59 protein-coding genes and 2 pseudogenes (1 of these 61 running past the window's edge) are annotated in these 55,006 nt (G+C 66.8%); 33 read left to right on the top strand and 28 right to left on the bottom strand.

The genetic code is table 11. The annotated features are described in order from the left end of the window. A protein-coding gene (locus ACXDF8_RS17380; RefSeq protein ID WP_457224517.1) for a CsbD family protein crosses the window boundary here: on the top strand, window positions 1–139 show its 3' portion. 86 nt of this gene lie to the left of the window's left edge; only the last 139 of its 225 coding nucleotides appear in the window; its start codon lies beyond the left edge, outside the window; it ends in the stop codon at window positions 137–139. Here the strand turns inward: ACXDF8_RS17380 and ACXDF8_RS17375 are convergent. Next, window positions 34–291: pseudogene (locus ACXDF8_RS17375) on the bottom strand (YnfA family protein); the annotation flags it as partial. The gene ACXDF8_RS17380 and the pseudogene ACXDF8_RS17375 sit on opposite strands and share 106 nt — an antisense overlap. A gap of 101 nt (window positions 292–392) precedes the next feature. Between ACXDF8_RS17375 and ACXDF8_RS17370 the strand changes: the two are divergent. From ACXDF8_RS17370 to ACXDF8_RS17345, 6 genes are all read left to right on the top strand, one after another. Continuing rightward, window positions 393–2,021 (top strand): long-chain fatty acid--CoA ligase, encoded by a 1,629-nt coding sequence (locus ACXDF8_RS17370; RefSeq protein ID WP_457224516.1) that lies wholly within the window; start codon window positions 393–395, stop codon window positions 2,019–2,021. 158 nt (window positions 2,022–2,179) lie between these two features. Further along, window positions 2,180–3,118, top strand: coding sequence for a metal ABC transporter substrate-binding protein (locus ACXDF8_RS17365; RefSeq protein ID WP_457224515.1), 939 nt, complete (start codon window positions 2,180–2,182; stop codon window positions 3,116–3,118). 48 nt (window positions 3,119–3,166) lie between these two features. Continuing rightward, window positions 3,167–4,165, top strand: coding sequence for a CobW family GTP-binding protein (locus ACXDF8_RS17360; RefSeq protein WP_457224514.1), 999 nt, complete (start codon window positions 3,167–3,169; stop codon window positions 4,163–4,165). Beyond that, complete coding sequence (locus ACXDF8_RS17355) at window positions 4,162–5,169, top strand: WD40 repeat domain-containing protein (protein WP_457224513.1); 1,008 nt, start codon at window positions 4,162–4,164, stop codon at window positions 5,167–5,169. Before ACXDF8_RS17360 ends, ACXDF8_RS17355 begins: the two co-directional genes overlap by 4 nt. After that, window positions 5,170–5,907 carry a metal ABC transporter ATP-binding protein gene (locus ACXDF8_RS17350; RefSeq protein WP_457224512.1) on the top strand — a complete coding sequence of 246 codons (738 nt, stop codon included), beginning with the start codon at window positions 5,170–5,172 and terminating at the stop codon, window positions 5,905–5,907. Then, window positions 5,904–6,761 (top strand): metal ABC transporter permease, encoded by an 858-nt coding sequence (locus ACXDF8_RS17345; RefSeq protein ID WP_457224511.1) that lies wholly within the window; start codon window positions 5,904–5,906, stop codon window positions 6,759–6,761. The genes ACXDF8_RS17350 and ACXDF8_RS17345 overlap by 4 nt, the downstream gene beginning before the upstream one ends. Before the next feature lie 15 nt (window positions 6,762–6,776). Here ACXDF8_RS17345 and ACXDF8_RS17340 read toward each other — a convergent pair whose 3' ends face one another. From ACXDF8_RS17340 to mrf, 9 genes are all read right to left on the bottom strand, one after another. Further along, complete coding sequence (locus tag ACXDF8_RS17340; protein ID WP_457224510.1) at window positions 6,777–7,229, bottom strand: Fur family transcriptional regulator; 453 nt, start codon at window positions 7,227–7,229, stop codon at window positions 6,777–6,779. Continuing rightward, window positions 7,226–8,086: a metal ABC transporter permease gene (locus ACXDF8_RS17335; protein ID WP_457224550.1), complete on the bottom strand. Its 861-nt coding sequence runs from the start codon at window positions 8,084–8,086 to the stop codon at window positions 7,226–7,228. The genes ACXDF8_RS17340 and ACXDF8_RS17335 overlap by 4 nt, the downstream gene beginning before the upstream one ends. A gap of 62 nt (window positions 8,087–8,148) precedes the next feature. Then, entirely contained in the window at window positions 8,149–8,937 is a 789-nt protein-coding gene (locus ACXDF8_RS17330) for a metal ABC transporter ATP-binding protein (RefSeq protein ID WP_457224509.1), read from the bottom strand. Continuing rightward, window positions 8,924–9,901 (bottom strand): metal ABC transporter solute-binding protein, Zn/Mn family, encoded by a 978-nt coding sequence (locus ACXDF8_RS17325; RefSeq protein WP_457224508.1) that lies wholly within the window; start codon window positions 9,899–9,901, stop codon window positions 8,924–8,926. Before ACXDF8_RS17325 ends, ACXDF8_RS17330 begins: the two co-directional genes overlap by 14 nt. Window positions 9,902–9,934: 33 nt before the next feature. Further along, window positions 9,935–12,088 carry a heavy metal translocating P-type ATPase gene (locus ACXDF8_RS17320; RefSeq protein ID WP_457224507.1) on the bottom strand — a complete coding sequence of 718 codons (2,154 nt, stop codon included), beginning with the start codon at window positions 12,086–12,088 and terminating at the stop codon, window positions 9,935–9,937. Window positions 12,089–12,101: 13 nt separating this feature from the next. Continuing rightward, complete coding sequence (locus tag ACXDF8_RS17315; RefSeq protein ID WP_457224549.1) at window positions 12,102–12,386, bottom strand: DUF1490 family protein; 285 nt, start codon at window positions 12,384–12,386, stop codon at window positions 12,102–12,104. A gap of 49 nt (window positions 12,387–12,435) precedes the next feature. Beyond that, a complete protein-coding gene (locus ACXDF8_RS17310) occupies window positions 12,436–12,714 on the bottom strand; it encodes a WhiB family transcriptional regulator (protein ID WP_457224506.1) in 279 nt (92 codons plus the stop codon). Continuing rightward, window positions 12,711–12,968, bottom strand: coding sequence for a type B 50S ribosomal protein L31 (locus tag ACXDF8_RS17305; protein ID WP_457224505.1), 258 nt, complete (start codon window positions 12,966–12,968; stop codon window positions 12,711–12,713). The genes ACXDF8_RS17310 and ACXDF8_RS17305 overlap by 4 nt, the downstream gene beginning before the upstream one ends. Continuing rightward, window positions 12,968–14,161, bottom strand: a complete 1,194-nt coding sequence (gene mrf, locus ACXDF8_RS17300) for a ribosome hibernation factor-recruiting GTPase MRF (protein WP_457224504.1) — start codon at window positions 14,159–14,161, stop codon at window positions 12,968–12,970. Before mrf ends, ACXDF8_RS17305 begins: the two co-directional genes overlap by 1 nt. 105 nt (window positions 14,162–14,266) lie before the next feature. Here mrf and rpmB point away from each other — a divergent pair, with 105 nt between their 5' ends. From rpmB to ACXDF8_RS17275, 5 genes are read left to right on the top strand one after another with little or no spacing between them, the layout of a single operon-like run. Next, window positions 14,267–14,503, top strand: coding sequence for a 50S ribosomal protein L28 (gene rpmB / locus ACXDF8_RS17295; protein ID WP_457224503.1), 237 nt, complete (start codon window positions 14,267–14,269; stop codon window positions 14,501–14,503). Next, window positions 14,503–14,667 carry a 50S ribosomal protein L33 gene (gene rpmG, locus ACXDF8_RS17290; protein ID WP_457224502.1) on the top strand — a complete coding sequence of 55 codons (165 nt, stop codon included), beginning with the start codon at window positions 14,503–14,505 and terminating at the stop codon, window positions 14,665–14,667. Before rpmB ends, rpmG begins: the two co-directional genes overlap by 1 nt. Before the next feature lies 1 nt (window position 14,668). Then, window positions 14,669–14,974, top strand: coding sequence for a 30S ribosomal protein S14 (rpsN, locus tag ACXDF8_RS17285; protein ID WP_457224501.1), 306 nt, complete (start codon window positions 14,669–14,671; stop codon window positions 14,972–14,974). Beyond that, on the top strand, window positions 14,968–15,231 hold the full coding sequence (gene rpsR / locus ACXDF8_RS17280; RefSeq protein ID WP_457224548.1) for a 30S ribosomal protein S18: 264 nt from the start codon (window positions 14,968–14,970) through the stop codon (window positions 15,229–15,231). Before rpsN ends, rpsR begins: the two co-directional genes overlap by 7 nt. After that, the gene (locus ACXDF8_RS17275) at window positions 15,228–15,605 is read left to right on the top strand and encodes a hypothetical protein (protein WP_457224500.1); all 378 of its coding nucleotides are present in this window, start codon (window positions 15,228–15,230) and stop codon (window positions 15,603–15,605) included. Before rpsR ends, ACXDF8_RS17275 begins: the two co-directional genes overlap by 4 nt. A 12-nt stretch (window positions 15,606–15,617) precedes the next feature. Here ACXDF8_RS17275 and ACXDF8_RS17270 read toward each other — a convergent pair whose 3' ends face one another. Then, on the bottom strand, window positions 15,618–16,808 hold the full coding sequence (locus ACXDF8_RS17270; RefSeq protein WP_457224499.1) for a lipid-transfer protein: 1,191 nt from the start codon (window positions 16,806–16,808) through the stop codon (window positions 15,618–15,620). Between the two features lie 154 nt (window positions 16,809–16,962). Here ACXDF8_RS17270 and ACXDF8_RS17265 point away from each other — a divergent pair, with 154 nt between their 5' ends. Beyond that, window positions 16,963–18,021, top strand: a complete 1,059-nt coding sequence (locus ACXDF8_RS17265; RefSeq protein WP_457224498.1) for an NAD(P)H-dependent amine dehydrogenase family protein — start codon at window positions 16,963–16,965, stop codon at window positions 18,019–18,021. A gap of 140 nt (window positions 18,022–18,161) precedes the next feature. On the opposite strand, the gene ACXDF8_RS17260 is transcribed toward ACXDF8_RS17265, so the two are convergent. Further along, window positions 18,162–19,337: an acyl-CoA dehydrogenase family protein gene (locus tag ACXDF8_RS17260; protein WP_457224497.1), complete on the bottom strand. Its 1,176-nt coding sequence runs from the start codon at window positions 19,335–19,337 to the stop codon at window positions 18,162–18,164. A 65-nt stretch (window positions 19,338–19,402) separates the two neighbouring features. Here ACXDF8_RS17260 and ACXDF8_RS17255 point away from each other — a divergent pair, with 65 nt between their 5' ends. Both ACXDF8_RS17255 and ACXDF8_RS17250 read left to right on the top strand, forming a co-directional pair. Next, complete coding sequence (locus tag ACXDF8_RS17255; RefSeq protein ID WP_457224496.1) at window positions 19,403–20,599, top strand: NAD(P)/FAD-dependent oxidoreductase; 1,197 nt, start codon at window positions 19,403–19,405, stop codon at window positions 20,597–20,599. An 18-nt stretch (window positions 20,600–20,617) separates the two neighbouring features. Next, window positions 20,618–20,965: a cupin domain-containing protein gene (locus tag ACXDF8_RS17250; RefSeq protein ID WP_457224495.1), complete on the top strand. Its 348-nt coding sequence runs from the start codon at window positions 20,618–20,620 to the stop codon at window positions 20,963–20,965. 142 nt (window positions 20,966–21,107) lie between these two features. Here ACXDF8_RS17250 and ACXDF8_RS17245 read toward each other — a convergent pair whose 3' ends face one another. Beyond that, window positions 21,108–21,314: a hypothetical protein gene (locus ACXDF8_RS17245; RefSeq protein ID WP_457224494.1), complete on the bottom strand. Its 207-nt coding sequence runs from the start codon at window positions 21,312–21,314 to the stop codon at window positions 21,108–21,110. 68 nt (window positions 21,315–21,382) lie between these two features. On the opposite strand from ACXDF8_RS17245, the gene ACXDF8_RS17240 reads away from it, so the two are divergent. Next, a complete protein-coding gene (locus ACXDF8_RS17240) occupies window positions 21,383–21,619 on the top strand; it encodes a hypothetical protein (RefSeq protein ID WP_457224493.1) in 237 nt (78 codons plus the stop codon). Here the strand turns inward: ACXDF8_RS17240 and ACXDF8_RS17235 are convergent. Then, window positions 21,586–21,747 (bottom strand): annotated as a pseudogene (locus ACXDF8_RS17235) (xylose isomerase); the annotation flags it as partial. The gene ACXDF8_RS17240 and the pseudogene ACXDF8_RS17235 sit on opposite strands and share 34 nt — an antisense overlap. A gap of 392 nt (window positions 21,748–22,139) precedes the next feature. Here ACXDF8_RS17235 and ACXDF8_RS17230 point away from each other — a divergent pair. Further along, window positions 22,140–23,237: an ROK family transcriptional regulator gene (locus tag ACXDF8_RS17230; RefSeq protein ID WP_457224547.1), complete on the top strand. Its 1,098-nt coding sequence runs from the start codon at window positions 22,140–22,142 to the stop codon at window positions 23,235–23,237. A 2-nt stretch (window positions 23,238–23,239) separates the two neighbouring features. Here the strand turns inward: ACXDF8_RS17230 and ACXDF8_RS17225 are convergent, their stop codons facing one another. Further along, window positions 23,240–25,258 (bottom strand): acetate--CoA ligase family protein, encoded by a 2,019-nt coding sequence (locus ACXDF8_RS17225; protein WP_457224492.1) that lies wholly within the window; start codon window positions 25,256–25,258, stop codon window positions 23,240–23,242. A gap of 23 nt (window positions 25,259–25,281) precedes the next feature. Further along, window positions 25,282–26,952, bottom strand: coding sequence for a phytoene desaturase family protein (locus tag ACXDF8_RS17220; RefSeq protein ID WP_457224491.1), 1,671 nt, complete (start codon window positions 26,950–26,952; stop codon window positions 25,282–25,284). 91 nt (window positions 26,953–27,043) lie between these two features. Here ACXDF8_RS17220 and ACXDF8_RS17215 point away from each other — a divergent pair, with 91 nt between their 5' ends. Next, on the top strand, window positions 27,044–27,715 hold the full coding sequence (locus tag ACXDF8_RS17215) for a TetR/AcrR family transcriptional regulator (protein WP_457224490.1): 672 nt from the start codon (window positions 27,044–27,046) through the stop codon (window positions 27,713–27,715). On the opposite strand, the gene ACXDF8_RS17210 is transcribed toward ACXDF8_RS17215, so the two are convergent. After that, window positions 27,695–28,855, bottom strand: coding sequence for an ABC transporter ATP-binding protein (locus tag ACXDF8_RS17210; RefSeq protein WP_457224489.1), 1,161 nt, complete (start codon window positions 28,853–28,855; stop codon window positions 27,695–27,697). The two genes, ACXDF8_RS17215 and ACXDF8_RS17210, sit on opposite strands and share 21 nt — an antisense overlap. 25 nt (window positions 28,856–28,880) lie before the next feature. Then, entirely contained in the window at window positions 28,881–30,257 is a 1,377-nt protein-coding gene (locus ACXDF8_RS17205; protein WP_457224488.1) for an aspartate aminotransferase family protein, read from the bottom strand. 122 nt (window positions 30,258–30,379) lie between these two features. Here ACXDF8_RS17205 and ACXDF8_RS17200 point away from each other — a divergent pair, with 122 nt between their 5' ends. The 6 genes from ACXDF8_RS17200 (at window position 30,380) to ACXDF8_RS17175 (ending at window position 37,606) form a co-directional block, all read left to right on the top strand. Beyond that, window positions 30,380–31,651 carry a polyamine ABC transporter substrate-binding protein gene (locus ACXDF8_RS17200; RefSeq protein ID WP_457224487.1) on the top strand — a complete coding sequence of 424 codons (1,272 nt, stop codon included), beginning with the start codon at window positions 30,380–30,382 and terminating at the stop codon, window positions 31,649–31,651. A gap of 3 nt (window positions 31,652–31,654) precedes the next feature. Next, window positions 31,655–32,560: an ABC transporter permease gene (locus tag ACXDF8_RS17195; protein WP_457224486.1), complete on the top strand. Its 906-nt coding sequence runs from the start codon at window positions 31,655–31,657 to the stop codon at window positions 32,558–32,560. After that, the gene (locus ACXDF8_RS17190) at window positions 32,557–33,438 is read left to right on the top strand and encodes an ABC transporter permease (RefSeq protein ID WP_457224485.1); all 882 of its coding nucleotides are present in this window, start codon (window positions 32,557–32,559) and stop codon (window positions 33,436–33,438) included. Before ACXDF8_RS17195 ends, ACXDF8_RS17190 begins: the two co-directional genes overlap by 4 nt. Before the next feature lie 81 nt (window positions 33,439–33,519). Next, complete coding sequence (locus ACXDF8_RS17185) at window positions 33,520–34,671, top strand: aromatic ring-hydroxylating oxygenase subunit alpha (protein WP_457224484.1); 1,152 nt, start codon at window positions 33,520–33,522, stop codon at window positions 34,669–34,671. A 96-nt stretch (window positions 34,672–34,767) separates the two neighbouring features. Then, window positions 34,768–36,639, top strand: coding sequence for an AMP-binding protein (locus tag ACXDF8_RS17180; protein ID WP_457224483.1), 1,872 nt, complete (start codon window positions 34,768–34,770; stop codon window positions 36,637–36,639). Window positions 36,640–36,739: 100 nt separating this feature from the next. After that, the gene (locus tag ACXDF8_RS17175; RefSeq protein ID WP_457224482.1) at window positions 36,740–37,606 is read left to right on the top strand and encodes a patatin-like phospholipase family protein; all 867 of its coding nucleotides are present in this window, start codon (window positions 36,740–36,742) and stop codon (window positions 37,604–37,606) included. On the opposite strand, the gene ACXDF8_RS17170 is transcribed toward ACXDF8_RS17175, so the two are convergent. The 3 genes from ACXDF8_RS17170 to lpqV form a co-directional block, all read right to left on the bottom strand. Beyond that, window positions 37,572–38,639 (bottom strand): patatin-like phospholipase family protein, encoded by a 1,068-nt coding sequence (locus tag ACXDF8_RS17170; RefSeq protein ID WP_457224481.1) that lies wholly within the window; start codon window positions 38,637–38,639, stop codon window positions 37,572–37,574. The genes ACXDF8_RS17175 and ACXDF8_RS17170 overlap by 35 nt on opposite strands. 89 nt (window positions 38,640–38,728) lie before the next feature. Then, a complete protein-coding gene (locus tag ACXDF8_RS17165; RefSeq protein WP_457224480.1) occupies window positions 38,729–38,926 on the bottom strand; it encodes a hypothetical protein in 198 nt (65 codons plus the stop codon). A gap of 243 nt (window positions 38,927–39,169) precedes the next feature. Beyond that, complete coding sequence (lpqV, locus tag ACXDF8_RS17160; protein ID WP_457224479.1) at window positions 39,170–39,589, bottom strand: lipoprotein LpqV; 420 nt, start codon at window positions 39,587–39,589, stop codon at window positions 39,170–39,172. Window positions 39,590–39,702: 113 nt separating this feature from the next. Between lpqV and ACXDF8_RS17155 the strand changes: the two genes are divergently transcribed. Then, window positions 39,703–40,263, top strand: coding sequence for a cysteine dioxygenase (locus ACXDF8_RS17155; protein ID WP_457224478.1), 561 nt, complete (start codon window positions 39,703–39,705; stop codon window positions 40,261–40,263). 4 nt (window positions 40,264–40,267) lie between these two features. Further along, complete coding sequence (locus ACXDF8_RS17150; RefSeq protein ID WP_457224477.1) at window positions 40,268–40,666, top strand: rhodanese-like domain-containing protein; 399 nt, start codon at window positions 40,268–40,270, stop codon at window positions 40,664–40,666. Here ACXDF8_RS17150 and ACXDF8_RS17145 read toward each other — a convergent pair. Genes ACXDF8_RS17145 through ACXDF8_RS17135 form a run of 3 tightly spaced genes read right to left on the bottom strand, consistent with a single transcriptional unit; the run spans window position 40,650 to window position 44,192 of the window. After that, on the bottom strand, window positions 40,650–42,350 hold the full coding sequence (locus ACXDF8_RS17145; protein WP_457224476.1) for an alpha/beta hydrolase: 1,701 nt from the start codon (window positions 42,348–42,350) through the stop codon (window positions 40,650–40,652). The genes ACXDF8_RS17150 and ACXDF8_RS17145 overlap by 17 nt on opposite strands. 10 nt (window positions 42,351–42,360) lie before the next feature. Further along, window positions 42,361–43,146: an enoyl-CoA hydratase gene (locus ACXDF8_RS17140; RefSeq protein ID WP_457224475.1), complete on the bottom strand. Its 786-nt coding sequence runs from the start codon at window positions 43,144–43,146 to the stop codon at window positions 42,361–42,363. Then, on the bottom strand, window positions 43,143–44,192 hold the full coding sequence (locus tag ACXDF8_RS17135) for an enoyl-CoA hydratase/isomerase family protein (RefSeq protein WP_457224474.1): 1,050 nt from the start codon (window positions 44,190–44,192) through the stop codon (window positions 43,143–43,145). Before ACXDF8_RS17135 ends, ACXDF8_RS17140 begins: the two co-directional genes overlap by 4 nt. 214 nt (window positions 44,193–44,406) lie before the next feature. On the opposite strand from ACXDF8_RS17135, the gene ACXDF8_RS17130 reads away from it, so the two are divergent. Together ACXDF8_RS17130 and ACXDF8_RS17125 are read left to right on the top strand one after the other, a co-directional pair. Next, a complete protein-coding gene (locus ACXDF8_RS17130; protein ID WP_457224473.1) occupies window positions 44,407–45,255 on the top strand; it encodes a Bax inhibitor-1/YccA family protein in 849 nt (282 codons plus the stop codon). 179 nt (window positions 45,256–45,434) lie between these two features. Further along, window positions 45,435–46,289, top strand: coding sequence for a putative endonuclease domain-containing protein (locus tag ACXDF8_RS17125; RefSeq protein WP_457224472.1), 855 nt, complete (start codon window positions 45,435–45,437; stop codon window positions 46,287–46,289). A 40-nt stretch (window positions 46,290–46,329) separates the two neighbouring features. On the opposite strand, the gene ACXDF8_RS17120 is transcribed toward ACXDF8_RS17125, so the two are convergent. Both ACXDF8_RS17120 and ACXDF8_RS17115 read right to left on the bottom strand, forming a co-directional pair. Further along, the gene (locus ACXDF8_RS17120; protein ID WP_457224471.1) at window positions 46,330–47,547 is read right to left on the bottom strand and encodes an acetyl-CoA C-acetyltransferase; all 1,218 of its coding nucleotides are present in this window, start codon (window positions 47,545–47,547) and stop codon (window positions 46,330–46,332) included. A gap of 48 nt (window positions 47,548–47,595) precedes the next feature. Next, window positions 47,596–48,561 (bottom strand): SGNH/GDSL hydrolase family protein, encoded by a 966-nt coding sequence (locus tag ACXDF8_RS17115; protein ID WP_457224470.1) that lies wholly within the window; start codon window positions 48,559–48,561, stop codon window positions 47,596–47,598. A gap of 189 nt (window positions 48,562–48,750) precedes the next feature. On the opposite strand from ACXDF8_RS17115, the gene ACXDF8_RS17110 reads away from it, so the two are divergent. The 5 genes from ACXDF8_RS17110 to ACXDF8_RS17090 all read left to right on the top strand — a co-directional run bounded on the left by ACXDF8_RS17110 (window position 48,751) and on the right by ACXDF8_RS17090 (window position 53,743). After that, window positions 48,751–49,809, top strand: a complete 1,059-nt coding sequence (locus tag ACXDF8_RS17110) for an alpha/beta hydrolase (RefSeq protein ID WP_457224469.1) — start codon at window positions 48,751–48,753, stop codon at window positions 49,807–49,809. 33 nt (window positions 49,810–49,842) lie between these two features. Further along, the gene (locus tag ACXDF8_RS17105; RefSeq protein WP_457224468.1) at window positions 49,843–51,237 is read left to right on the top strand and encodes a cystathionine beta-synthase; all 1,395 of its coding nucleotides are present in this window, start codon (window positions 49,843–49,845) and stop codon (window positions 51,235–51,237) included. A 157-nt stretch (window positions 51,238–51,394) separates the two neighbouring features. Continuing rightward, complete coding sequence (locus ACXDF8_RS17100) at window positions 51,395–51,904, top strand: Rv1078 family RDD domain-containing protein (protein ID WP_457224467.1); 510 nt, start codon at window positions 51,395–51,397, stop codon at window positions 51,902–51,904. A gap of 27 nt (window positions 51,905–51,931) precedes the next feature. Beyond that, on the top strand, window positions 51,932–52,543 hold the full coding sequence (locus ACXDF8_RS17095) for an Rv1078 family RDD domain-containing protein (protein ID WP_457224466.1): 612 nt from the start codon (window positions 51,932–51,934) through the stop codon (window positions 52,541–52,543). Between the two features lie 27 nt (window positions 52,544–52,570). Beyond that, entirely contained in the window at window positions 52,571–53,743 is a 1,173-nt protein-coding gene (locus ACXDF8_RS17090; protein WP_457224465.1) for a cystathionine gamma-synthase, read from the top strand. Here the strand turns inward: ACXDF8_RS17090 and ACXDF8_RS17085 are convergent. After that, the gene (locus ACXDF8_RS17085; protein WP_457224464.1) at window positions 53,735–54,394 is read right to left on the bottom strand and encodes a GOLPH3/VPS74 family protein; all 660 of its coding nucleotides are present in this window, start codon (window positions 54,392–54,394) and stop codon (window positions 53,735–53,737) included. The genes ACXDF8_RS17090 and ACXDF8_RS17085 overlap by 9 nt on opposite strands. A gap of 7 nt (window positions 54,395–54,401) precedes the next feature. After that, window positions 54,402–54,896 carry a transcription elongation factor GreA gene (greA, locus tag ACXDF8_RS17080; protein WP_457224463.1) on the bottom strand — a complete coding sequence of 165 codons (495 nt, stop codon included), beginning with the start codon at window positions 54,894–54,896 and terminating at the stop codon, window positions 54,402–54,404. Window positions 54,897–55,006: the final 110 nt, after the last annotated feature.

The raw sequence follows: 55,006 nt of genomic DNA, 5'->3' as shown, positions 1-55,006 counted from the left end.
CACCGGCCGGGGAGACCTGACCGAGGAGGGCAAGGCCCAGCAGGATAGGGCCGAGCCCATCACATCCCAGCGGTCCGGACGGAAGCCGTCTGCGGCCATTCTCCACAGCAGCGATCCAGCCACGGACACCTCGCCGTAGGCCGCCAGGATCCGGCCGAAATGAGCGTCGGGTTGCAGTGTCGCAACGAAACCGTATGTGTTTAAAGCGATTACGCCGAAACCAGCCCACGGCCAGCCGCGGCTCTCCTGAACACCCTGCCGCACCAGCCAGGCATCGCCGATTTCGAAGATCGCCGCGGCGACGAATCACGCGATCGACTTGAGGACCGTCATCGGACCAGCATGGCGTATCTCGGAGATCTGCGGCCACGGCCGCGATAGCATTCGGCCCCATGCAGTCCACGATGCAGCAGTTCCCATTGACGATCGCGGCGATCCTGCGCTACGCGGTCGATGTCCACGGTGACCGGATGGTCACCACGGCTACCGGTGAGGGTGGTTTCCGGCACGCGACCTACCGCGAGGTCGGGCGCAGAGCGGCCCGACTGGCCAACGCGTTGCGGCGACTGGGTGTCGACGGCGACGAACGGGTCGCCACCTTCATGTGGAACAACCAGGAGCACCTCGAGGCCTATGTCGCGGTGCCCTCGATGGGGGCGGTGCTGCACACGCTGAACATCCGGCTCTTCCCTGAGCAGATCGAGTTCGTCGCCTACGAGGCCGAGGATCGGGTGGTGATCGCCGATCTGTCCCTGGCGCCCATTCTGGCCCCGGTGCTGCCGAAGATGGAGACCGTGCACACCGTCATCGCCGTCGGGGCGGGGGACTTGGCGCCATTCGAGCGCTCCGGCAAGCGCGTGCTGCGGTACGACGATGTTCTGGCAGCCGAATCCGACGAGTTCGCCTGGCCGGAGATCGACGAAAACTCAGCTGCTGCAATGTGTTACACCAGCGGTACCACCGGCCACCCAAAAGGGGTTGTCTACGGTCATCGGTCGAGCTATCTGCACTCGATGGCCGCGTGCAGCGGCAACGGACTGGGGCTGAGCTTCTCGGACAAGGCGCTGCCGATCGTGCCGATGTTCCACGCCAACGCCTGGGGCCTGCCGTATGCGGCGTTGATGGCGGGCGCCGACCTGGTCTTGCCCGATCGGTTCATGGACCCCACGTCGCTGGTGAACCTGATCGAGACCCAGCGCCCGACTGTCGCCGGCGCAGTGCCCACGATCTGGAACGACGTGATGAACCACCTCGATCACAACCCCGGCCACGACATCTCGTCGTTGCGCCTGGTGTCCTGCGGTGGGTCGGCGGTGCCAGTGTCGCTGATGAAGGCGTTCGAGGAGAAGTTCGACGTCCAGATCCGCCAGCTCTGGGGGATGACGGAGACCTCGCCGATCGCCACGATCGCCTGGCCGCCGCCCGGTCTGTCCGAGCAGCAGGAGTGGGAGATTCGCGCCACCCAGGGGCGGGCGATCTGCGGTGTCGAGACCCGCATCGTCGACGACGCGGGGGCGGTGTTGCCCAACGACGGCGAGGCCGTCGGCGAGTTGGAGGTCCGGGGCGCGTGGATCACCGGCTCGTACTACCGCAACAGCGACGAGTCGAAGTTCCAGTCCGGCTGGCTGCGCACCGGTGACGTGGGCCGGATCGATGCGGGGGGGTACATCACCCTGACCGACCGAGCCAAGGACGTCATCAAATCGGGTGGTGAGTGGATTTCGTCGGTGGAACTGGAGAACCACCTCATCGGTCACCCGGCGGTACGTGAGGCGGCGGTGGTCGGGGTGCCCGACGAGCGGTGGCAGGAACGCCCGCTGGCCGCGGTCGTTCTGCAGGAAGGCGTGGAGGTCTCTGCCGAGGACTTGCGAGAGTTCTTAGCCGACAGGGTGGTTCGGTGGTGGTTGCCGGAGCGCTGGACGTTCATCGACGAGATCCCGCGCACCAGTGTCGGCAAGTACGACAAGAAGACCATCCGCGCGCGCCATGCCGATGGTGTCTACGACGTCACGCATCTCTAAGCGCCCAAACCGACAATTGGGCGCGAAAGTGCGAGTAGATCGCACCGTTTCGTCGATCTCGGCGCCGGCTCCGTAAAGCCGCCTGGCTGCGTGCTGCTCCCACGGCGGGCGCCGTTGTGCTAATTTATTGAAAATCATTTTCAATAAGGAGGCTGATCGTGCGCTGGGCCGCGGCTCTGACGGCAGGGTTGATCTTGCTGGTTGCTGGTTGCTCATCACCGTCGACGAAGACAGGTGCGACGCGTTCGGGTGCCGATAAGCCGGTCATCGTCACCAATTTCTATCCGGTGCAATGGCTTACCTCCGAGCTGGTCGGTGACGGCGCGACGGTTCTCTCGCTGACCCCGGAGGGGACCGAACCGCACGATCTGGCCCTCAATGCAGAAGCCCAGAAGGACCTCGGCCGTGCCGATGCGGTGCTGTACCTGGGCGCGGACTTCCAACCCGACGTGCAACGTGCGGTCGCTGAACTGCCCTCGTCGGTCGCGACCGAGGACCTGCTCACCGCCCCCGGCGTCGAGCTGCTCACCGCGGGCAACATCGGCAAGGAATCGCTGGCCGGCGGCAAAGACCCGCACGTCTGGTTATCCCCGGTGGAAATGAAGGCCATGGCCGCGGCTGCAGCCTCGACCATCAGAACGGCGCTGCCGGGACTCGCGCCGCAGGTCGATGCCGCGCTCCCGCGGCTGCGGCAGAAGCTCGACCAGCTGGACGGCGACTACCGCGACAGGCTGACCGACTGCCGGTCCACCGCGTTGGTGACCAGCCACGCGGCGTTCGGCTACCTGGCTCATGAGTACGGCCTCGAACAGGTCCCCATCGCCGGCGTCACCCCGGAGGACGAACCCGATCCGAAGACCCTCCAGTCGATCGCCGAGGTGGCCAAACAACGCCACGTGACAACGGTGTTCTTCGAAGATGCGCTGCCTCCCGATCTGTCGAAGACGGTAGCGAAAGAGATTGGCGCCCAGGTGAGTCTGCTGTCTGCGTTGGAGTTCGATCCGCGTGGTTCGATCGGACCGGACCAGGACTACGTCTCCGTGATGACCGGCAACCTCGACCGGATCGGGAAGGGCCTGGGATGTCGGGGCTCGTGAACCGGGCAGGCAGAGCCGCGATCGTCGACCACCCAGGAGGAGATCCCCTTGACAACCACGGCTGATCCCCGCGTCCCGGTCACCGTCATCACCGGCTTCCTCGGTTCCGGCAAGACGACCCTGGTCAACCGGATCCTGCGGGAACAACACGGGAAGCGGATCGCGGTCATCGAGAACGAATTCGGTGAGGTAGGCATCGACGACGCCCTCGTGCTGGACGCTGAGGAAGAGATATTCGAGATGAACAACGGCTGCATCTGCTGCACCGTGCGCGGCGATCTCATCCGCATCCTGTCGGCTTTGATGCGTCGGCGCGATCGATTCGATCAAATCCTGATCGAGACAACCGGATTGGCCGACCCGGCGCCGGTAGCGCAGACATTCTTCGTCGACGACGAGATCCGCGACCAGTTGCGCCTGGATGCGATCGTGACGATGGTCGACGCCGCTCACGTGCTCGGCCACCTCGACGAGGTCAAGCCCCAGGGTGTGGAGAACGAGGCCGTGGAGCAGGTGGCCTTCGCCGATCGGATGATCCTCAACAAGGTCGACCTCGTTGAACCCGATCATCTCGCCGTCATCGAAGAACGGCTTCGTGCCATCAACCACGCGGCCGAGATCGTGCGGGCGCAGGACGCCGATGTCGACCTCGACCGGGTGCTCGATGTCGGCGCATTCGACCTCCAGCGAGTGCTGACCGACGATCCCGGGTTTCTGGAACAGACCGATCATCAACACGACCAGACGGTCACCTCGGTCGGTATCCAGATCGACGGCGACGTGGATGTGGAACGACTCAATGCCTGGTTGGGAGAACTGTTGGCCAGCAAGGGAGTCGATATCTTTCGCAGCAAGGGGATCCTCGCGCTTGCCGGGCAGGACCGCCAGTATGTGTTCCAGGGGGTGCACATGCTCTTCGACGGCAACACCGGGCGCTCCTGGGGCGGCGGGGAACAACGGGTCAACAAGCTGGTGTTCATCGGTCGCAACCTGGACCGCAGCGAACTGGAATCCGGATTCCGGTCGTGCCTGGCGGCGCTGACGTGACACCGTCGGTCCTGTCTGGGCACAGTTGGCGCATCGGGGTCGACGATGGCGTAGTCGCTCTGTCGCCTTCCACCGACGGCCGCATCGCGGTGGCGGGTGCCGAAGGCTCGCTGACGCTGGTGTCGGTGGACGGCCTGATCGAGGATCGCCGGTCTGTGTCCCCGGGCTGCCTTGCGATCGCCTGGTCACCCGCGGGCCATCGGCTCGCCGTTGGCTCGGTGAACGGGGTGGATGTGCTGGACCGCGCCGGAGCCGTGGTCGCCAGCCGACGAGGCGGATGGTGCTCCTCGGTGGCCTGGAGCGCGGACGGTTCGCGGTTGGCGGCGGCTGTCGGAAGAGCGGTGACCGTTCTGGATTCGGACGGCGGGGAGGTCTTCAGCTGCTCACGGGAGAGCACCGTGACCGCGGTCGCATGGGTGAATCACCGCGTCGCCTCGGCCGCATACGGGGGCGTGCACGTACAACATGCGACGCGCAGCGCGGCACCAGACGTGCTGCCCTTCGTCGGATCGCTGCTGGCGCTAGCGGTCAGTCCCGACCGGCGGTGGGCCGCAAGCGGCAATCAGGATGCGACGCTGCATGTCTGGCGCATGGGCCGCGATGATGAGCAGCTGTCGATGTCCGGCTATGCCCGAAAGGTCACCGCATTGAGCTTCTCGCCCGACTCCAAGATGCTCGCCTCGGGCGGTGGCGCCGACGCCACGGTGTGGGACTTCACCGGCCGGGGTCCGCGGGGCAGCACGCCGAGGATCCTGCGGGGCGGCGACGGTGTCGTGACGGCCATCGGTTGGGCGGCCGACGCTGCGCTGGTCGCGGCGTCGAGCTCAGCCGGAGACGTGGCAGTGTGGAATGCGCGAGCCGCTGTCCCCGGCCGTCCCGCCGCGCCGCTGGATGCGGTTGACAGGCCAGCACCGGCTACCGCCCTGTGCTGGGATCCCCTCGGCCGGCTGGTCGCCGGTTGGTCGGACGGCGTTGTGCTGGCGCACGTGGTGGGTGGCGGATAAGTGCACGATTCCGGCAAGCGGATCATCGAGGCGACCGGGCTGGCCGTCTCCTATGGTCAACGGCAGGCGTTGCGGCCCACTGATTTCTCCCTGGGGCCGGGCGAATCGGTAGCGGTCGTGGGCCGCAACGGAAGTGGCAAGTCTTCGCTGCTGCGGGCGCTGTGTGGAATCGAACCAGCGGCCCGCGGCGAGGTGCTTCTCCATGCCGAGAGCTGTCATCACCGACGGACGACAGTGCAGATCGCCTACGTGCCGCAGCGGTCGGCGGCGAGGTGGGATCTGCCTTTCTCAGTCGCCGATGTGATCGTGGCGGGATGCGCCCGGCGGAGCTGGTGGGGGCGCCCGAACCGCGATGATCGCGATGCGGTCGAATCCGCTATGGCCGATGTCGGTCTGGTCGGGCTGTCCGGCCGGCCGGTGTCCGAACTGTCCGGGGGGCAGGCTCAGCGCGTTCTGCTCGCCCGTGCTCTGGTACAGAAGCCAGATGTCTTGCTGATGGACGAACCCCTGGCCGGGTTGGACCTGGAGACGATAGAGACGGTCCTGGGCCTCGTGGAGCGAATGAGTGCAGAGGGGACCGCCGTGTGCTGTGTTCTGCATGAGATCGATGTCGCCCGAGCGGTATTCGGCAGAATAGTCGCGCTCGTCGATGGATCGGTGGTCGCTGACGGTCCGGCTGCAGAGGTGCTGAGTAGCGAGGGCGTCGAACGGATCTTCCTTCGCCGGGCCGCGGCATGAGCTGGTTGGACTGGGTGATGGAGCCCTTTCACTACGGGTTCATGCAGCGTGCCGTCCTCGCCACCCTCGCGGTGTGCGTCGCCGCACCGATGTGCGGCGTGTGGGCGTTGTCGCGCCGGCTGGTCTACCTCACCGACGCGATGAGTCACGGCATGCTCGCCGGCGTGGCCGGCGCCGCGATCGTCGGAGGCAGTCTCTTGGTAGGCGGTTTGGTCGCTGCGGTGACAATGGCCTTGTTCATATCGCTGCTCGTGGTACGGGCCCGGGTGCCCGAGGACGGCGCGATCGGTGTGGTCGGGCAGGGGCTCTTCGCGGTCGGTGTGATCGGAGTGTCACTGCAGAAGGAGCCGCGGGCGCTGGCACATGTGCTGTTCGGCAATCCGCTCACCGTGACCGCCGCCGACGTCGTCGTGGATCTGGTTTTGGCAGTGCTCGTCGTCGTGGTGATCGCGGCCATGCGCCCGGTATTGCTGGCCACCACATTCGATTCGGTTCACGCACGCACCGTCGGGATGCGTGTCGGTCTCATCGACTCGGCCCTGCTCGTCGTGCTGGCGCTCACCGTCGTCACCGGTTTGGTGACCGTCGGTGTGCTGGTCGCGGTGACCCTGCTGGTCGCTCCGGCGGTGACCGCGCGGCTGATCGGTCATTCGTTGAGTGCGATGTTCGGGATCGCAGTTGGATGCGGGGTCATCTCCGGGATGATCGGTCTGCTCGTCAGTTATCACATTGGCTTGCCAGCCGGTCCGGCAGTGGCGCTGGCCGCCGTCGCTCAGGTGGGTATGGCCGCGGTATGGGCGCGGAGCGTTCGCCGTTCGCGCCGAACGGTAGTCAGGGACTGCAGCCACGCGTGATCACCTAAACCGGCTTCATGGGGTTTCGCCGGCGGCCGCTGCTCGAAGACATTGGGGACAGGTCCCGTATACGTCGAGGTAGTGGGTGACGTCGGAGAAGCCGTGTTGCTGGCTCAACCCGGCAGTCTGCTCTTCGATGGCAATCGGTATGAATCCAACAGCGCGGCCGCACTTTCGGCATACGAGGTAATGTCGATGCCCCGGCTCGGTTCGAAGTCGATATAGCGTTTCACCGTCTTCGGCGCGTTGGGTTTCCGCGATCCGGTCGTCGGCGAGCGTGCGAAGAATCCGGTACACACTCGTCAGGCCGATCCGGACCGGTCGGTGATAGCGGAGTTGCACGAACAGTTCTTGTGCACTGCGGAAATTGTCGCTGGTGCCCAGGACGTCCAGGACGGCCCGTTGCTTCGCGGTGCTGCGGCGTCGCTTCGGGATGGCGGACGCCGACCCGACCGGGCCCTCGGTCATGTTGCCGGGGCGGCCTGTGTCTCCGACGTCGCCGAGCCGAGTGGCATTCGCTTCATCGCAGGGTGTTCGAGCTCACTGGCCATCCGATCCCGTCGATGGTGCGCGATCCACACCACCATCCAGATCGCGCACGCGATCGTCACGATCAGGAAGCTGGGCGGCATGTTGAACATGGCAGACAAGCCCAACCCCAACCAAACCGAGACCAGGCTGATAACGGCTGACAAGGCCATCGCGGTGGCCGGTCGGGGCGTGAGCATGATGGCGGTGGCCGAAGGTGTTATGAGCAACGCGAAGAGCAACAACGTGCCGACGGCTTGCACCGCCATGGTCACCGACAGCGCGAGCAAGACGACGAAGACGATAGACAGTGCCCGCACCGGCACACCTTTGGCTTCGGCCACGGGTGCGTTGATAGAGCTGTAGAGCAGAGGGCGGTACATCACCGCGATGCCCAGCGCGAGAACGGCCAACAGCCCTGCAAAGGTGAGCAATTGGTCGGTGGAAATGGCGAGGAGGTTGCCGAACAAGACGTTGGTCATGGTGTTCGAACTCTTGGTGGCCATCGAATTGAAGAAGAGGCCGAGCCCGGTGGCGAAGGCCAATGTGGTTCCGGTGATGACGTCTCGGTCATTGGCGCGCTTGCCCAGTGCTCCGATGACGAGGGCGCCGCCGACGCAGAAAGTGCCGAGGCCTAGGACCGGTGGAAGGCCCAGCAGCACCGCGCCGGTGGCACCCGGTAGCCCGATGTGGGCCAGCGCGTGCGCGGCGAACGCGTTCTGGCGGACGACGATGAAATAGCCGATCAGTCCGGCTGCCAGGGCCACAACGGTTCCACCGAGGAGAGCATTACGCATGAACGGCGAACTCAGGATGGTCCACCAGTTCTGCTGGTAGCCCATTGCCACCAAAGTGGTTGTCACAGGACGCTCCTCATGTAGAGATCGCCCTGCGGTGTGTGCGCCACCTCGATGGGGGTGCCATAGAGGTGGGTGAGCAGTGCGTCGTCGACGACCTGGCCGATCGGGGCGAAGTGCGGGTGCCCGTCCAGGAGATAGATGGCGCTGTCCAGTATCGGCAGCAGGGGGTTGATGTCGTGGGCGACGACCAGGATCGTCATCGCCGTCTCGCGATGTAGCCGCTCGAGCAGCAGGACGATCTCGCGCTGGCTACGAAGGTCGAGCGAAGCCAACGGCTCATCGAGTATCAACATCTTGGGATGCGAGACAAGAGCTTCGGCGATCGCGATGCGCTGCCGTTGCCCGCCGGACAACATCGACAGTCGTCGGGTGGCGAAGCCGGTCGCCTCGACTGAGGCGAGGGTCTCGCCCACCCGGCGGCGCTGTTCGGCCGAGGCCCGACCCAACCGCCAGCTGCTGCCGGTCAGTCCGAGCAGTACCGCGTCGTCGGCGCGAATGGCTTCGCCGACGGTGGCGGCGTAGTGCTGGGGCACATAACCAATGTTGGTGTTGTCTTCGCCGGGCGGGCGGCCGAAGACGCTGACCTGCCCGGTGGCCGCCGGGACCAACCCCAGCACCATGTGCAGCAGGGTGGTCTTGCCCGCTCCGTTGGCGCCGATCACTGCGACGATTCCACCCGCAGGCACCTCGAAGGTGGCGTGCGACCAGATCAGCCGACCGCCACGCACCGCACTGGCGTCAGTGAACGTCAGTGCGGTGCGCTTGGTCGATGGGTCAGACAGCGACACCGAGTGCCTTGGCCAACGCCGTCAGTTGCTCGTCCTGCCACGTCACGAACGAGGTCACACCGGGCGGTACGGTCTCTGTGACATTCACCACGGGGACGCCGGCCTTTTCGGCGGCGCTGCGGATCTGCTCGGGTATCGATCCTTCGGTCTGGGTGTTGTAGATCAGCACGTCGATCTGGTGTCCGGCCAGCGCATTTCGGAATGCCTCGATATCGGCAGGGGAGGGATCGGACTCGTTGGCCGAGGCCTTCTGATAGCCCTCGGGCGTCTTGTTGACCAGCCCCATCGCCTCGGCCTGGTAGTCGAAGATCCCTTCGGTGGCGGCATAGGACTTACCTGTTGCGCTTGCCTTGATCTTCTCGATCAGCGAGTTGTACGGCTGCAAGGCAGTAGTGAACGCGGTTCGCTCGGTGGTGAAGTATTCGGCGGCTTGTGGGTCGATCTTGCTCAGCTCGGCCGTTACGGCGTCGGCCACGGCGGTCACCGCGGCCGGGCTGTACCACAGGTGCGGATTGGCTCCGTCTGCGGTCTTGGTGACCTCGGCGGCGCTGATCACCGGCGCCGCCGGCGCGGATGTCTTGGCCAGGTCAGAAGCCCAGTGGTCGTAGTCCGCCCCGTTGACCACGACCAGCTTGGCGCCGGCGAAGTCGGCGGCGTCCGACGGGGAGGGCTCGTAATCGTGCGGGTCGACCGACGAGCTGGCCAGTACCGTCTTGACGTTGGCGCAGGCTCCGCCAAGCTGGGAGACGATGTCGCCCCACTGATCCACGCTCACAACGACATCCACTGGGGCGGTCGGGCAGGCCGCAGTGCCGGCGGCGGTGGCGTTGGTGGCGGTCGGGCTCGAAGATCCCGTCGAGGTTGCCTGGTCGGCTGCCTTGTCCGACCCGCAGGCCGCGAGGGGCAGGGTGAGCGCCACGAGTGCGGCCACGGCGAAGCGTCGAGGTGGGAAGAGTGCGGTCATGTTGCAAACGATAATCGTTTTCATTTAATCGCGCTAGCCCGGGTTCGACGTTCCGTTCCCGTCGAGCTGAAACCGGATGAGTCGAGAGCTGTTGGCCACCACGGCGACCGACGAGGCGTTGTGCAGGATGGCTGCCATCACCGGGGACAGCGCACCGCCCGCACCGACGAGCAGACCCACGGCGTTGACCGCGATGGACATGCCGTAGTTCTGCCGGATCACGGTCACCGTGTGCGAACCCAGCGTTTGCAGATCCAGAATCCGCCCGAGGTCATCGCCGGCCAGCGCGACATCGGCCGTCTCCACCGCCACATCGGTCCCGGCCAACCCCATCGCGACACCGATATCGGCGGCGGCCAGGGCCGGTGCGTCGTTGACTCCGTCACCGACCATGGCGACGACGTGGCCCTCGTCGCGCAGGCGGCGGATCCAGGCGAGTTTGTCCTCCGGCAGCACTTCGGCCTGCCATTCGTCGATACCCACGATGTCGGCGACGGCACGTGCCGTCTCGGGATGGTCGCCGGTCAACATGATGACGCGTTGAACGCCCCTGGCGCGCAGTTGTCGGACCACCGCCGCCGCACCCGGACGGACCTCGTCACGCAGGCTGATCAGGCCGACCAGCTTGCCGTCCACGGCTAACAGCAGCGGTGTCTCCGCCTGCTGCTGCAACCGAGTCACCCACTCGGATGCCTTCTTGGTCACCCGCACCTTCTCGCGGCGCAGCAGCTCGCCGCTGCCCAGCAGGAGGGTGCGTCCGTCGGCCCGAGTGCGCATGCCGAGTCCGACGAGGACTTCGCACTCCTCGTGCGGCGGAATCATGATGCGACGTTCCTCGGTGGACCGGATGACGGCTTGGGCCAATGGGTGTCGGGAGTGGATCTCGGAACTGGCGGCGTAGGCGAGGACCTGCTCGGGCTGCCAATCCTTGCTGAAAGCAATGACATTCGTGACAACCGGCCGGCCCGCGGTCAGCGTTCCGGTCTTGTCGAAGACGACCGCGGTGATGTTGCCGGCCTGCTCGAGATGCGAGCCACCCTTGATGAGGATGCCGCGCCGGGCTCCGTTGCCGATCGCAGCGCTGATCGCGGTGGGGGTGGCGAGTCCGACGGCGCACGGGCAGGCGACCAAGAGCATCGTCATCGCGCGGCGCACGTCGCGGGTGATGGCAAAGGTTAAGGCCGAGAGCAGGAACGATGCAGGCACGAATCGGCGGGAGAAATTCTCACCGATCGTCTGGATCGGCGCGCGGTCGCGCTGTGCCTCCTCGACGCGGGTGATGATGCGTCCGATCGTGGTCTGATTCCCGACAGCCGTGGCCATCACCGCGATACGGCCCTGGACGACGACGGAACCGGCGTGTACATGACCGCCGACGCTGACATTCACCGGAAGCGGCTCGCCGGTGATCGCGGACTGGTCCACGATTGCCTCGCCCTCCACGATGTCGCCGTCGACGGAGAGGGCGACCTGCTCGTGGACCACGACGATGTCACCGGTCTTGACGGTATCGGTGGGCACTTGGACCTCGGTGCCGTCGGCCAAGCGAATCCAGGCGCGGTCCTCGCCACCGGCGAGCAGATCAGAGATCGCCCGCCGGGTCCGTCGCAACGTCAGGTCCTGGAGGAACTCACCGATGTTGAGCAGCCACAGCACCGTCAGGGCGACGACGTTCTCCCGCAGTACCAGGCTGGCGAGCGTCGCCGCCGATACCAGTAGATCCGTTCCTGCAGAACGTCTTCCGCGCAAAGATGCCAGCGCGCCACGCAGGAACGGATACCCGGTCACCAGCGTCACGGCCGAGGCGATCAGCCTGCTGGTGGGGCCCAGCAACGGCGGCCGACGCAACAGGTAACGGCGGACGGCAAGCGCGAGCAGGGCCAGGCCGCCGATCGTCATGCGCACCACGTCGGCGTTAGCGACCTCGGCGGATCGGGGAACCGCGGGGGCGCTGGGGTGGCTGGGCCGATCCAGGACGGCTCCGATGGTGTCGACCAGCGAACCGGTGTCGTATTGCGCCGGTGTGTACCAGACCACCACCGACCCCGTGCGGGGGTAGGCGTGGACGGCGCGCACGCCCGGCGTCGCAGCGAGTGCATCCTCAATGGCGACCGCACGTCGCGAATTACCCAGTAGATTGGCGACATTCATCCGGAGCCGGCCGGCCGCGTCGGACCGGACGGTCATCCCGTCGGGCACGTCAGTGCGCGTGGTCGTGAGCGGATTCGCCGGCCACCGGCGCGGGCGCTTCCTCGCCGATCTGCTCACGCGCTTCGGCCACCACGTCGCCGAAGGCCAGCCGGGCACGTTCGGCATTGGCTTCGGCGGCGCGCACTCCGCGCAGCCCGAGTGCGGTCGCGTTCACGGCCGTCTGGCGCAACGGAAGCTTCGCCGACACCTTGCGCAGCGCTTCGAACGCAGCTACCCCGACCACGCCGGTCGCCACCGTCGTTGCGGCCTTGGTGACCACTGGATGCCACATCATCATCTACCTAACTATGAGTTCATCACTATGAGTTGATCATTGCCGTCAGTCACGACACAGCCCGTTTGCGCATCGCGCTACGCTCCGCCGGTGTTGTCGCCCCCCAGACCCCGTGCTGCTCCCCGATTCCCAGCGCATAGGATAAGCACCGCCGACGAACTGTGCACGAAAAGCAGATTCGCTTGGCGTCGGCTTCGAGTGCGGCGCGCTGCGCGCCTTTCTCGGTGGCCGCGAGAAAGAACATTTCGATCGGCATGCCCCGGCATCGAGCCTGTAAGCGCCACTCCTGGTCTGGGTCGGCTTTGTTGACTCGTGCTCCTACGGTCAACGGCGCTCTCCGTAGCGCCGGCGGAACTTCTCCACCTGTCCCGCGACGTCCATGATCCGGCGTTCACCGGTCCAGAACGGATGCGAGTCGGACGTGACCTCCACCACTGCGAGTGGGTAGGTATGAATTCCGTTCGCTGTCTCGAGATCGATGGTTCTCGACGTCGTGATCGTGGAGCGAGTCAGGAAGGTCGTGCCGGTCGTGGCGTCTTGGAACACCACCGGGCGGTAGTCGGGGTGAATGCCAGCTTTCATCACTCGTCTCCGTAACTGCTCTTAGGGGTGGACAATTCGGCGGGTATGGGGGAGCCGTCGCAGGGATCTTCATGCCAGTCCCCGAAGGGGTCGCCGAACCGGGTCCAGGTTTCGGGGTGGGCCAGCTCGTCATCGGTCACCAGCGCCGCGTTCAGTGCCGCGATGATCTCGTCGGATTCGGCGCCGCAGATCAGCGCGGCCATCGACGTCCGCCGGTCGCCGTAACGCTCATCCCAGATCAGGCCCGCGAGCGCGCGGCGTTCCGATTCCACATAGGCGAGTTCTGAATCCGACATGGCGGCAAGCCATTTCCCGCCTGAACTGACCCGAAGTCCACCCCCCGCGGACTCCAGATACATCGACTGCTCGGGTTGGCTGGCCAGCCAGATACGGCCCCGGGTACGCACCACTCCGCTCAGCAGGACGTCCACCGCATCGTGCAACCGGTGCGGATGGAACGGTCGGTCGGCCTCGAACTCGACGAGGGCAACATCACCGTCGGCGTCCAACGGGGGCTGGCCCGCCAGCAGCGGACCCCACGGATCGTCGCTGGCTCCGCGCCGGGCGCTGCTGTCGAGGTTCGCCAACGCTTCCTCGACGTGTTCCTCGGAGCGGATGATCCACGCGCGCGGGGCCAACCGCCGCAACACCGCCAGCGTCCGCTGGTCCAATTGCTGTGCCACCACTACATCGGCGAACTCGGTCTGCCCCACAACAACCTGAGAGACGGTGCGCCCGTCGTCCAACTCGTCGTCGCCTACCGCGGCAGCCAGCCAGTCGGGGGAGTCGAGGCAGCTGATGACGGCGGCGATCTCGACGTCGCGGGCGGCCGGACCATCGGCGTAACCCGGCCCCATGCGAACCCGAACATGGTTGATGGCCCAGCAGATCGGTTCGGGCTCCAGCCACGGCTCCAGGTGTACGAGGATCCGATCGACGTCGTCGCGACGGTGCAGCCGGCGCAACAGGGTGAGGAGATCGTTGCGCACAGTGCAGGACACGCAGCCGTGCTGCAGCTCCAATGCCGAATCCGACGTGGTGAGGAATCCGTTCTGGACGTTGGTCACCAGGCGATGTACCACGTGACCGTCGAATCGGTGTCGTACGACGAGTGTTCTCTCGTGCCGCAGCAGGACCCTGGCCACAGCATCGGTGTCGCCTTGTCCCGCCACGAGCAGTACCGGGGTCCGCACCGCACCTCCTGTATTGAAAACGATTTCCATTAGTGCGACTCCCACGGTACAGTGCGAGATGTCGCTTGTCGACAATCATTGTCATTAACTCGCGCGGGAGGTTCCGTGTCCGCACACTGCCAAGTCACCGGGCGTGCACCGGGTTTCGGTAACTCGGTGTCACATTCGCATCGGCGCACCAGGCGACGTTGGTCGCCCAACATCCAGCTCAAGACCTACTACCTGCCCTCCGAGGACCGACGGATCCGACTCCGGGTCAGTACCAAGGGCATCAAGGTCATCGATCGAGACGGGATCGAAGCCGTGGTCGCCCGGCTTCGCCGGGAAGGACAGAAAATCTGATGGCACGCAACGAAATCCGTCCCATCGTCAAGCTCCGGTCGACCGCCGGCACCGGATACACCTATGTCACCAAGAAGAATCGGCGCAACGACCCCGACCGGTTGGTCCTGCGCAAGTTCGACCCGGTGATCCGGCGCCACGTCGAGTTCCGTGAGGAGCGCTGAAGTGGCCAAACGATCCAAGATCGCCAAGAACGAGCAGCGCATCGCGACCGTCGCCAGGTACGCCGAGCGTCGCGCTGAGCTCAAGCGCATCATCTCCTCGCCGCACACGTCAGCTGACCAAAAGGTGAGTGCTCAGCAGGAGTTGGCCCGTCAGCCGCGCGACGCGAGTCCGGTACGGGTACGCAACCGCGACGCCATCGACGGACGACCGCGTGGACATCTGCGGAAGTTCGGCCTGTCCCGGGTGCGGGTGCGTGAGTTGGCCCACCAGGGGCAGCTGCCGGGAGTGCGGAAGGCGAGCTGGTGAAGGCGAATCGATCCCGGCGGCGTCCGGCTCCGGTCGTGGAGGGCAGACCCCGGCGCAACCAGCTGACGAGCATGGGCCTGACGGCGGTCGACTACAAGGACACCGCCTCCTTGCGGGTGTTCATCTCCGAGCGGGGAAAGATCCGCTCCCGCAGAGTCACTGGCCTGACCGTCGGCCAGCAACGCCAGGTGGCGATGGCGATCAAGAACGCCAGGGAGATGGCACTTCTGCCGTACCCGACAGCGAAGTCGGGATGAGCAGGCACACGTCACGGGCCTTCACCGTCGTGCTCTGCGACGGGTGTGCGGGCGGCGTGGATCATTCCTGGGTCGACGCCCTGCGGGCGGTGGTGCGCGCCTGTCCGCACGGCATGTTGGTCACCACGACGTGCCTGCTCGGGTCGGGGTTCTGCGCGACGCGGCCAGGCGGCGGTGTGATCGCGATGCTGCAACCGTGTACAGCGGATCGCCGCCCGGCGGGGCCCGCCCGCTGGGTCGGGCCGATCGTCGATGCCGCCGACCTCACTGAACTGTGCGACTGGATCATGCATGGACGGTGGGATCTCGCCGCGCTACCCGCACCGCTGCGGCACCCGCTACGACAGCTGGCGCACGTCAGCCGGCAGAACTGACGCCGAACCGTCTCAGCGTTCGGCGCGCCGGTAGGCCGTCACCACGGCTGCGCCGCCGAGCCCGATGTTGTGCTGGAGCGCGGCGGTGACGTTGTCCACTTGGCGCTTGTCGGCGGTGCCGCGCAGCTGCCAGGTCAGCTCGGAACACTGGGCCAGGCCTGTCGCGCCGAGCGGATGGCCCTTGGAGATCAGCCCACCGGAGGGGTTGACCACCCAGCGGCCGCCGTAGGTGGTGTCACCCGAGTCGATCAGCTTCGGGGCCTCGCCTTCGCCGCACAGACCCAGTGCCTCGTAGAGCAGCAGCTCGTTGGCCGAGAAGCAGTCGTGCAACTCGATCACCTGGAAGTCCTGCGGGCCCAGCCCGCTCTGGTCGTAAACCTTCTGGGCCGCTTGAACGTTCATGTCGTAGCCGATGATGTTCTTCGCCGAGCCGTCGAATGTCGAGGCGAAGTCGGTGGTCATCGCCTGGCCGACGATCTCCACCGCCTGGCCGGCCAGATCGTGGGAGTCGACGAAGCGTTCTGAGGCCAGCACCACCGCGCCGGAGCCGTCGGAGGTCGGCGAACACTGCAGCTTGGTCAGCGGATCGGAGATCATCTTCGCCGCCAGAATGTCCTCCAGGGAGTACTCGTCCTGGAACTGGGCGTACGGGTTGTTCACCGAATGCTTGTGGTTTTTGTAACCGATCTTCGCGAAATGTTCAGCGGTGGCCCCGTATTCGCGCATGTACTCGCGCCCAGCGGCGCCGAACATCCACGGCGCAACCGGAAAGGCGAACTCGTCGATCTCGGCCAGCGCCTTGACGTGGCGACCCAGCGGTGTCTCCCGGTCCGTGGCACCTCCGCCGAGGGAGCCGGGTTGCATCTTCTCGAACCCCAGCGCCAGCACGCAGTCGGCGAGCCCACCGCGGATGGTTTGTGCCCCCAGAAACAGTGCGGTCGATCCCGTCGAGCAGTTGTTGTTGACGTTGACGATGGGGATGCCCGTCATGCCCAGTTCGTACAGCGCGCGCTGGCCGGAGGTGGAGTCTCCCGAGCAGTAGCCCACGAACCCCTGCTCGATGCTGCTGTACTCGACGCCGGCGTCGGCCAGCGCCTTGGTGCCCGACTCGCGGGCCATGTCCGGGTAGTCCCAGCCTTCGCGGCTACCGGGCTTCTCGAACTTCGTCATCCCCACGCCGACGACATAGACCTTGTTCGGCATCGCTGGCCCTTCCACTTGGCACTGTTCGGCAACTCGCGACGAGCAGACGAAGAATCGCATATCGGAGGGCGGAAAAGTGCGAGTTTGCGTCTGCTCGCGGGCTCGTCGTGTACATGTAGTTGTAACACGTTCTAGTTTTGTGGGGAGGTGTCCAGTGGCGTTGCGAGTGGTGCAGTGGGCCACCGGCTCCGTCGGGGTCGCGGCCGTCAAGGGGGTGCTGGACCATCCCGACCTCGAACTGGTCGGCTGCTGGGTGCATTCGGCGGACAAGGCGGGCAAGGATGTGGGGGACATCATCGGGACTGGCCCGTTGGGCATTACCGCCACAGACAGCATCGACGACATCCTGGCGCTGGACGCCGACGCGGTGATCTATGCGCCGCTGCTGCCCAACCTCGACGAGGTGACGGCGTTGCTGCGATCGGGGAAGAACGTCGTCAGCCCGGTGGGCTGGTTCTACCCGAGTGAGTCCGAGGCCGCACCGCTCGATGCGGCGGCCCGCGAGGGCGGGGTGACGTTGCACGGCGCCGGGATCGGACCCGGTGCGGCCACCGAACTGTTTCCGCTGCTGCTGTCGGTGATGTCAACCGGTGTGACCCATGTGCGAGCCGAGGAGTTCTCCGATCTACGCACCTACGGGGCCCCCGACGTGCTGCGGTACGTGATGGGTTTCGGCGGTACGCCCGAGAGCGCGTTGACCGGTCCGATGCAGAAGCTGCTCAACGGCGGGTTCTTCCAGTCGGTGCGGTTGATCGTCGACCGGCTTGGATTCGCCGCCGAGCCCAACATCCGGACCTCGCAGGAGGTGGCGGTCGCCACGGCCCCCATCGACTCCCCGATGGGGGTGATCCAACCCGGACAGGTCGCCGGCCGGCGGTTCCACTGGGATGCGGTCGTCACCGACACCATCGTCGTGCGGATCACGGTGAACTGGTTGATGGGTGAGGAGAACCTGGATCCGGCATGGTCGTTCGGGCCCGCCGGGGAGCGCTACGAGATGGAGGTCCGGGGCAATCCGAATACGTTCGTCACGGTCAAGGGCTGGCAGCCCGAAACCATCGAGGAAGGGTTGATCAGCAACCCTGGTGTGGTGGCCACCGCAGCGCACTGCGTCAATGCCATCCCGGCGACGTGCGCGGCCGCGCCCGGCATCGCGAGCTTCTTCGACCTCCCTCTGATCACCGGACGTGCCGCTCCGCAGCTGAGTCGGTGACGAGCAGCGGGGTGGATAGCGCGCCCGATGGTCGTCGAGCAGTATTCCCTTGACGCTGCCGCTGCCCACCGCGACGAGTCAGACCTCAGGGCGAGTATCACCTTCGCAACCTCGCACTCAGGTCTGACTCGATGTGGCGCTCAGTGCGGCTCGAGCACCGCCTGCGGCCCGCGCAACATCAGCTGGCGTCCGATGATGATGCGCTGGATCTCGCTGGCGCCCTCCCAGATCCGCTCGACACGAAGCTCACGGAACATCCGCTCGGCGACGTTCTCGCGCATGTAGCCCCGGCCGCCGAAGATCTGGACGGCGCGGTCGGCGACTCGTCCCGCCATCTCCGAGCAGTACAACTTGGCCATCGACGCTTGGCCGTGCAGGGCCTTGCGGTCCAGGCCGGCGTCGATGCCGCGCGCGACCTCGTAGAGCAGGCTGCGGGCGGCGAACAGCTCGGTGGCGCTGTCGGCGAGCATGCCCGCGACCAGCTGATGCTCGCCGAGCGGTTTGCCGTCGACGACGCGGTCTTTCGCGAACGCGGTGACTTCGTCGACCAGGCGCTGGGCCGCGCCGACGCAGCGGGAGGCCACCATGATTCGCTCGAATCGGAACCAGTCCTGGGTGAACGTCATGCCCTGGCCCTCGGCACCGACGAGGTGGCTGGCCGGAACCCGGACGTCGGTGAACGACACGATCGGGTGCTCGTCGGGGATGTTGTGCGAATAGTGTGGCGTGCGAACCACTTCCACGCCGGGCCAGGGCAGGTCGACCACCAGCAGGACGTGGTCGCCCCGGTGCGGGCCGTCGGTGAGTACTGCCTGCACGAAGCAGTATTCGGCCAGGTTGAACGATGTCACATGCCACTTGATCCCGTTGATCACGTACTCGTCGCCCTCGCGGCGGGCGGTGGTCTCCAGTGCCGAGACGTCGGATCCGGCGAACTCCTCGGTGATCGCATACGCCTCGTGCTTCTCGCCGCGCACCGCGGGCAGCAGCCACCGCTGCTTCTGGTAGTCGGTGGCCACCTCGGCCCACCACTGTGGTGGCGTGTGCATCACCCAGGCGATCGCGTTGGTGACTCGGCCGACCTGTTCCTGCACCAGCACCTGTTGCAGCGCAGTGAATCCCGGTCCACCCACCGAGGTGGGCATGTTGGTGGCGTAGAGCCCCAGCTCGATTGCCCGGGCGTGGTGGGCGACGGTCAACTCCTGCGGCAAACGTCCGCCGGCGGTCTCGGCCTCCACCTCGTAGGGGATCAGGGTCTCGACGAATTCGCGGGCGGTGTCCCGGATCCGTAGGTCTTGGGCTGTCAACCCGTACATACGCGGTGTTCTCCGCTCTTGGAGGCTATTGACTGAGCGTTCAGTCTATGTCACGGTCTTGAGCTATGACCAGCAGTCGCAGTGCGGACGTCGTGGTGGTCGGCGGCGGTACCGTCGGGGCGTGGACGGCGGTCCAGCTCGCCGAACGCGGAGCCGGCCACGTCGTGCTGCTCGAGGCCCGGACGCTGGGGGAGGGCGCCAGCAGCCGCGCGGCCGGGATGGTGCGCGCACAGGGTGGCACCGAAACCGCCATCCGGCTCGGTCTGCGCAGTCAACAGTTCTACGCCACCAGTGGCGACCGCTATCCGCTGGACTGCGGATTCGTCGCCCAGGGTTACCTCATGCCGTGCTTCACCGACGCCGAGGTGGCCGCCGCCCACGAACGCATCGCCCTTCAGCGCCGGCTCGGGCTGGACGTCGAATGGCTGTCCGCCAGTGATATCGATGGCCGCTGCACAGGTTTGGCACCGGGGGTGACCGCTGGCGGTTCGTATGCGCCCGGTGACGGATACATCGACGCACCGCGCAACGTGCTTGCCTACGCCGCGGCACTGACCGCCCACCACGTCGACGTCCGCGAGCGGTGTGCGTTCACCGGACTGCGGGTGGCCAACGGCCGCGTTGTCGGCGTCGAGACCACCGCCGGCGAGATCGACACCGAGCGCGTCGTGCTCACCGGTGGTCCGTTGCTCGGTGAGGTCGGCGAACGGGCGGGCGGCCGAGTCCCGGCTGGCGGCACCCGTCACCAGGTGGTGGTCACCGAGCCCCTGCATGACGCCGACATCCACGCATTGCCGATGGTCTTCGATGTCAGTGAGGGAATCTACTGGCGGCCGGGTGAATTCGGCGGCGTGCTGTGGGGGATGAGCAACCCGCTCGAGCGGCCTGGTCCGGCGACCGAATTCGACTGGGGCTACTACGAGAAGGCCCGAGCCCGCATCGAGTCGCTGTTCCCGCCGGTGCGCGGCCTGGGTCTGCGGCGCACCTGGGCTGCGACCATCGATTACACCAACGACCATCTGCCGATCCTGGGACCGCTGTTGAACGACACCGGTTCGATCGCCGGGACGGTGGTGGCCAGCCCGGCAGGCCACGGCATGATGTGGGGGCCGGCAGTGGCGCAGGCGGCCGCGGACCTGACGCTGACCGGTGACTGCGACTGGCTCGACCTCACCGATCTGGGACTCGACCGATTCGACGCCGACGGCAACAGCCGACTGGCTCCCGAACCGATTTCTCTGCCGTTCCCCGAACATGCTTGACAACGAGAGGGTTTCACCATGACTGCCGCAGTGCTCACCACCGTCCTGGCCAGTGCCGCCGATGCCGAACTCGAGGACTGGGGCCCGCTCGACGAGGCCACCGATCACCCGATGGCCACGCACGGTCTCGAGGTCTGGGTCGACGGTGAGAAGTCGGCGGGTATCTGGCAGTGCGCCCCGGGTCCCTCGCACTGGACCCTGGAGACCAACGAAGTCATCTACGTCGTCTCCGGCCGCATGACCGTCACCCCCGATGGCGGCCAACCCAGCGAGGTCGGCGCCGGTGACCTGGCGGTCTTCCCGCTCGGCTGGACGGGTACCTGGGAGATCCACGAAATCCTGCGCAAGGCCTACGCGATCTTCTAGTGATCGCGCCTGCGCTCAGTCGGCGCCCGTCGCCGTCGCGAGGGGGCGTCGACACTGGCCGCCAGTCGGGCTAGCGAGCGCCCATCAGCTGCTCGACAGCCAGTCGCTGTAGTCGCACGAACCCAAAACCCATTGCGCCAAACTAGGATTCGGCATCGAATTCCTCGTAGGCGATACGGTCTGCCAGCAAGTCCTGATGGGTCTCGCCGGGTCCGAGTGTGGAGCGACGCAGCTGGTGGACCCGGGCAGCGGCCATCGCCTCGGCGACCTCGGGGTCGGCCCGCAACGCCGCGGCGCGTTGTTTGAGGAGTAGGTACATTCGCATGTTCGCCGCCGCGGTGGTCCACACCCGTCGATGTCCTCGGTGCGACTGGGCTTGTAGGCGAAGTGCCGTGGGCCGGTGTAGCTGGGCGTGCCGTGGGGACCGCCGTTCTCCAGCAGGTCGACGAGGGAGAACGCATGGCCGAACACCAGATCCTGGTCGAACCTGATTCCCCGCTGCCCGTCGAGGTCGATGCCGAACAGCTTGCCACTGTAGAGCGCCTGGCTGATGCCGTGCATGAAGTTCAGCCCAGCCATCTGTTCGTGGCCGGTCTCGGGGTCGAATTGTTGTCGATCAGCTACTGGCACAACAGATCCAGCGCCTCGCGATAGTGTTCGAAGGCGGCGCGCACGTCTTGGGCGCTGTCGTACTCGCTACCCTCGCGCCCGCCCCACAGCGCGAACGTTCCGGCGCCGAGTTCGGCCGCCAGGTCGATGTTGCGCAAGGCCTTGCGCAGTGCGAACCGGCGGACCGCGCGGTCATGGCTGGTGAAGGCGCCGTCTTTGAAGACAGGATGGGTGAATAGGTTTGGTGGTCACCATCGGCACGACCATGCCGGTGGAGTGCAGTGCGCAGGTGAGCCGGTCGATGGCGTACCGACGTTCGGCGTCCGGGCAGCCGAACGGGAAGAGGTCGTCATCGCGGAACGTCAGCCCGTACGCGCCAGCCGACGGTCCACAATCCGAAGGAGAGCTTGTCCGATGGCTGAGGAGACCTCGCCGGCAGCGGCGCGCGAGTCCAGAACGAGCATGGCGATCCCCTGACTTATATATGTTCTCGATCCGAACATAAGATGTGGTGTGTGCCACTGTCAGTGCCCAGTGTGTGGCAGTGGCGGCCGGAACCGGAAAGGTGGTTGGGGTGACTCGCGCAGGCAGGATCGGCACCAGCACCGACGACGTGCGGCGGCGCAACCTGTCCGGGGTGCTGACCCTCGTACACCGACACCGGGCGCTCAGCCGCGCCGAGCTGACCCGCCGGACCGGACTGTCCCGGTCGACGGTCAAGGATCTGGTCGAGGAACTCGTCGTCCGCGGACTGGTCGCCGAAGTTCAGGCGGCGCCCGCCACCCAGGCCGGGCGCCCCAGCCCGATCGTGTGTCCCCAGGCCAAGACGCTGTGTGTGGCGGTCAATCCGGAGATCGACGCCGTCACCGTCGGCCTGGTAGGGCTGGGCGGAATGGTGCTGGAAACCCGTCGCTATCCCACCGACGGTGCACCCACCGCGGAATCGGCGGTGGCCACCGCCGCCGGCGCTGTCGAACTGCTGCGCTCGCGGCTGGAGCCCGGGTGCGTTATCACCGCGGTCGGCGCGGCGGTGCCCGGGCTGGTGCACGGCGGCTCGGCGGTCCGGCTGGCGCCGCACCTCGAGTGGCACGACGCAGACTTCGGTCACATGCTCAGCGTGGCAACCGGTCTGCCGGTGTTCGCGGCGAACGACGCCAACGCGGGAGCGATCGCCGAGCACCTCTTCGGCCGGCACCACAACGCCGATCACATGATCTACGTCAACGGCGGGGCCGGTGGCATCGGTGCGGGCTTCGTCGTCGCCGGTGAGCTACTGCACGGTCTGGCCGGCTACGCCGGCGAACTCGGGCACACCTACGTCGGCGGCACGGTCCGCTGCCACTGCGGTAACACCGGATGCCTGGAAACAGAAGTCAGCCAGGCCGACTCCGACGTCGAGGCTCAAGCGCACTATCTCGGGATCGCACTGGGCAACGCGGTCAACATGCTCAACCCCGGTCTGATCGTGCTCGGTGGCTTCCTGCGGGACTATCCCGAGCTGGCTGGTGATGTGCTTGCGGCCACGATGGGCCGCCACAGCCTGCGAGCCGCACACGAACTGGTGCGCGTCGTACCCGCGACACTCGGAGCCGAGACGTTGATGATCGGAGCCGCCGAGTTGGCCTTCGCGCCGCTGCTGGCCGACCCGGCCTCGGCGGCCTAGCCTCAGGGCTGGCGAGGGATCACCAGGGCGTCGACGGCCACCGCCCCGGCCGGCGAGGCGATCACCGGGTTGGCCTCCACCGCATCGACGTCCTCGCCGAGTTCGACCGCCAATTGCGAGAACCCGACCAGGACACCAGCCAGTGCGCTCATGTCGACGCCGGGCGCACCGCGCCACCCGGCGAGCAACGGCGCCGTGCGCAGCGAACCCAACAACGTGACCGCGGCTTCGGCGGTCAGGGGAGGGCAGGCCACCACGCGATCGGCGAGAAGTTCCACCAGCGTGCCACCGGCCGCGACGACGATCAGTGGGCCGAAGTTGTCGTCGCGCACCACACCGACCGAGATCTCGACCCCGGCCGGGGCCATCGCGTCGACACTGACCAGTGGCCCCAGCCGCTCGGCCATGCGGGTGTAGGCCGTGCGCAGCGCCACCGCATCGGTGATGCCCAGCTGCACACCGTCGACATCGCTCTTGTGCGCAACTCCAAGGGTTTTCAATGCCACCGGGTAGCCGACGGCGTCGGCGGCGGCTACCACCTCGCCGATATCACCGGCGACGCGGGAGCGGGTCACCGGAATGTGGTAGTCCCTCAACAGGTCGAAGGCGGCGGGAGCGTCCCACCCGGATTGGGCAAGACGTGCCGACCAGCGCTGCCGGCGCTCGGGGTCGACCGACGGCACCTCCGCCGGCACGGGCAGCGGCCAGTGCGCGAGATGACCGAGTGCGGCGAGTCCGCTGCGGGCGCCCTCCAGAACCGGTATGCCGTTGCCACGCAGCCGTTGCGCGGTGGACCGGTCGACGGCCGAGGGCACCGAGGTGAGCACCGCCAGCGGCGCCTGGGTGCTGCCCGCGGCGTCGAGTACGGCGTTGGCGTAGGCGGTGTCACCGTCGTACTCGGGCACCAGGTCGACGGTCAGGGCTGTGACCGCGACGGCGGGGTCATCGGCGAGAGCCCGTAGGCAGCCGCCGAACAACTCCCGCGTGTCGGCGCCGGTGCCCCACACGTCCAGCGGGTTGGTCGCGGCCAGTCCCTCGTCGAGCAGTGCACCGATCGCCGTCAGCGTCGGCTCGCTCACGTCGGCGAAGCCCACCCCCAGCTCGTGGGCGATGTCGGCGCACAGCGCACGTTCAGCCCCGGAGTCATGCACGGTCGCGATCCCGTGCGAGCCGACCCGACGGCGCCGGCCGGATTCGAAAAGTTCGATCGTGTCGACGAATTCGGCCATGTCGCGGACCCGCACGGCGCCGGTGTCGGCGCAGAACGCCTGCCAGCCAGCGGCGTCGCCGGCCAATGCCCCGGAATGCGCGGCAACCATCGCCCGGCCGCGCGGAGAGTGCCCGACCGGCAGGATCACCACCGGGATGTTGCGGTCGGCGGCCCCCCGCAGCGCCACGCGGAGCCGGCCCACCGAGCGGGGAGTTTCCAGCAACAGCGCGATCAGCGTGGTCTCGCAGTCGGTCACGATGTAGTCGACGTAGTCGGCAGTGTCGGTGACCAGCTCCTGACCCGAGGACACCGCCAACCGGAACCCGAATCCGCGCTCGGCGCGCAGCATTGTGGAGAACGCCGAACCGGAATGCGTCACCAGCGACACGCCACCTGCGGGGACAGGATCTGGCTCCAGGTAGCCCAGTGCCCGTAATCCGTTGGCGTTGTTGATGAATCCCATGCAGCCGGCGCCGCAAAGGGCCATCCCGGCCTCGGTGGCCGCGGCCGCCACCTCTTCGCGCAGCCCATGGGCGGAGCCGAAGACCACCGCTGAACGGGCACCGATCGCGGCGGCCGCCCGCAACTGGTCGAGCAAGGCGGCGTCGGGGACACCGAGCAGGACCATGTCGACGGGTTCGTCGAGGGCGGCCAGCGAAGGCGCGCAGGCGACGCCGTCGATGCTGCCGTAGCGCGGATTGACCAGATGCATGCGCGCCGAACTGCGGCGCGCCTCGATGATCATCCGCTCGCCGAAACTGCCGTGGCGCGCACTGGCGCCGACCAGCGCCACCGACCGCGCACCCAGCATGGCGGCGACCGGGGTGGCCCCGGTCAGGAGCGCCGCCCGATCTTCGACAGCAGTCGGTGTTCGCCCCGCTTCTTGTCGGCCAGTGCGGCCTTGGCGGCCTGCCAACCCGGAATGCCGCACACCCCGCCGCCGGCGTGGGTGGCCGAACTACCGTTGTAGAGCCCGGCGATCGGCGTGCGATAGTCGGCGAAACCGGGCGCCGGACGCATGTGGAACAGCTGCTCCAGGGACAGCTCACCGTGGAAGATGTTGCCGCCTATGAGCCCGTACTCCACTTCCATCTCGTGCGGCCCGACGATGTCGCGGTGCAGGATCGACGCCTTGAATCCGGGTGCCACCTGGTCGTAGAGATCGATCAGACGGTCGGCATAGGCGTCTAGTTCCTCGGTGTGCGGTGCGTCGGCCCACTCGGCCGGTACCCACTGGGTGAACAGCGACATGATGTGGGTGCCATCGGGATTCAGCGTCTTGTCCAGCGTGGTGGGGATGACGCCGTCGCTGAACGGCGCCAGCGCGGCACGTCCGGCGCGGGCGTCCTGGAACGCGGCCTCGATGTACTCCATGGTCGGGGCCATCTCGACCGAACCGGTGTGGTGCTCGGCCATGCCGTTGCTCGGGTTGGCGGTGAAGTTCGGCAACTCGCCCAGTGCCAGATTGATCTTCACCACGCCACTGCGGGTCTTCCAGTGCTCAATGTCGGTGACGAACGTATCGGGCAGGTCCGACCGCGACAGCTGGTCGAGGAACGCAGTCTTGGGATGCAGCGTGGTGACCACCAAGGGAGCAGTGATCTCATCACCGTTCTCCAACACCACCCCACGCACCTGGCCGCTACGCACCAGAACGCGGGAAACCTTTGCCTTGGTTCGGATCTCCGCTCCGAAGCTTCGCGCCGAGCGGGCGATGGCTTCCGACACCGCGCCCATGCCGCCTTCGGGGTAACCCCAGCTGCCGAGCTGCCCGTCACCGACGTCGCCGATCGAGTGGTGCGCCATGACGTAGGCGGTGCCGGGTTCATAGGGGCCGGCCCACGTCCCGATCACACCGTTGACCGCCAACGCGCCCTTGATTTGCGGTGATTCGAACCAGTCGTCGAGCAGATCGGCGATGCTCATCGTCAACAGCCGAGTGACGTCACCCACCATGCGGGTGGTGATCCCACGCTGGCTCCAGCCCAGCTTTGCCAGGTCGAGAAGGTCGCCCGGTTTGTGTGACCCGATATTGGGCGGCACCTGGGTGAGCAGTGGACCCATCACATCGGCGATATCTTCGAGCCACGCATTCCACTTCGGCCAGGCGTCGGCGTCCTTCTTGGAGAACTTGGCCAGCTGCTCGTAGGTCCGGGCTGGGTCGTCCTCGAAGATCGTCAGCGAGCCGCCTTCGGGGAACGCCTGGTAGTACGGCCCCATCGGGTGCACCTTGTAGCCATGCCGCTCCAGCTGCAGCTCGCGGGTAATGGTCGGTGGCATCAGGCTCATCACATACGAGAGCCGGGTGACTCGCAGATGCGGCGCATCCTCCCAAGGCGATTCGGTCGTGGCCGCGCCGCCCAGTGCCGCGCGGGACTCCAGTACCAGCGTCCGGGCTCCGGCGCGAGCGAGATAGGCGGCCGAGACCAGGCCGTTGTGCCCTCCGCCGATGACGATGGCGTCGTACGAATTCGACATGTGCAGTCCAACTTTCCGTGCGGTCACGACGCACTTCCTGACTGACTGTTCAATCTAACGAAGTGTTAGAATTCGGACAAGAGGCAGCGCTGCCACGTGATAGGGGAGATTGAGGACCATGGCCGATCCTGCACCCGCGACGGAGAACAACGAGGGCCGGCGCCTCCAAATGCTGCGCGCCGCCGCCGAGCTGATCTGCGAACGCGGCTTCGCTGAAACCCGCATCGCTGATGTGGCCAAGCGCGCCGGCGTCAGCTCGGCCCTGGTGATCTACTACTTCGGTACCCGCGACCGACTGCTGGTCGACGCGCTGCGCTTCTCGGAGGAATCGTTTTACGAGGCGGCCGAGAAGATGCTCGCCGAGGTGGATTCGCTGCGCGAGCGGCTCTCGCTGCTGGTCCAGTGGACCTGCGTCCCCGAGGGTGTCGACGATATTCCGGGCGCATGGGGACTGTGGTTTGACCTGTGGGCGCAGGCATTTCGGCACGACGAGGTCAAGGCGGGCCGGATCGAACTCGATGCCCGCTGGCGGAAGATGATTGTTGAGGCACTCAAGGCAGCTGACGCCGACGAACTCGCCGCCAAGGTCAACCCGACGATGTTCGCCTTCGAATTCGCCGCCCTGCTCGACGGTTTGAGCATTCAGGTCGCGCTGGAAGACCCCGAGATCGACTCAGATCTGGCCTACCAGATCGCGATGGGCTTCGCCGAGCGTGAACTGAACCTGCCCGCGGCGCCAAAGTCCCCGGGCAAGAACGGTAAAGCCAGGTTATCCCGCGGGCGTCGCTAGTGCGCTTCGCGGCTCGACGGGACTGTGCACCGGATCACCGATCACCGGGGTGTCGCTGCGAGCGAGCACCCGCACCGCGTCGGTGCTGCAGACGCAGTGCACCTGCGCGCCGACCTGATGGACCACCGACCGCGGCCCGGCATGGTTGGATACCTCTACCACCAACGCTGTCGACTGGCCGACGTCGACGTGCACCTGGGTGGATGATCCGAGATAGACCACCTCGGACACCGTCCCGGAGATCACGTTGGAGTCGGCATCGATGGTGTCGCCAGGGCCGTGCAGGGTGATCCGTTCGGGCCGGATCACGATGGCGGCCGGACCGCGCCGGGCGCCGGTGCTGGCCGCGTGCACGGTGGTCGACATCGCCGAGCACACCGCGGTGCCTCCGCGGAATTCGAGCACGTCGGCATCAAAGATGTTGGCAGCGCCCAAGAATCCAGCGACATAGGTGGTCGCGGGCGCGGAGTAGATCTCCTCCGGCGGTCCGATTTGCTCGACCCGACCGCCCGCCATCACGGCGATCTGGTCGCTCATCGTGAGTGCCTCTTCCTGGTCGTGCGTCACATAGACGAACGTGATCTCGACCTCGCGCTGGACGGCTCGCAGCTCCAGCTGCAGCTGTTTGCGCAGCTTGGCATCGAGGGCTCCCAGGGGTTCGTCGAGCAGCAGTACCCGGGGTCGAAGCACCAGCGCCCGGGCCAGGGCGACCCGTTGCTGCTGTCCGCCGGAGAGCTGACCGGGCCGGCGTTTGGCGAAGTCCTGCATCCGGACCAGCTCCAATGCCTCGCCGACGCGACGCTGGGTTTCCGCCTTGGACGTTTTGAGATACCGCAGCCCGAACGCGACATTGTCGGCGACGCTCATGAACGGGAACAGTGCATAAGTCTGGAAGACGGTGTTCACCGGACGCTTGTGCGGGGGATCGCCGGCGACATCGCGGCCGTCCAACTCGATGCGCCCGGAATCGGGCTTCTCGAATCCGGCGATCATCCGCAGCGTCGTCGTCTTGCCACAACCCGAGGCACCCAAAAGTGAATAGAACTGTCCCGCAGGAATATCCAGGTCGATGCCGGTCACCGCCGGCACCCCGTCGAATGCCTTGACCAGCTGGTGCAGCCGGATGGCGCCGCCGGTCATCCGGCGGCCCCCTGCCCGGGACGGGTCAGGGCGTCACCGCCGTGGCGAGCTTCGCGAAGTTGGTGGCGAACCGGTCGACATCGTCGATGTCGTGTTGAACGGAAAGCAGCCATTGCTCGACCTTCCCCCATGGCGGCAGGAAAACCCCGCCATTGTGTTGCATCAACCAATGAGCGTGGCCCAGGCGATCATCGACGCCTAGGAAATCGCGATACTCGCGCACCGGCTCCCGGCGGAAGGTCACACAGCCCTTCGCGCCGACGGTGATCACATGCCAGTCCAGCCCATGCTCGGCGATCACAGTCTCCAGTCTGGCGCGAAGATGCCCGGACAGCATCTCGAGATGGTCATAGGCCTGCGAAGTCAGCACATCGGTCAAGGTGGCCCGCGTGGCGGCCATCGCCAGTGGGTTGCCGTTGAACGTGCCGACCTGTTCGTAACGGCCGTCGGCGATCTGCGACATCACGGCCGCTGTGCCGCCGATCGCTGCGACGGAGATCCCGCCGCCAAGGGCCTTCGCCAGGCAGACGATGTCGGGCACGACGCCCGAGAGTGCCGTCACGCCACCGGGTCCGGTGGTGAAGCCGGTCTTGACCTCGTCGAAGATGAGCAGCGCACCCGCGTCGTGTACCAGATCGCGGACGGCCGCCAGGTAGCCGTCCGCGGGCGGGATGATGCCGGCGTTCATCATCACCGGCTCCAGGATCATCCCGGCCACCTGACCCCGGTGTTCGGCGAGCGCGCGTCGCACCGCCTCAGGATCGTTGAACGGGACCACCACCACCAGATCGCGGATGGCGCCGGGGATACCGCTGTTGCCGGCCACCCCGGTGGGGTGATCGCGCGGACCGATGTCCTGCGCGTCGGGCAGCACGGACACCTGCACCGAATCGTGGTGGCCGTGATAGCAGCCCTCCACCTTGATGATCAGATCGCGACCGGTCAGCGCCCGCGCCAGGTGCACGGCGTCCATGGTGGCCTCGGTGCCGGAGTTCGCGAAGCGCCACAGGGGCAACCCGAAGCGGTCCGACAGCTCGCCGGCGATCCAGATGGCATCCTCCGTGGGTTGCGCGAAATGTGTTCCGCGCCTGACCTGTTGGCTGACTGCCGCCACTATCGCGGGGTGCGCGTGGCCGGCGATGGATGCGCCGTAGCCGCCGTGCATGTCGACATACTCGGTGCCATCGACGTCGTACACCTTCGAGCCCGCGCCGTGACTCATCCAGACCGCCTGCGGCTGGGCGATCTGCCAATTGGATGTCGCTCCGCCCGCGAGGTGCTCCCTGGCCTGGGCGATCAGTTCGGTGCTGCGCGGCTGGCGGCGCAGGAACACCTGCTCCTGATCAGCGATCAGCTGGTCAAGCGAATCGAGGGCCGAGTCTGCGGCCATCAACGAAGCCACTGGAATACCTCTTCTCAGGTGCCAACATCAGCCAGCCGGAATGGCCGGCTGAAATGTTGACTGATCATTCAGTCTATGCGAGAGTCCATGCAGCGACAAGGCTGCGAATCTGGGAGGCCCGGATGTCCCTACCCACCGGAAGTGAACTGCCTCATGGGATGCCCCGCCGCGGCCCCACTCGCAGACAGTTCCTGACCCGCGCCGCGATCATCGCGGCCGGTGCCCCCGCCATGACCGCGTTCCTCGACGCCTGCTCGAAAAGCGGACCGGCATCCTCGGGTCCGAGTCTGACACTCGCGGCGCCGAACAACCCGGTGAAATGGGATATCTCCAACGACAACAAGCCGATCGCCGACGGACTGAAGCCTGAACAGGGCGCGACTCTGAAGATCTACAACTACGCCGACTACCTCAGCCCGCAGGCCATCAAGGGTTTCGAGGACAAGTACCAGTGCAAGATCGAGGTCTCGACGTTCAACGACGGCGATGAGGCCATCACCAAACTGCGCAGCGGCGTGGACTTCGACATCTACAACGCCAACTACACCGAGATCGGCCGACTGGTCACCGGCAACCTGCTGCGCCCGCTGAACCACAGCTACATCACCAATATCTCCAACGTCTGGCCGACCTTCACCAACCCGTGGTATGACCAGGGCTGGCAGTACACCGTGCCCTACACCATCTATACGACCGGAATCGGTTGGCGCACAGACCAAATACCCGCCGATATCGGTGCGCTGAATAACCCGTATGAGTCGCTGTGGGATCCCCAGTACAAGGACAAGACCGCGATCCTCGACGACTGGCACACTGCCATGGCCATGGTTCTGCTCAAGAACGGAAAGACCGACGTCAACACCTCCAACGCCGACGACCTGAAGATGGTGGGGGAGCAGCTGACCGCGTTGGTCAAGGCGACATCGCCCAAGGTCACGATCACCATGTACAGCGACCTGCCCGCCGGGCAGATGGGGCTGTGTCAGATGTGGTCCGGGGACGCGATCAATGCCCAGTCGTATCTGCCCGAGGGCACCGGGCCCGAGATCTTGCGCTACTGGTTTCCGCAGGACGGCAAGGGTCTGGTGGATAACGACATGCTGGTGACGCTCAAGGGCGGCAAGAACCCGGTGTTGGCGCACCTGTTCCTCAACCACATGCTCAACCCCGACGTCGCCAAGGAGAACTTCTCCGCCATCGGCTACCAGCCACCGCAGAACAGTCTGACTGCCGACTCGCTGGTGGCCGAGAAGTTCATCCCGGAGAACCTTCGCTCGGCGATCGTCAAGCCGGAGTACTTCGACACCGGCTACCGACTGCTGGAACTCGACCCCGCCAACGACGCTGCCTGGCACAACGTCTGGAATGCGTTCAACGCCGGCGGATCTTCCTAGCCAGTGCTGCGGCGCGCGCGCGAGCGCAACACCCGACTGTGGGTGGCTCTGGCCGCCCCGGGCGTCGCGTGGCTGCTGCTGTTCTTCCTGGCACCGCTGTATGTGGTGCTGGCCATCGTCTTCGGCCAGATAGACCCACTGTTCCGCACCGCGGTTCCGGTATGGAATCCGTTGGAGTGGAACCCCGATCAGTTCCTCTACGTCATGGCGCGCATCGGGCCCGGCGGTGTCTACTTCCCGGCTCTGGTGCGGACCGTCGTCTACGTCGGGTTGGCCAGTGTGCTGTGCCTGGCCATCGCGTTCCCGGTCGCCTACTACGTGTCCCGTCTGGCCGCTCGGCGTAAAGGTCTGCTGATCGCCCTGCTGATCGCCCCGTTCTGGATCAGCTACATGATGCGAATGCTCGCCTGGGTCAACCTTCTTCAGAACGACGGCCTGGTGAATCGCGTGCTGAACTTCGGCAACGTGTTCCACGTCCAGGTCGACTGGTTGACCGGCCAGCCCGTCGTGGTGATCCTGGGTCTGGCGTACGGCTATGTGCCGTACATGATCCTGCCACTTTACGCGGGACTGGACCGGCTCTCACAGTCCATGCTCGAGGCATCCCGCGACCTGGGGGCCAGCCGGCTGTCGGCGTTCCTGCGCGTGACCCTGCCACTGTGCCGCCCGACGATCCTGGCCGCCGTGTTGCTCACGTGTCTGCCGATGCTGGGCGACTACTTCACCAACGACCTGCTGTCGGCGTCGCCGAAAACCGCGATGGTCGGCAACCTGATCAACGACAGCGTCCAGGCGCCGGGCCAGACTGGGCAGGCCGGCGCGTTCGTCATGCTGGTGTTGATCGCGACGGTGCTGCCGATGATCTACTACGTGCGAACGACGCTGCGTGGAGACGAGGTCCGTACATGAGGGGCCCGGTCGGCTGGTACCGCGACCCGTGGCGACGGCCTCGGGTGCTGGCCGGGATCACCATCGGCTACCTGGCGTGGTCGCTGCTGCCGGTGCTGATCGCGGTGCTGTTCTCCTTCAATGACGGCCGTTCACGCACCAACTGGCAGGGTTTCTCGTTCCGCTGGTACTGGGGCGACCAGACGCGGTCGGTGTGGCACGACGCCGCCCTGCACACCGCGCTGCTGCAGACACTCAAGCTCGGCGTCATCACGACACTGATCACCGTGCCGCTGGGGGTGCTCTTCGCGATCGGTATCGACCGCTGGCGTGGCCGGTTGCCGTCCGGGGCGAACGTGCTGATGCTGGTTTCGTTCGTCATCCCGGAAGTGCTTCTGGCCGTGGCGCTTTTGTTCGTCGTGACGACTCTGACACTGCCGATCGGGCTGGGCACCTCAGCACAGGTGGTGGGACTGGTGACCTATCAAGTGGCCTACCCGGCGGTCCTCGTGCGAGCGCGCCTGGCCACCATCGGCAAGCAGTACGAGGAGGCTGCAACCGATCTCGGTGCGTCGGCATTCGGCGCGCTGTGGCGGGTGACGCTGCCGATGCTGATGCCGGCCATCTTCGCCAGCACTGTGCTGGTGTTCGCCGACGTCATCGACGACTTTGTGCTGGTGCGGTATCTGTCGATGGGGGCGTCGACCGAACCCGTGTCGGTGAAGATCTACAACACCGCCCGGGCCGCCCCGACCCCCGCGCTCAACGCCCTGGCGACATTGCTGCTGGCGGCCTCGCTGTTGGCGGTAGTGGTGGGCTACCTGATCTTCCGTCGGTTAACCCGCAATGACGACACCACTTCTGACCGCGGGATCGGCGCGTTCGCCGGAGAGCTGTAGCGCCCGCGATCACACCGAGTTGCGTACAGAAGTTGCGTACAGAAGCGGGCGCTTGCGGGGAGCGCGGAGTATCCTGACTGTATGTTCAAACAGCTCGGTCCGGCCCCCGTCCCCGAGGACGATCTGGCGGCCTCGCTCAAACCGTTCGGCCAATCCCGCATGTTGCCGCGCGAAGCATACGTCGACCCCGCGGTTTTCGAATGGGAGCAACAGGGCATCTTCTCGGGCTGGCGCTGCGTCGGGCACGCGGGCGATATCGCAGCGGTAGGGGCGCAGAAGGCGGTCGGTTCCGGCGCTAACGGCGTGCTGTTGGTTCGCGGTGAAGACGGGGCGGTGCGGGCGTTCGCCAACTCCTGCCGGCATCGAGGCCACGAACTCCTGACCTGTGGCGGTGAGACCAGACGCCGCGGCATCGTCTGTCCGTACCACGCTTGGTCCTTCAGGCTTGACGGAAGTCTGCGCAACGCACCGGGTTTCACCGGGGCCGACGATTTCGACACTGCGCGGTGGGGGCTGCACGAGTTGCGGCTGGTGAACTGGCACGGCTGGCTGTTCGTCGATCCCAGCGGCCGCGACGTCGAATTCACCGAGCATGTCGCCGGTCTGGAGGACGTTGTGGCGCCCTACAAACCGGAAGAGCTGACCGTCGTCGCCAGGCATTCCTATGAGCTGGCCACCAACTGGAAGGTCATCGCCGAGAACTACCAGGAGTGCTACCACTGCTCGTCGATCCACCCCGAACTGTCGCGGATCAGCCCGCCCGACAGCGGTGAGAACCTCGACCTGCCCGGCTCGTGGATGGGCGGCTGGATGTCGATGATCGACGAAGCCGAGACCATGTCGCTGGATGGCAGAAGCGGCGGCGTCGCGATCAAAGGTCTGTCCGAGCACGAGTTGCGCACCGTGATGTACATCGTCGGCTACCCGAACCTGCTGATCAGCTTGCATCCGGACTATGTCATGACCCACCTGATGACGCCTCTGGCCGTCGACCGCACCCACGTCGAATGCGCGTGGGCCTTCCCGAAAGAGGCGGTGGATGCCCCGGATTTCGACCCGTCGTATGCGGTGGATTTCTGGGATCTGACCAATCGCCAGGACTGGGCGGCCTGCGAATCCGTGCAGCGGGGATTGAGCTCTCCGCACGCCCGGCCGGGACCGCTCGCGCCCGACGAGGACGGCGTCTACCAGTTCGTCACCCGTGTTGCACGGGCGTACGCCGGCGCCAAGTAGTTGTGGTGGGAATCATGTTTGACTCGCGAATGTGATTGAAGCGAAAAACAGTCCCAGCTGAGGGTTCATAGTTAGTTTGTCTACTAGTGTTTGTGCGTGAGTCGGAATCAAGATCATGGGCGTATCGACACTGATGGTTTGCTGTCGCCTTACCTAGGCGCCGACGGTCGCATCGCGGTGCCCGACGACGTGACTGTCACCTCGTTCCTGGGACGAAACGCCGCCCGCTGGCAGGACCGCGCGGCCTACCGCTTCCTCGACTACCGCGACGGTGACGCGCAGTCGGTGGAGCTGAGCTGGAATGGACTGGTCGCCGCGGTCCAAGCGGTCGCGGCCCGCTTGCAGCAGGTCACCACGCCGGGGGACCGGGTGGCCATTCTCGCCCCCCAGGGACTCGACTACGTCGTGGGCTTCTTCGCGGCGATACACGCCGGCACCGTCGCGGTGCCGCTGTTCGCGCCGACTCTGTCTGGGCATGCGCAGCGGTTACAGACCGTGCTTTCCGACGCCGAGCCGACGGTGATCCTGACGACGACCACGGCCGCGGAGTCCGTGCGATCCCTGCGGCGCGCACCGCGCGGAGGCGAGCGATACCGGACGATCGCCATCGATGCGGTACCCGCCGCGGTGGCAACGACATTCAGCGAACTACCCCGATCCGCCGACGACCTTGCCTACCTGCAGTACACCTCCGGATCGACCCGCGACCCCGCCGGTGTGGAGATCACGCACCGCGCGGTCTGTACCAATCTGGTGCAGATGATCCTGGCCGGACGTCTCGACATGGGTGTCCGCAGCGTCAGCTGGCTGCCGCTGTACCACGACATGGGCCTGATGATGATCATGTTTCCTGCTCTGTGCGGCGGCCAGATCACCCTGATGGACCCCATGGCGTTCGTCCGCCGGCCACACCGCTGGGTGGCGGCATTGGCGGCTGAGTCCGCGCACGGGCGGACCTTCGCCGCTGGCCCGAACTTCGCGTTCAAGTTGGCGGCCGATCGCGGATTGCCCACTGCCGGAGAGCACTTGGACCTCAGTAATGTGGTCGGCCTGCTCAACGGGTCCGAGCCGGTCACCATGGCGGCCATCGAGGAGTTCACCACCGGCCTGAGTGCATACGGCCTGCCGTCCACGGCGGTCAAACCCTCCTACGGTTTGGCCGAAGCGACCCTGTCGGTCGCCAGCATCGGCGCCGACGACGCCGCCAGCGCGCGGTGGTTCGACCGCCTCGCATTGAGCGCGGGCCGGGCCGTGCCCGTAGCACCGGGAAGTGCCGGTGCGGTGGAACATGTCTCGTGCGGCCAGCCGATCGCCGATCAGTGGGTGGTCATCGCCGATCGCGACAGCGGTACGGAACTTCCCGACGGCCACGTCGGGGAGATCTGGGTGCACGGCAACAACGTCGGCCGCGGGTACTGGGGCCGTGCGGAGGAGAGCAGACGGGTCTTCGGCAACACCCTGTCCGTTCGACTTGCGTCCGCCAGTCACGCCCAGGGCGTCAGTCCCGGCGCCTCCTGGCTGGCCACCGGCGACCTTGGGGTGTACGTCGGCGGTGAGTTGTACGTTGTCGGCAGGATCAAGGACATGCTCATCATCGACGGTGTCAACCACTACCCCCACGACATCGAAACCACTGTGGGACAAGCCTCGAGCGCGATCCGCAGCGGATACGTCGCGGCCTTCTCGGTCGATGCCGATGCATTGCCGCACCTGCCGCCCGGATCGGGGGAGCGCCTGGTGATCCTGGCCGAGCGGGCCGTCGGTGCCGCGCGGGTGGACGCCGAGGTAGTCGCGAGCGCGGTACGGGCCGCCGTCTCCCGCCACCACCAAGTGCCGGTGGCGGACGTGCGGCTGGTGCCTGCCGGCTCGCTGGCCCGTACGACGAGCGGCAAGCTCGCCCGCCGGGCCTGCCGGGCGGACTACCTGAGCCACCGGCAGGACCTGGTCGGGTTGGTAGCGTCCCAATAGGATCGGGGAGGACTGCCGAGTCCGCCGACCAGACCGAGGCGGCTGAACTTTCGCGCACCCACCGGCGGCCGGGGCGACGCGGCTGGCAGACTCGCCAGGTGTGACGACGAAACGGGCCCTCATCCTGGCCGGTGGCGGCATCGCCGGGATCGCCTGGGAAACCGGCATCCTGCGTGGAATCGCCGACGAATCACCCGAAACAGCACGCGCATTGGTGGAGTCCGACGTCCTGGTCGGAACATCGGCCGGATCGACCGTTGCCGCGCAGATCGGCGGTGGGACACCGGTCGAGGACCTCTATGAACGCCAGATCGGGGACGCCTCGGCCGAGCTCGACCCCGGCGTCGACGTCGAGACCATCGCCGAGTTGTTCGCCGCGGCGATGTCCCAGCCGGGCGGCCTCGCGGAGAAGCTCAAGAGCATCGGGTCGGTTGCCCTGGCGACCCCGACCGTCGCCGAACCCGTACGACGGCGTGTGATCGAGGCGCGGCTGCCGTCCCACCACTGGCCCGATCGCGATCTACGAATCACCGCCATCGACACCGCAACCGGCGAGTTGGTGGTCTTCGACCCGTCCTGCGGAGTGGAACTGGTCGACGCGGTAGCCGCCAGCTGCGCAGTGCCGGGCACCTGGCCGCCGGTGACCATCGACGGCCGACGCTACATGGACGGCGGGGTCAGCAGCGCGGTTCACACCGGTGTCGCCGCGGACTGCGCGACGGCGGTGGTGCTGGTGCCGGCGGGGGAGAACGCTCCGTCGCCTTTTGGCGGCGGCGCGGCTGCCGAGATTGCGGCCTTCGGTGCGCTCACCCTCGCGGTCTTCGCCGACGACGCCGCCCTGGCGGCGTTTGGCCCCAACCCGCTCGATCCGCGCTGTCGTGTCCCGTCGGCGCAGGCCGGGCGTGCCCAGGGCCGCCGGGTGGCGGGCACGGTCAGGGAGTTTCTGCTGGCCTTACCGGGACGATGACGGCGTCGGCGGTGATGCGGGTGTAGTCGTCGAGTGCGCGCGCCGCGATGTCTCGGCCGATACCGATGACTTCGGCGGCGCGGTGGAAATCGAGACTGCGGCAACAGGTTCGGGGAATTTCGATGAGCAGGTCGGGTGGGTAGGCCGCCATCTGATGGCGGGCCAACGCGGCCTGGGCGATGTCGATGGTGCGGTTCATGACCGCAAAGCTGCCGAGCTTGGGGATCGAGGCCTCGCGCGCGGTGTCGAACAGTTGCTCGGCGCTGACCGGCTCGACGTCCTCGGTTGATTCCCCCTCGGGAGCGGTGCCGAATCTGTTGAGCATCGACCTCGCCGCCGGGGTGTCGAGCAGGGTGCGCGCGGTGCTGGTGTCGAGCAACGCCGAGGTGCTGCGCAGCAATCTGTTGAGCCATTCGGTGGAGGCGCGGGCCTCCGGGCTGGCGGACGGAACTTGCTGCGCACCACCGGCATCTGGACCGGATAGGCTGACCGCGATGGTCATGTCGGCGTTGACCGCGGAGATCGGCGCCATTGGCAACGGATCGAGGATTCCGCCGTCGGCCAGCAGGCGACCGTCGAGCACATGCGGTGCGATGACACCGGGAATGGCGATCGAGGCACGGATTGCGGCGTCGACCGGGCCGCGTTGCAGCCACACCGACTTGCCCGCGATCAGATCGGTCGCGACCGCGGTGTAGGGGATCGGCAGGCTCTCGATGGTGACCTCGCCGAGAATGTCGCGCACGGCGTCGAGGATCTTCTCGGCGCGAAGGACCCCCGCGGCGGTGATCGACGGGTCGAGCAGCCGCAACACGGCCCGCTGGGTCAACGTCTTGGCCCAGTCGGTGAATTCGTCGAGTGCGCCAGCGGCATGCAGACCGCCCACCAGCGCACCCATCGAGGAACCGGCGACGCCGACGACCTCGTAGCCGCGGCTGTGCAGTTCGTCGATGACGCCGATGTGCGCATATCCGCGCGCACCGCCGCTGCCGAGTGCCAGCGCGACCCTGCCCGTGGGGGTTTGTCCGGCCATGGTTCCATTCTGCCCACTTCCATCCGACATCGAAGGGCACCCCATGTGGGGTGCCCTTCGATGTCGGTTGCGCGTCATCGCGCCGCCGTTCAGTCGCGCTGGATGGCGTCGATGGGGCCGTTGGGATTGGCGTCCACCTTGTATCCGAGCGAATCGATTGTGGTGTTGCGGGCATCACCGGGCCCGCTGGGGGCGGCGACCGCCGGGGCGGCCAGGCCGATGACGACCGCGCTCATCGCCGCGCCCGCGAGGGTGGCGATTCCGAACTTGGTCATGTGCTGTGCCATCTTTTCTGCTACTTCCTGCCGGCAGGTGTTTCCGTGCCGATACGAGTGTGTAAACCAGCAGCTCAGGCGAATAATTCCTGAGGCAGGAAGTCGATGGCCGTTGGCAGGAATCGATGCTGGCATTTCCCCTGGTCGCTGGGTGCTGGGTTGCGGGCCGCGTCACGCTCAGGGCGGCGGTGTGGTCGGGGTCACCCCGGGCCTGCGGCGGGCATTTTTGCTTGCCGTGATCGGAACCGAGCGGTCTCAGCAGCCGCCCTCGGCAGCGGCCCGGACCGCGATGATCACCGCGGCCCGTTGCGGGTCGGACAACTGGGCCCAGGTGCTGTTGAACGTTGCCCGACCGGACACGGTGCCGGCCTGCATCTCCTTGAGCAAGGGCTCCACCAGGGAGGCCGGATCCCCACCTTTGGACTCCATCCAGGCCTTCGCGGCCAGGCAGGACTGGCCGTACTGCTCTTCGGTCGACTCGGCGGGTACGTCGATGCGGGTGGTCACCCCACCCGGGGAGACACCGATCGGGTTCGCCGCCGGTGTCGACGCTTGCGGCGAACTTGAGGGTGCCGGCGTCGTCGTCGGGGTCGAGGTGGCTTGCCCGCCACCGCCGGAGGAACATGCCGTCAGGACTGCGGCCAGGCCCGCGACGGCCCATGGGTACCTGCGCATGAAATCAATCTATGCAACACTGGCGGCCATGACGGAGTGGACCTGGTCTCGGGAGTGTTGTCGGCGTTAGCCGCCCCCCGAATCGTCCCCGTCACTGTCGAAAGATCTCTCTCATGCCGTACTCGGGCGCTGCCCCTTCCCTTGCCATGTTCCCGTCCGTTCCCCCGGCTGTGTCGGCGCCGACCCGGTTACGCCTGCCCGACCTGCTCCACACCACCGACCGTTACGCCGACCAGGTGCTGCGCGGCGAGTTCAACCACCTGCTGCCCGCCGGCGGCGCGCCGCGCGATGAGCGCTGGTACACCCGGCTGCACGCGGACGACGAACTCGACGTGTGGCTGATCAGTTGGGTGCCGGGCCACACCACCGAGCTGCACGACCACGGCGGATCCCTCGGCGCCCTGACGGTGCTCTCCGGCGGACTGCACGAATTCCGTTGGGACGGCGAGCGACTGCACCGCCGTCGCCTCGACGCCGGTGATCAGGCCGCGTTCCCGCTCGGGTGGGTCCATGACGTGGTGGGAGCGCCGGCCGTCGCAGCGCCGGTAGCCACTACGCTAAGCGTGCATGCCTATTCGCCACCGCTGACCGCGATGTCGTATTACGAAGTGACCGAACGCAATACACTGCGCCGCACCCGCACCGAGCTCACCGGCCAACCCGAGGGACGATGAGCCGATGAGTCGAATCGACACGATCCTGGGCGATGCCCGGGCCCGGCTGCATCGGCTGCAGCCCAGTGACGTGCCGGCGGCGATCGAGCGGGGCGCGATCCTGGTCGACATCCGCCCGGCGGCGCAGCGCGCCGCCGAAGGCGAAGTGCCCGCTGCGTTGGTGATCGAGCGCAATGTGCTCGAGTGGCGCTGCGACCCGACCAGCGACGCCCGGTTGCCGCAGGCGAAAGACGACGACGTCGAATGGGTGGTGCTGTGCTCGGCGGGCTACACCTCGAGCCTGGCCGCGGCGGCGCTGCTGGATCTCGGTCTGCACCGGGCCACCGATGTGGCCGGCGGCTACCAGGCGCTCAAGGCCGACGGAGTGCTCAGCGAATTGAATGCACTCACTCCGGCGCCTTGACGATCGCGCGCAGACGGTCGGTCTTCTCCGGCGTCCAACCCGGCGGCTGCAGGATCGCCGCCCACGCGTTGACGACGTCACGCACGTAGCGGTGGCCGTGGCCGTCGGGGACGTCGATGGCCACCGCCATGTCCGCCGACACCTGCAAGAACGTGACGATCGGGATCCAATTCATGTCGGGCGAGACGTCGTAGCCGCGGGGTTCGCGCAACCAGTCCGGCTCCTTGAACAGCAGATCGGGATTCCACCAGGTGATGGGATCGGACGCGTGCTGCAGGTACACGATTCGCGGATTGCCCCACAGCTTGTCGGGTCTGCCGAGATTGTCTGGGCGGGCGGCGAATCGGATATTGGCCCCGTCGTCGAAGATCGGCAACCACATCGGTGAGCCGGCGTCGCGGTTGACGGTGACGTCGTCCCACATGGTGTTGTTGAACGTCGGCCCGGAGAACAGCGCACCGTTGGTGCGGGCGATGATGTTGTTCGGGCTCAGAAACGGTGCCTCGCCGCCGAAGGAGCCCAGGCTCTCACCGAAGACGACGATCTTGGGGCGCTGCGCCTCGGGGAGCGCCCGCAGCCGCTCGTCGACTGCCTCGAACAGCGCCTGACCGGCCTGCCGGGCGTTCTCCTTGTCCACGAGGAAGGACAGCCAACTGGGCAGGAACGAGTACTGCATCGACACGATCGCGCTGTCGCCGTCGTACATGTACTCCAGCGCCGAGGCCTCTGACTCGTTGATCCAGCCGGTACCCGTCGTGGTGGCGACGGCGATCACCTTGCGGGAGAACCCGCCCGCGCGTTCCAGTTCCCGGGCGGCCAGCTCCGCGGTCGCCCGGATACCGTCGGCGGAGTTCTTTCCGGCGTAGGCGCGAATCGGTTCGACCGCGGGACGGCCGTTGAAGGCGGTCAGCTCCTGCGTCGTCGGTCCGCCGGCGACGAACACGCGCCCCTGGTGGCCCAGCGAATCCCAGGTGACCAGTGAACCCGGCCCACCGGAACGCAGCGGGGTGGTCGGCGCCGGATTGGCGGGATCGACCTCGTCGTTGGCGGCCGAGAAGGTGCTGTTGAGGAAGCTCATGGTGCCGCGGATCACCACGCCGTTGAGCAGTGCGATGGCCAGACCCAGCACCAGGGCGACCGCGACTACCGATGAAACCCGGGGTGGTGCAACACGATTGAGCTGCCGGACGAGGAAACGGATGAGCCGGCCGACGAGCTGGCCGATCTCGACGAAGACGAACAGGACCACTACGCCGATGATCGCGGCCTGCGGGTAGTTGTACCAAGTCAGCCGCGGCACACCCATCAGGTCGCGCACCTGGTCCTGCCAGACGTGGAAGAAGTAGACCGCGAAGACCAGGCCGATGAGACCGACGACGACGAGGATCGGCCAGGCCCAGCGTGGTGCGCGCGGACTGGTCGGCCGCGACATCATGAACCGCGTCAACCAGACCCCGAACACGCCGAGCCCGTAACCGATGGCACCGGCACCGCCACTGACCAGGCCCTGGAACAGCGGGCCGCGCGGGAGCAGCGACGGGGTCAGCGACAGCCACAGAAACACCAGGCCGACGGCCGTGCCGGTGAACGTGTACCGGCGTTGCCACCAGTCAGGTTTGGGCTCTTGCTGGGCTGCGACCACCGGCTCGGCGGGCTCGATGGTGTCCGTCTCGGCGTCGCTCACCCACAGCACTTTATCGGTGCGTGAAGTTGGGAGCGCGCTTCTCGGTGAAGGCGGCCATCCCCTCGGTCTGGTCCTCGGTGGCGAAAGCCGAATGGAACAGCCGGCGCTCGTAGAGCAGGCCTTCGGCCAGCGTGGACTCGTAGGCGCGGTTGACGGCCTCCTTGGCCATCCGCGCCGCCGATCGCGACATCTGTGAGATCGTCGTCGCGACCGCCTTGGCTTCGGTGAGCAGCTCGGCGGCCGGAACGACCCGGGACGCCAGACCGCTGCGCTCGGCCTCGGCCGCGTCGATCGTGCGGCCGGTGAGGATGAGATCCATCGCCTTGGCCTTGCCGATCGCGCGGGTCAGCCGCTGCGAGCCGCCCATGCCGGGCAGCACGCCCAGCTTGATCTCGGGCTGGCCGAACTTCGCGGTGTCCGCGGCGATCAGAAGGTCACACATCATCGCCAGCTCGCAGCCACCGCCGAGGGCGTACCCGGCCACGGCCGCGATAGTGGGGGTTCGCACCGCGGCCAGCTTGCCCCACGTCGCGAAGAAGTCGGCGTCGAAGACCTCCGAGAAGCTCAGCGTGGCCATCTCCTTGATGTCCGCGCCCGCGGCGAAGGCCTTCTCGTTGCCGGTGATCACGATGGCGCCGATGCCGGGGTCGGCGTCGAATTGCGCGGCGGCCGTGGTGAGTTCGATCATCACCTGGCTGTTGAGAGCGTTGAGCGCTTTCGGGCGGTTCAGGGTGATGGTGCCGACTCGCTCGTCGCGGTCCACCAGGATGGTCTCGTAGGTCGTATCGGGGCTCACTTGTCCTCCTCGAAGGTCAGGTCCGGATCTGCCGGGGCAAAGTACTGCTGCACATCCTCGTCGGTCACCGCGGCCAGCGTGGGTGGGTTCCACTTCGGGTTGCGGTCCTTGTCCACGATCTGTGCACGGATTCCCTCGACCAGGTCGTGGGAGCGCAGCGAGGCACACGACACCCGGTACTCCTGGACCAGTACCTCCTCGAGTGTCTTGAGCTCGCGGGCCCGCCGCACCGAGGCAAGCGTGACCGCGGCAGCGATAGGGGAGCGGGATGCGACCAGGTTGCCGGCGTCTTTCGCGGCGTCGTCGTCGTGGCCGCGCAGCGCGGCTACGATGTCGGCGACTGTCTCGCCGGCGTAGCATTCGTCGATCCAATGCTGTTGTTCCAGAAGACTACTGGGTGGCGGTTGGACGGCGAAGGCGCTGATTGCGGCTTCGGTGCCCTCGGCGACGATGGCGGCAGTGAATGCCTCGAGTGCGGCGTGCGGCACGTAGTAGTCGGCGAATCCCAGCGCGATGGCGTCAGACCCGGAGAACGCTGCGCCGGACAGAGCGGCGTGCAAACCGAGTCCGCCCGGTGCCCGGGACAACAGGTAGGTGCCCCCGACGTCGGGAATGAAGCCGATACCGACCTCGGGCATGGCGATCTTGGAGGTGTCCGTCACCACCCGAACGTTGCCGTGTGCGGCCACGCCGACGCCGCCGCCCATCACGATGCCGTCCATGATCGCGACGTACGGCTTGGGGTAGCGGCCGATCTGCGCGTTGAGCCGGTACTCGTCGAACCAGAAGTCGCGGGCGTCGGAGTCGCCGGCGCGGGCGCTGTGGTAGATCGCGACCACGTCGCCGCCTGCGCACAGGCCGCGTTCGCCGGCGCCGGAGAGAACCACTGCCTTGACACCGTCGTCGCCGGCCCAACGGGTGAGGGTGTCGGCGAGCACGGTGACCATCGGATGGGTCAGCGAGTTGATGGCCTTCGGGCGGTTGAGTGTCAGGAAGCCGACACCCCCGTCGACGTGGGTCAAGACTTCGTCGGTGTCAGCCGTCACTGGAGTAGAGGCCCTTCGGTCCGGGAAAAGGTTGGACGTCCTAGTTTTACCACCAGGGTGATCGTGATCGTGACCCGCGGGAGTCCTTGCGCAGGTAAGGTCGCACTTAGCGTCCGGAACCTCGTAGAACGAAAATTGTGGACTTCCTGGGAACCGGACCCGGATGCCGTTCGTTGACGGTGTGTCACTTGACTTCCACGAGAGGATTCCGACGGTGCGGGAGACCAGCAACCCGGTATTTCGTTCGCTGCCTAAGCAGCAGGGCGGATACGCAACATTTGGCTCCGGTGTAGCCGGCGCCCAGCAGGTGGCGTACCAGACCGACCCCTACACCGCGCAGTACCCGGCACAGACCGGTGTCTCGCGGCCGATGACGATCGACGACGTCGTCACCAAGACCGGCATCACCCTCGGTGTGCTGTCCGTGGTGGCCGTCATCTCCTATTTCCTAGTGTCCGCCAACATGGCGCTGGCGATGCCGTTCACCCTGGTGGGCGCGCTTGGCGGGCTGGCCTTGGTGCTGGTGGCGACGTTCGGCCGTAAGCAGGACAACCCGGCCATCGTGCTGAGCTACGCCGCGCTGGAGGGCCTGTTCGTCGGCGCGGTGTCGTTCGTGTTCGCCAACGTGGTGGTTTCCGGCGCGAACGCCGGCGTCATGATCAGCCAGGCGGTGCTGGGCACCATCGGCGTCTTCTTCGGAATGCTGGTGGTCTACAAGACCGGCGCCATCCGCGTCACGCCGAAGTTCACCCGCATGATCGTCGCGGCCATGGTGGGCGTGCTGGTCCTGATGCTGGGCAACTTCGTGCTGGCGATGTTCGGTGTCGGCGGCGGCGAAGGCCTCGGCCTGCGCAGCGGCGGCCCGATCGCCATCCTCTTCTCGCTCTTCGTCATCGGGCTCGCGGCGTTCAGCTTCCTGATCGACTTCGACGCGGCGGACCAGATGATCCGCGCTGGTGCGCCGGAGAAGGCCGCGTGGGGCGTGGCCCTGGGCCTGACCGTCACGCTGGTGTGGCTGTACCTGGAGATCCTGCGTCTGCTGAGTTACTTCCAGAACGACTAGCTGCCTCGCTACGCAAAGCCCCGGCCGTCCGGCCGGGGCTTTGTTGTGTGCGGAGGTGGTGGTGCATCGAGTCAGATACCAGCGCGGGGCGCGGGGGTGTTTCGTCGCAGCCAGTTCTGACTCGACGGGCTGTGGATCGCTGAATACGTGCGTTCGCGCAGTGGGCGACGCTGCTGCGGATGGAAGGCGTATTCATCGGAAGTGACGCTGTCGCTGCAGGCTGTGTCACGCCGTATCAGCTTCGCGCGCACTATCGGCGCATCTTTCCCGACGTGTACACCACGTTGGGGAGCGGCGAGCTGTCTGTCCGGGAGCGGGCGGTCGCAGCGGTTCTGTGGTCACGCCGTCGTGCGGTCGTGACCGGGTTGGCGGCGTCGGCGCTGCACGGAGCGAAGTGGGTCGACCCGTCAGCTCCCATCGAACTCAACTATGCGAACAACAAGGCTCCGGCGGGGGTCATCAGCCGCGCCGAGACATTGCTCGACGACGAGGTGCGTCCCCTCAACGGGCTGCCCGTTACGACCGTGTCGCGCACGATGTTCGATCTCGCTCGGCGCGGGACAGTCGGCCAGGCGGTGGCCAGAGTCGACGCGCTGGCCAACGCGAGTCGCTTCGCCCTCGACGGTGTGCTCGACCTGCTGCCGCGGCATCCCAATGTCCGTGGAGTACGCCGAGTTCGCTCGGTGCTCGACCTGGCGGATTCTGGGGCGCAGTCACCGCGGGAGACCTGGTTGCGACTCTTGCTGCTCGACGCCGGGTTCCCGCGCCCGCAGACACAGATTCCGGTTTTGAGGTGCGACGGCCGGTCGCACTATTTCTTGGATATGGGCTGGCGCGAGGTGATGGTCGCGGTCGAATATGACGGCGAGCAGCATCGCCTCGATCGCGGCATCTACCGCAGCGACCTGACCCGCTCGGAGTACATCGCCGACCTCGGTTGGCGGCGGATCAGGGTGGTCGTTGGGGATCGACGTGCCGAGATCATCGAACGAACCAGGCGCGCATGGATCGCGAGTCAGAACTCAGGGCGATGAAATCGACCGAATCACCGCTCTGAGTTCTGACTCGGTGCGACTAGGACAGGCGCTCGATAACCATGGCCATGCCCTGGCCGCCGCCGACGCACATCGTCTCGATGCCGAATGTCTTGTCGTAGGTCTGCAGGTTGTTGAGCAGCGTGGCGGTGATCCGCGCACCCGTCATGCCGAACGGATGCCCCAGTGCGATCGCCCCGCCGGAGACGTTGAGCTTCTCCTCGTCCATCCCCAGCGCCCGCGCCGAACCCAGCACCTGAACCGCGAACGCCTCGTTGATCTCGTATAGGTCGATGTCGGAGATCGACAGCTTGGCATTCGCCAGCGCTTTCTTGACGGCCTCGATCGGGCCCAGGCCCATGATCTCCGGCGACAGCCCCGACACCCCGGTCGACACCACGCGCGCCAGCGGGGTCAGGCCCAGCTCCTTGGCCTTGGTATCGGAGACGATCACCAGCGCCGCCGCGCCGTCGTTAAGCGGGCAGGCATTACCGGCGGTGATCGTGCCGTTAGGCCGGAACACCGGCTTGAGCTGGCTGATCTTGTCGTAGGTGGTCCCGGCCCGAGGGCCGTCATCGGTGCTGACGACCGTGCCGTCGGGCAGGGTGACCGGCACGATCTCGCGCTCGAAGAAACCGCTCTTGATGGCCTCCTCGGCGCGGTTCTGCGACCGAACGCCCCAGTGATCCTGGTCCTCGCGACTGATCCCGGTGAAGAGCGCGACGTTCTCGGCGGTCTGGCCCATCGCGATGTACACGTCGGGCAGCAGGCCGTCCTCGCGCGGATCGTGCCACTCCTCGGCGCCTGCCGCGGCGGCCTCCGAGCGCGCCTGAGCGTCATTGAAGAGCGGGTTCTTGCTATCGGGCCACCCGTCGGCGTTGCCCTTCCCGAAGCGCGACACGGTTTCCACGCCGGCCGAGATGAACGCATGGCCCTCGCCGGCCTTGATCGCGTGGAACGCCATCCGGGTGGTCTGCAGCGATGACGAGCAGTACCGGTTGACCGTGGTACCGGGCATGAAGTCGTAGCCGAGCTCGACCGCGACGGCGCGACCGATGTTGAAGCCCGCCTCGCCGCCGGGCTGACCGCAGCCCATGATCAGGTCGTCGATCTCCTTCGGGTCCAGCCCGGGCACCTTGTCCAGGGCGGCGCGCACCATCTGGGCGGCCAGATCGTCGGGTCGGATGTCGACCAGCGAGCCCTTCATCGCGCGGCCGATGGGTGAGCGGGCGGTGGAAACAATGACGGCTTCGGGCATGGAGGACTCCTTGTTGTGCAGGGTTATGCAGCTGCGACTGCCACGAACCTAACTCGCGGGTACCACGATCGGTGCGGGCACCCCGGTGGTCTTCCTGCGCAGCAGCCTGGTCAACGGCCCGAGCCGGTCGGTGAGCACCATGCCCTCCGAGCGCGTCGCCCAGGGCAGATCGGGAACCGTCGCTCCCGTCCACTCACCGAGCGCATGACACAACGCGGGCAGTAACTGATTGGCGGCCAACGCATATCCCGCCGCCGACGGGTGATAGCCGTCTTCGGAGAACATCAGCTCGGGGGTCTGCAGGAAGTTCGGTGTCAGCAGGTCGGCCAGCGGGACGGGAAGTCCGCCCGCCGCGCGCACCGCGGCGGCCTGCGCGCGGGCCAGGCGCAGACCGCGCGATCGGGTGGCCCAACGCAGCGGCTGCGGAATGGCGGTGATGACGCCGAAATCCGGGCACGTCCCGACCACCACCACCGCGCCCGACGCACGCAGGCGCTGCACTGCGGCTCCGAGCCGGCGAGCTGACGGGCCAAGTCCGTTAAGCGCAGTGATGTCGTTGGCGCCGATCATGATCACCGCCGCGTCCGGTGGGGGACCGGCGACGAACATCGCATCGACCTGCCCGGAGAGCCCCTTCGATGTCGCGCCGACGATGGCCTTGGTCGACAGCCGAATCAGCTTGCCGGACTCCTCGGCCAGTCCCCGTGCGATCACCACGCCCGGTACCTCGTCGGCGCTGCGGCAGCCGTAACCGGTGGCCGTCGAGTCACCGAACACCATCAGATGCAGGTCGAACGGCACACCGCGTTCCCAGCGCCGGACCGGTCCACCGCCGGGGGCGTACACCCCGTCAGCTCGGGGTGGTACCTCGAAGGACTTCGGGATGACGCTGCGGGCCTGGTCGGCCTGTTCGCTGAGCAAACTGCGCGCACCCAGCACGGCGGTGCCGGTAGATGCGAGAACTCCTGCCACCGCGAGCGCCGTCGTCGACCGGCGCGGTGCGTGCATTCCCACGCGACCAGTTTAAGTGCTGCTAGCGCGTCAATCCGGTCGCGCCGGTGGACCCGCGATTACAGACAGGTATCAGATCCGGTAAGAATTCAGATCGTTAGTTGTTATACGTAATACGGATGGCAAGCTAAGTTCCCGGGATTCGCTCGTCGACCCGGAGACACATCTACAACGACGTAGGGAGTGTTGACGATGACCGCACCCAGCAAGGTCCGGGCCACTGCCCCCCACCGTGTTCATCCAGGCGTCCACCCAGCCAGCGCGCATCGCCGCTACCCCGTCAGCGACGGTGCCCCCGTCGAGGTCGTCGAGAGCGGACCCAGCATCGCCGCCCGACTCGTCTCGGCCGGTACCCGCATCACCATGTGGCCCACCCTGGCGGTGCTCAGCCACGTCCCGCACTGGCCCTGGCCGTTCGGCCTCGTCGACTTCGTCGCGCGGGCACTGTTGCCGACCCCCGGCACCGTGCGGGCCACCGTGGGCCTGCCGAATGCCTCCGCGCAACTCGTGCGCGCCCCCGGCGTGCTGCCCGCCGACGGCAGCCGCCGCGTGGTGCTCTACATGCACGGCGGGGCCTTCCTCACCTGTGGCGTGAATTCGCACAGCCGGATCTCCGTCGCGCTGTCGAAATTCGCCGACTCCCCGGTGCTGGTCGTCGACTACCGACTGATCCCCAAGCACAGCATCGGCAACGCCATCGACGACTGCTACGACGCCTACCAGTGGCTGCGGCTACGCGGCTACGAGCCCGACCAGATTGTGCTGGCCGGCGATTCCGCGGGCGGCTACCTGGCGCTTTCGCTGGCCCAGCGCCTGCAGGCTCAGGGCGAACTGCCCGCCGCGCTGGTGGCCATCTCGCCGTTGCTGCAGCTCGACCAGGAGCAGAAGCAGTCCCACCCGAACAGCCACACCGATGCGATGTTCCCGCCCAAGGCGTTCGACGCCCTGGTGGCGCTCGTGGCGCGGGCGGCCGCCAAGAACGTCGTCGACGGTGAACCCGAGGGTGTGTACGAGCCGCTCGACCACATCGAGCCCGGCCTACCGCGCACCCTGATTCATGTGTCGGGATCGGAAGTGCTGCTGCACGACGCCCGGTTGGCGGCCCGCCGACTGGCCGCCGCGGGAGTGCCCACCGAGGTGCGGGTCTGGCCCGGCCAGATCCACGACTTCCAGTTGGCCGCGCCGCTCATCCCCGAAGCCAAGCGCTCGCTGCGTCAGATCGGTGAATACATCCGCGAAGCCACCGGCTGAACCGGCGGGCCCGAGGCCTGACACGATGTAGGCATGCGAATCGCGGCGCACATCAGCGAGCTGATCGGCAACACCCCTCTGGTCCAACTGAACTCCGTCGTGCCGCCCGGCTCGGGGGTGGTCGCGGCCAAGATCGAGTACCTCAGCCCCGGCGGTAGCGCCAAGGACCGCATCGCCGTGAAGATGATCGACGCCGCCGAGGCCAGCGGTGAGCTCAAGCCCGGCGGCACCATCGTCGAACCGACGTCGGGCAACACCGGCGTCGGACTGGCGCTGGTGGCCCAGCGGCGCGGCTACAAATGCGTGTTCGTCTGCCCGGACAAGGTCAGCGAGGACAAGCGCAACGTCCTGCGCGCCTACGGCGCCGAGGTCGTCGTCTGCCCGACCGCCGTGCCGCCCGACCACCCGGACAGCTACTACAGCGTCTCCAACCGGCTGGTCACCGAGATCGAGGGTGCCTGGAAACCGGACCAGTACTCCAACCCCAACGGGCCCGCCAGCCACTACGAGACCACCGGCCCGGAGATCTGGGCCGACACCGACGGCAAGGTGACGCACTTCGTCGCCGGCGTGGGTACCGGCGGCACCATCACCGGAACTGGCCGCTACCTCAAGGAGGTGTCCGGCGGGAAGGTCACGATCATCGGTGCCGACCCCGAGGGATCGGTGTACTCCGGCGGCACCGGACGGCCCTACCTCGTGGAGGGCGTCGGCGAGGACTTCTGGCCGTCCGCTTACGACCCCACCGTGCCCGACCAGATCATCGCCGTCTCCGACGCCGACTCTTTCGACATGACCCGCCGACTGGCGCGTGAAGAGGCTCTTCTCGTCGGCGGCTCGTGCGGGATGGCCGCGGTGGCCGCGCTCAAAGTGGCCCAGGAGGCCGGCCCCGATTCGCTCGTGGTGGTGCTGCTGCCGGACGGTGGCCGCGGCTACATGTCCAAGATCTTCAACGACGCATGGATGTCGTCCTACGGCTTCCTGCGCACCCGGCTGGACGGCTCGATGCACGAACCGACCGTCGGCGACGTGCTGCGCGGCAAGTCCGGCGCGCTGCCTGATCTCGTGCACACCCACCCGCAGGAGACGGTGCGCGACGCGATCGGCATCCTGCGCGAGTACGGCGTCTCGCAGATGCCGGTCGTGGGGGCCGAGCCGCCGGTGATGGCCGGTGAGGTGGCCGGCAGCGTCTCCGAGCGTGAACTGCTGTCCGCGGTGTTCGAGGGACGGGCCAAACTGGCCGACGCGGTGTCGCTGCACATGAGCCCGGCGTTACCGCTGATCGGCGCGGGAGAGCTCGTCAGCGCCGCGGCCAAGGCGCTGCGCGACTGGGATGCGGTGATGGTCGTCGAGGAGGGCAAGCCCGTCGGTGTGATCACCCGGCACGACCTGCTCGGCTTCTTGTCCGACGGCTCGCGCCGGCGCTGACGGGCGTCGTCCGCAAAGATCGGTGCGGCGCCGGCCGGGCCGCCGATGACGGCGTAACGGGCAAGTGAAGATTGCGCTTTGCGGCAATCCCCGGCATCCGCTCAGGTACATTTATGCCGCTTTAGCTCAGGTGTGCACTCTTTCAGTGGAAGGCGTCATGACCGAACTACCGCCGGGCCCCCCGCCGGGGTTGCCGCAAAGCGCCTACACGTCGTGGTTCACCCGCGTGGTGGCGTGGGTCATCGACTACCTGCCGTACCTGGTGATCGTCGGTATCGGTTACGGCATCCAAGATGCGACGCAGGAAACCGCTTGTGTCGCAGACAGTTCCGACTACCAGCTCAACGAGTTCTGCGCCACCGGTAACTCGACGCTGGGGACGGTGGCGTTCAGCGTCTCCGTGCTGATCGGCCTGGCGTACATGCTGTGGAACTACGGCTACCGGCAGGGCACGACCGGTTCGAGCATCGGCAAGTCGATCATGAAATTCAAGGTGGTCAGCGAGAAGACCGGCCAGCCGATCGGATTCGGGTTATCGATCGTGCGCCAGCTGGCCCACATCATCGACGGCATCATCTGCTACATCGGCTATCTGTTCCCGCTGTGGGACGCAAAGAGGCAGACTCTGGCCGACAAGATCATGACTACTGTGTGCCTCCCGCTGTAGACCCCGCCCTCCTAGAGAAGGACACCCATGACACAACCCCCCGGTAACTACCCGCCGCCCCCGCCCGGGAACTACCCGCCGCCGCCACCCGGCAACTACCCACCGCCGCCACCCGGCAACTACCCACCGCCGCCCCCCGGCGGCGCCGGGCAGTTCGGCGCGCTGCCCAAGGACGCCTACACACCCTGGATCAAGCGGGTTGGAGCCTGGTTCATCGACGTGATCCCGGTGGTGGTCCTCTCCGGTGTCGGCCAGGGCCTGATGTACGCCACCGGCGAGAACAACTGCACCTCTGACAGCACCGACAACAGCTACGGGGTGTACTGCACGTCGCAGCCGTCGACGCTGGGGCTGATCCTGTCGTTCGTGTTCGGTCTGGCCGCTTTCGCGTTCGCGTTGTGGAATTACGGCTATCGGCAGGGCACGACGGGCTCGAGCATCGGCAAGTCGGTGCTGAAGTTCAAGGTGATCAGCGAGAAGACCGGCCAGCCGATCGGATTCGGGTTGTCGATCGTGCGCCAACTCGCCCACATCGTCGACAGCATCATCTGCTACATCGGCTACCTGTTCCCGCTGTGGGACGCCAAGCGGCAGACGCTCGCCGATAAAATCATGACGACGGTCTGCGTGCCGCTCTGACGTCTCGAGCCGATAGGCTCGATACCGATGAGTGAGCAGCGCAGTGCCATTGACCGCCACCGGGCCCAGGGGTTCGCGACCAAGGCCATCCATGCCGGATACCGGCCTGACCTGGCGACCGGTGCGGTCAACGCTCCGATCTACGCCAGCAGTACGTTCGCCCAGGACGGAGTGGGCGGGTTGCGGGGCGGGTTCGAATATGCCCGCACCGGCAACCCGACCCGCTCCGCGCTGGAGGCCGTGCTGGCCGCGGTCGAGGAAGGCACGTATGGGCGGGCGTTCGGCTCCGGCATGGCGGCCACCGACTGCGCCCTGCGCGCCCTGCTGCGTCCTGGTGACCACGTGGTCATCCCCGACGACGCCTACGGTGGCACCTTCCGGCTGATCGACAAGGTGTTCACCCAATGGGGCGTGCGGCACACCCCGGTGGCGCTGTCCGACCTCGACGCGGTGCGCGCGGCGATCACCGCCGACACCCGGCTGATTTGGGTGGAGACGCCAACCAACCCGCTGTTGTCGATCGCCGACATCGCCGCTATCGCCGAGATCGGGTCGGCCGCCGGAATCACGGTGCTGGTGGACAACACCTTCGCCTCGCCTGCGCTGCAACAGCCCCTGACCATGGGCGCCGACATCGTGCTGCATTCGACGACCAAGTACATCGGCGGCCACTCCGACGTCGTCGGCGGCGCGCTGGTGACGAACGACGAGGAACTCGATGCCAAGTTCGCGTTTCTGCAGAACGGTGCGGGCGCGGTGCCCGGACCGTTCGACGCCTATCTGACCATGCGCGGTCTCAAGACGCTCGAACTGCGGATGGCGCGGCACAGCTCCAACGCCGCGCAGGTCGCCGAGTTTCTCGCCGGGCACGCCGCGGTGAGCCGGGTGCTCTATCCGGGCCTTCCCGGCCATCCGGGACACGACGTCGCGGCCCGGCAGATGCGCGGCTTCGGCGGCATGGTCTCGGTGCGGATGCGCGACGGCGCTGAGGCTGCGCGCCGATTGTGTGCGCGCACGGAGGTTTTCATTCTCGCCGAGTCCCTCGGCGGGGTCGAATCGCTGATCGAGCATCCCGGCGCGATGACGCACGCGTCCACTGCCGGCTCGCAACTCGAAGTGCCCGACGACCTGGTCCGGCTCTCGGTCGGTATCGAGGACCCGGCAGACCTACTGGGCGATCTGGAACAGGCGTTAGGTTAGCGCGGTCCGAACGGCCGCAGTGGTCACCGCCAGGTTCACGTCAGCCATCTTCGTATCGTCAACCCATGTGCCCCTTGCGATTTCGCTGGCGCGGCCCATCACCCACTGCCAGCCCCTGTCGTTGAGCGACAGCAGTGCGCCCAGCCCGTCGGCGGCATGCAGCAGCGAGACGATCGCAGCCGTCGCCGGGCCGGGCCGGTGCCCGTCGAACAACGCCGCCAGCAGCGCCGAACGCGCCCGGTCCACCCGCGCGCGACTGGCCAGCGGCCAGGCATACGAATTGCGCCGGAATCGATGCGACGACAGCGCCATCTGATGCAGCTGACCCGTGCGCAGCAACTGGTCCAGCACCTGGTCCTCGGTGTGCTTGCGCAGCCTGGTGATTGCCGTCGCCGCGGTGATCGGCGCACGCTGCAGCAGGTTCAGCGCGGGCCGAACCACCGGATCGAGCGGGGGAGGGCCGGCCAGCGCGACCAGGTGGTCGGCGGGAATCGGCTCGTGCGGCAGCGCCGGGCGGACCCGGCAGTCATAGGCCAAGTCCAGTAGTACCGCCGCCGCCAGCAACCGCTGCACCCGCCCTCGGTCGAGCACAGGCTGCGCGGCGGCGTTGTCCAGCAACAGCAGAAGAAGGTCTTCGGCTATGCGCGCCACCGCCGAGCTACGAGTGGTACGGCTCGGCGCTGACGAGCGTCACCTTCACCGTTTTGCCGCTGGGCACGTTGTACTCGCGGGTGTCGCCGACCTTGGCGTTCAGCAGCGCCCCGCCCAGCGGCGAGTTGGGCGAGTACACCTCGAGCTTGTCGTGGTCGATGCCTTCCTGGCGGGTGGCGATCAGGAAGGTCTCGGTGTCGGACTCGTCGCCGTCGTAGTAGACCTTGACCACCGAACCGGGCAGTGCCACACCGGACTGCTTGGGGGCCTCGCCGACCTTGGCGGTGTTGAGCAACTCCTGCAGCTGGCGGATGCGGGCCTCCTGCTGGCCCTGCTCCTCGCGCGCGGCGTGGTAGCCGCCGTTTTCCCGCAGGTCGCCCTCTTCGCGCCGGTCGTTGATCTCGGCGGCGATGACCGGTCGGTTGGCGATCAGCTGGTCCAGCTCGTTCTTGAGCCGGTCGTACGACTCCTGGGTCAGCCAGGTCACCTGGGTATCGGTCATCTCGTCGCGCTCCTCGTTGGTTGGTTCCGCGCTGTTCGCGTTGCAGTCTGTCGTCACTGCTGGGAACATGCGGGTCATCCCGCGTGTATTGCCATCGAAGAGCCGCGAGC

Source organism: Mycolicibacterium sp. CBM1 (assembly GCF_054073305.1).
This window is presented reverse-complemented; position numbering and strand designations above follow the sequence as displayed.

What these genes read in the sequence shown, in the direction of transcription:
- ACXDF8_RS17090 (WP_457224465.1), top strand. Translation starts at nt 52,571, where the DNA reads ATGAGTGAGCAGCGCAGTGCCATTGACCGCCACCGGGCCCAGGGGTTC.
- lpqV (WP_457224479.1), bottom strand. Translation starts at nt 39,589, where the DNA reads ATGCGCAGGTACCCATGGGCCGTCGCGGGCCTGGCCGCAGTCCTGACG.
- ACXDF8_RS17105 (WP_457224468.1), top strand. Translation starts at nt 49,843, where the DNA reads ATGCGAATCGCGGCGCACATCAGCGAGCTGATCGGCAACACCCCTCTG.
- ACXDF8_RS17185 (WP_457224484.1), top strand. Translation starts at nt 33,520, where the DNA reads ATGTTCAAACAGCTCGGTCCGGCCCCCGTCCCCGAGGACGATCTGGCG.
- ACXDF8_RS17215 (WP_457224490.1), top strand. Translation starts at nt 27,044, where the DNA reads ATGGCCGATCCTGCACCCGCGACGGAGAACAACGAGGGCCGGCGCCTC.
- ACXDF8_RS17275 (WP_457224500.1), top strand. Translation starts at nt 15,228, where the DNA reads ATGAGCAGGCACACGTCACGGGCCTTCACCGTCGTGCTCTGCGACGGG.
- ACXDF8_RS17155 (WP_457224478.1), top strand. Translation starts at nt 39,703, where the DNA reads ATGCCGTACTCGGGCGCTGCCCCTTCCCTTGCCATGTTCCCGTCCGTT.
- ACXDF8_RS17315 (WP_457224549.1), bottom strand. Translation starts at nt 12,386, where the DNA reads ATGATGTGGCATCCAGTGGTCACCAAGGCCGCAACGACGGTGGCGACC.
- ACXDF8_RS17125 (WP_457224472.1), top strand. Translation starts at nt 45,435, where the DNA reads ATGGAAGGCGTATTCATCGGAAGTGACGCTGTCGCTGCAGGCTGTGTC.
- greA (WP_457224463.1), bottom strand. Translation starts at nt 54,896, where the DNA reads ATGACCGATACCCAGGTGACCTGGCTGACCCAGGAGTCGTACGACCGG.
- ACXDF8_RS17165 (WP_457224480.1), bottom strand. Translation starts at nt 38,926, where the DNA reads ATGGCACAGCACATGACCAAGTTCGGAATCGCCACCCTCGCGGGCGCG.
- ACXDF8_RS17340 (WP_457224510.1), bottom strand. Translation starts at nt 7,229, where the DNA reads ATGACCGAGGGCCCGGTCGGGTCGGCGTCCGCCATCCCGAAGCGACGC.
- ACXDF8_RS17370 (WP_457224516.1), top strand. Translation starts at nt 393, where the DNA reads ATGCAGTCCACGATGCAGCAGTTCCCATTGACGATCGCGGCGATCCTG.
- ACXDF8_RS17170 (WP_457224481.1), bottom strand. Translation starts at nt 38,639, where the DNA reads ATGGCCGGACAAACCCCCACGGGCAGGGTCGCGCTGGCACTCGGCAGC.
- ACXDF8_RS17335 (WP_457224550.1), bottom strand. Translation starts at nt 8,086, where the DNA reads ATGCGTAATGCTCTCCTCGGTGGAACCGTTGTGGCCCTGGCAGCCGGA.
- ACXDF8_RS17200 (WP_457224487.1), top strand. Translation starts at nt 30,380, where the DNA reads ATGTCCCTACCCACCGGAAGTGAACTGCCTCATGGGATGCCCCGCCGC.
- ACXDF8_RS17260 (WP_457224497.1), bottom strand. Translation starts at nt 19,337, where the DNA reads ATGTACGGGTTGACAGCCCAAGACCTACGGATCCGGGACACCGCCCGC.
- ACXDF8_RS17325 (WP_457224508.1), bottom strand. Translation starts at nt 9,901, where the DNA reads ATGACCGCACTCTTCCCACCTCGACGCTTCGCCGTGGCCGCACTCGTG.
- ACXDF8_RS17100 (WP_457224467.1), top strand. Translation starts at nt 51,395, where the DNA reads ATGACCGAACTACCGCCGGGCCCCCCGCCGGGGTTGCCGCAAAGCGCC.
- rpmG (WP_457224502.1), top strand. Translation starts at nt 14,503, where the DNA reads ATGGCACGCAACGAAATCCGTCCCATCGTCAAGCTCCGGTCGACCGCC.
- ACXDF8_RS17270 (WP_457224499.1), bottom strand. Translation starts at nt 16,808, where the DNA reads ATGCCGAACAAGGTCTATGTCGTCGGCGTGGGGATGACGAAGTTCGAG.
- ACXDF8_RS17225 (WP_457224492.1), bottom strand. Translation starts at nt 25,258, where the DNA reads ATGCTGGGTGCGCGGTCGGTGGCGCTGGTCGGCGCCAGTGCGCGCCAC.
- ACXDF8_RS17255 (WP_457224496.1), top strand. Translation starts at nt 19,403, where the DNA reads ATGACCAGCAGTCGCAGTGCGGACGTCGTGGTGGTCGGCGGCGGTACC.
- ACXDF8_RS17150 (WP_457224477.1), top strand. Translation starts at nt 40,268, where the DNA reads ATGAGTCGAATCGACACGATCCTGGGCGATGCCCGGGCCCGGCTGCAT.
- ACXDF8_RS17210 (WP_457224489.1), bottom strand. Translation starts at nt 28,855, where the DNA reads ATGACCGGCGGCGCCATCCGGCTGCACCAGCTGGTCAAGGCATTCGAC.
- ACXDF8_RS17320 (WP_457224507.1), bottom strand. Translation starts at nt 12,088, where the DNA reads ATGACCGTCCGGTCCGACGCGGCCGGCCGGCTCCGGATGAATGTCGCC.
- ACXDF8_RS17305 (WP_457224505.1), bottom strand. Translation starts at nt 12,968, where the DNA reads ATGAAAGCTGGCATTCACCCCGACTACCGCCCGGTGGTGTTCCAAGAC.
- ACXDF8_RS17110 (WP_457224469.1), top strand. Translation starts at nt 48,751, where the DNA reads ATGACCGCACCCAGCAAGGTCCGGGCCACTGCCCCCCACCGTGTTCAT.
- ACXDF8_RS17095 (WP_457224466.1), top strand. Translation starts at nt 51,932, where the DNA reads ATGACACAACCCCCCGGTAACTACCCGCCGCCCCCGCCCGGGAACTAC.
- ACXDF8_RS17250 (WP_457224495.1), top strand. Translation starts at nt 20,618, where the DNA reads ATGACTGCCGCAGTGCTCACCACCGTCCTGGCCAGTGCCGCCGATGCC.
- ACXDF8_RS17120 (WP_457224471.1), bottom strand. Translation starts at nt 47,547, where the DNA reads ATGCCCGAAGCCGTCATTGTTTCCACCGCCCGCTCACCCATCGGCCGC.
- ACXDF8_RS17190 (WP_457224485.1), top strand. Translation starts at nt 32,557, where the DNA reads ATGAGGGGCCCGGTCGGCTGGTACCGCGACCCGTGGCGACGGCCTCGG.
- ACXDF8_RS17345 (WP_457224511.1), top strand. Translation starts at nt 5,904, where the DNA reads ATGAGCTGGTTGGACTGGGTGATGGAGCCCTTTCACTACGGGTTCATG.